The sequence below is a fragment of the Nocardioides sp. zg-1230 genome (assembly GCF_013155335.1).
Classification (GTDB): domain Bacteria; phylum Actinomycetota; class Actinomycetes; order Propionibacteriales; family Nocardioidaceae; genus Nocardioides.
Genome location: NZ_JABJQZ010000001.1, coordinates 1,345,829 through 1,399,883, shown reverse-complemented (window position 1 = coordinate 1,399,883; position 54,055 = coordinate 1,345,829). Strand labels below are relative to the sequence as shown.

General features: G+C 72.7%; 61 protein-coding genes (1 of these 61 only partly in view). 31 read left to right on the top strand and 30 right to left on the bottom strand.

The window, feature by feature from the left end; all coding sequences use genetic code 11:
* Positions 1-83: 83 nt before the first annotated feature.
* Both HOO61_RS06820 and HOO61_RS06815 read left to right on the top strand, forming a co-directional pair.
* Entirely contained in the window at positions 84-419 is a 336-nt protein-coding gene (locus tag HOO61_RS06820) for an ANTAR domain-containing protein (RefSeq protein ID WP_172257845.1), read from the top strand.
* Between the two features lie 9 nt (positions 420-428).
* On the top strand, positions 429-1,139 hold the full coding sequence (locus tag HOO61_RS06815) for a GAF and ANTAR domain-containing protein (protein ID WP_172257844.1): 711 nt from the start codon (positions 429-431) through the stop codon (positions 1,137-1,139).
* An 8-nt stretch (positions 1,140-1,147) separates the two neighbouring features.
* Here the strand turns inward: HOO61_RS06815 and HOO61_RS06810 are convergent, their stop codons facing one another.
* Positions 1,148-1,834, bottom strand: coding sequence for a GAF and ANTAR domain-containing protein (locus HOO61_RS06810; RefSeq protein ID WP_367650079.1), 687 nt, complete (start codon positions 1,832-1,834; stop codon positions 1,148-1,150).
* Between the two features lie 188 nt (positions 1,835-2,022).
* Here HOO61_RS06810 and HOO61_RS06805 point away from each other — a divergent pair, with 188 nt between their 5' ends.
* From HOO61_RS06805 to HOO61_RS06775, 7 genes are read left to right on the top strand one after another with little or no spacing between them, the layout of a single operon-like run.
* Positions 2,023-3,165 carry a glycosyltransferase gene (locus HOO61_RS06805; protein ID WP_367650050.1) on the top strand — a complete coding sequence of 381 codons (1,143 nt, stop codon included), beginning with the start codon at positions 2,023-2,025 and terminating at the stop codon, positions 3,163-3,165.
* Positions 3,162-4,229 (top strand): glycosyltransferase, encoded by a 1,068-nt coding sequence (locus HOO61_RS06800; protein WP_216658574.1) that lies wholly within the window; start codon positions 3,162-3,164, stop codon positions 4,227-4,229. The genes HOO61_RS06805 and HOO61_RS06800 overlap by 4 nt, the downstream gene beginning before the upstream one ends.
* Positions 4,226-5,269 (top strand): glycosyltransferase, encoded by a 1,044-nt coding sequence (locus HOO61_RS24810; protein WP_172257842.1) that lies wholly within the window; start codon positions 4,226-4,228, stop codon positions 5,267-5,269. Before HOO61_RS06800 ends, HOO61_RS24810 begins: the two co-directional genes overlap by 4 nt.
* Positions 5,266-6,117 carry a glycosyltransferase family 2 protein gene (locus tag HOO61_RS06790; RefSeq protein ID WP_172257841.1) on the top strand — a complete coding sequence of 284 codons (852 nt, stop codon included), beginning with the start codon at positions 5,266-5,268 and terminating at the stop codon, positions 6,115-6,117. The genes HOO61_RS24810 and HOO61_RS06790 overlap by 4 nt, the downstream gene beginning before the upstream one ends.
* 10 nt (positions 6,118-6,127) lie before the next feature.
* Positions 6,128-6,565: an SRPBCC family protein gene (locus HOO61_RS06785; RefSeq protein WP_172257840.1), complete on the top strand. Its 438-nt coding sequence runs from the start codon at positions 6,128-6,130 to the stop codon at positions 6,563-6,565.
* On the top strand, positions 6,562-8,151 hold the full coding sequence (locus HOO61_RS06780) for a phytoene desaturase family protein (RefSeq protein ID WP_367650049.1): 1,590 nt from the start codon (positions 6,562-6,564) through the stop codon (positions 8,149-8,151). The genes HOO61_RS06785 and HOO61_RS06780 overlap by 4 nt, the downstream gene beginning before the upstream one ends.
* On the top strand, positions 8,148-8,765 hold the full coding sequence (locus HOO61_RS06775) for a methyltransferase (protein WP_172257839.1): 618 nt from the start codon (positions 8,148-8,150) through the stop codon (positions 8,763-8,765). Before HOO61_RS06780 ends, HOO61_RS06775 begins: the two co-directional genes overlap by 4 nt.
* Before the next feature lie 391 nt (positions 8,766-9,156).
* Here the strand turns inward: HOO61_RS06775 and HOO61_RS06770 are convergent, their stop codons facing one another.
* Genes HOO61_RS06770 through HOO61_RS06760 form a run of 3 tightly spaced genes read right to left on the bottom strand, consistent with a single transcriptional unit; the run spans position 9,157 to position 11,497 of the window.
* Positions 9,157-9,363, bottom strand: a complete 207-nt coding sequence (locus tag HOO61_RS06770; RefSeq protein ID WP_172257838.1) for a CDGSH iron-sulfur domain-containing protein — start codon at positions 9,361-9,363, stop codon at positions 9,157-9,159.
* Positions 9,360-10,319, bottom strand: a complete 960-nt coding sequence (locus HOO61_RS06765; RefSeq protein ID WP_172257837.1) for an iron-containing redox enzyme family protein — start codon at positions 10,317-10,319, stop codon at positions 9,360-9,362. The genes HOO61_RS06770 and HOO61_RS06765 overlap by 4 nt, the downstream gene beginning before the upstream one ends.
* Positions 10,316-11,497: a zinc-dependent alcohol dehydrogenase gene (locus HOO61_RS06760; protein ID WP_172257836.1), complete on the bottom strand. Its 1,182-nt coding sequence runs from the start codon at positions 11,495-11,497 to the stop codon at positions 10,316-10,318. Before HOO61_RS06760 ends, HOO61_RS06765 begins: the two co-directional genes overlap by 4 nt.
* 129 nt (positions 11,498-11,626) lie before the next feature.
* On the opposite strand from HOO61_RS06760, the gene HOO61_RS24035 reads away from it, so the two are divergent.
* The 3 genes from HOO61_RS24035 to HOO61_RS06750 all read left to right on the top strand — a co-directional run bounded on the left by HOO61_RS24035 (position 11,627) and on the right by HOO61_RS06750 (position 13,495).
* On the top strand, positions 11,627-12,157 hold the full coding sequence (locus HOO61_RS24035; RefSeq protein ID WP_367650047.1) for a CinA family protein: 531 nt from the start codon (positions 11,627-11,629) through the stop codon (positions 12,155-12,157).
* 64 nt (positions 12,158-12,221) lie between these two features.
* Positions 12,222-12,968, top strand: coding sequence for a GAF and ANTAR domain-containing protein (locus HOO61_RS06755; protein WP_367650078.1), 747 nt, complete (start codon positions 12,222-12,224; stop codon positions 12,966-12,968).
* 65 nt (positions 12,969-13,033) lie between these two features.
* Complete coding sequence (locus tag HOO61_RS06750) at positions 13,034-13,495, top strand: hypothetical protein (RefSeq protein ID WP_172257834.1); 462 nt, start codon at positions 13,034-13,036, stop codon at positions 13,493-13,495.
* 16 nt (positions 13,496-13,511) lie between these two features.
* Here HOO61_RS06750 and HOO61_RS06745 read toward each other — a convergent pair whose 3' ends face one another.
* From HOO61_RS06745 to HOO61_RS06735, 3 genes are all read right to left on the bottom strand, one after another.
* A complete protein-coding gene (locus tag HOO61_RS06745) occupies positions 13,512-14,477 on the bottom strand; it encodes a TIGR03557 family F420-dependent LLM class oxidoreductase (RefSeq protein ID WP_172257833.1) in 966 nt (321 codons plus the stop codon).
* Positions 14,474-15,094, bottom strand: a complete 621-nt coding sequence (locus HOO61_RS06740; RefSeq protein WP_172257832.1) for a response regulator transcription factor — start codon at positions 15,092-15,094, stop codon at positions 14,474-14,476. The genes HOO61_RS06745 and HOO61_RS06740 overlap by 4 nt, the downstream gene beginning before the upstream one ends.
* Before the next feature lie 102 nt (positions 15,095-15,196).
* On the bottom strand, positions 15,197-15,874 hold the full coding sequence (locus tag HOO61_RS06735) for a hypothetical protein (RefSeq protein WP_172257831.1): 678 nt from the start codon (positions 15,872-15,874) through the stop codon (positions 15,197-15,199).
* 134 nt (positions 15,875-16,008) lie between these two features.
* Here HOO61_RS06735 and HOO61_RS06730 point away from each other — a divergent pair, with 134 nt between their 5' ends.
* The 5 genes from HOO61_RS06730 (at position 16,009) to HOO61_RS06715 (ending at position 20,015) form a co-directional block, all read left to right on the top strand.
* A complete protein-coding gene (locus HOO61_RS06730; protein WP_172257830.1) occupies positions 16,009-16,692 on the top strand; it encodes an HAD family hydrolase in 684 nt (227 codons plus the stop codon).
* Between the two features lie 218 nt (positions 16,693-16,910).
* Positions 16,911-17,036 (top strand): hypothetical protein, encoded by a 126-nt coding sequence (locus HOO61_RS24490; protein WP_301538949.1) that lies wholly within the window; start codon positions 16,911-16,913, stop codon positions 17,034-17,036.
* Positions 17,033-18,487 carry an FAD-dependent oxidoreductase gene (locus HOO61_RS06725; RefSeq protein ID WP_172257829.1) on the top strand — a complete coding sequence of 485 codons (1,455 nt, stop codon included), beginning with the start codon at positions 17,033-17,035 and terminating at the stop codon, positions 18,485-18,487. The genes HOO61_RS24490 and HOO61_RS06725 overlap by 4 nt, the downstream gene beginning before the upstream one ends.
* Positions 18,487-18,984, top strand: a complete 498-nt coding sequence (locus HOO61_RS06720) for a hypothetical protein (protein WP_172257828.1) — start codon at positions 18,487-18,489, stop codon at positions 18,982-18,984. The genes HOO61_RS06725 and HOO61_RS06720 overlap by 1 nt, the downstream gene beginning before the upstream one ends.
* On the top strand, positions 18,981-20,015 hold the full coding sequence (locus HOO61_RS06715) for a cation transporter (RefSeq protein WP_172257827.1): 1,035 nt from the start codon (positions 18,981-18,983) through the stop codon (positions 20,013-20,015). Before HOO61_RS06720 ends, HOO61_RS06715 begins: the two co-directional genes overlap by 4 nt.
* On the opposite strand, the gene HOO61_RS06710 is transcribed toward HOO61_RS06715, so the two are convergent.
* The 3 genes from HOO61_RS06710 to HOO61_RS06700 are packed head-to-tail and all read right to left on the bottom strand — an operon-like array spanning position 20,012 to position 21,636.
* The gene (locus HOO61_RS06710; protein WP_172257826.1) at positions 20,012-20,482 is read right to left on the bottom strand and encodes a hypothetical protein; all 471 of its coding nucleotides are present in this window, start codon (positions 20,480-20,482) and stop codon (positions 20,012-20,014) included. The two genes, HOO61_RS06715 and HOO61_RS06710, sit on opposite strands and share 4 nt — an antisense overlap.
* Before the next feature lie 51 nt (positions 20,483-20,533).
* Positions 20,534-21,124, bottom strand: coding sequence for a rhomboid family intramembrane serine protease (locus tag HOO61_RS06705; protein WP_216658573.1), 591 nt, complete (start codon positions 21,122-21,124; stop codon positions 20,534-20,536).
* Positions 21,125-21,159: 35 nt separating this feature from the next.
* Positions 21,160-21,636: a PPOX class F420-dependent oxidoreductase gene (locus HOO61_RS06700; protein ID WP_172257824.1), complete on the bottom strand. Its 477-nt coding sequence runs from the start codon at positions 21,634-21,636 to the stop codon at positions 21,160-21,162.
* A gap of 113 nt (positions 21,637-21,749) precedes the next feature.
* On the opposite strand from HOO61_RS06700, the gene HOO61_RS06695 reads away from it, so the two are divergent.
* Positions 21,750-22,325, top strand: coding sequence for a hypothetical protein (locus HOO61_RS06695; protein WP_172257823.1), 576 nt, complete (start codon positions 21,750-21,752; stop codon positions 22,323-22,325).
* A 115-nt stretch (positions 22,326-22,440) separates the two neighbouring features.
* Here HOO61_RS06695 and HOO61_RS06690 read toward each other — a convergent pair whose 3' ends face one another.
* Positions 22,441-24,051 (bottom strand): amidohydrolase, encoded by a 1,611-nt coding sequence (locus HOO61_RS06690; RefSeq protein ID WP_172258187.1) that lies wholly within the window; start codon positions 24,049-24,051, stop codon positions 22,441-22,443.
* Entirely contained in the window at positions 24,044-24,550 is a 507-nt protein-coding gene (locus HOO61_RS06685) for a nucleoside deaminase (RefSeq protein ID WP_172257822.1), read from the bottom strand. The genes HOO61_RS06690 and HOO61_RS06685 overlap by 8 nt, the downstream gene beginning before the upstream one ends.
* Before the next feature lie 63 nt (positions 24,551-24,613).
* On the opposite strand from HOO61_RS06685, the gene HOO61_RS06680 reads away from it, so the two are divergent.
* Positions 24,614-25,057, top strand: a complete 444-nt coding sequence (locus HOO61_RS06680; RefSeq protein ID WP_172257821.1) for an SRPBCC family protein — start codon at positions 24,614-24,616, stop codon at positions 25,055-25,057.
* A gap of 19 nt (positions 25,058-25,076) precedes the next feature.
* Positions 25,077-25,883 (top strand): polyphosphate kinase 2, encoded by an 807-nt coding sequence (ppk2, locus tag HOO61_RS06675; RefSeq protein WP_172257820.1) that lies wholly within the window; start codon positions 25,077-25,079, stop codon positions 25,881-25,883.
* Positions 25,884-25,919: 36 nt separating this feature from the next.
* On the opposite strand, the gene HOO61_RS06670 is transcribed toward ppk2, so the two are convergent.
* The 3 genes from HOO61_RS06670 to HOO61_RS06660 all read right to left on the bottom strand — a co-directional run bounded on the left by HOO61_RS06670 (position 25,920) and on the right by HOO61_RS06660 (position 29,333).
* On the bottom strand, positions 25,920-26,105 hold the full coding sequence (locus HOO61_RS06670) for a YbdD/YjiX family protein (protein WP_172257819.1): 186 nt from the start codon (positions 26,103-26,105) through the stop codon (positions 25,920-25,922).
* The gene (locus HOO61_RS06665; protein ID WP_216658572.1) at positions 26,102-28,306 is read right to left on the bottom strand and encodes a carbon starvation CstA family protein; all 2,205 of its coding nucleotides are present in this window, start codon (positions 28,304-28,306) and stop codon (positions 26,102-26,104) included. Before HOO61_RS06665 ends, HOO61_RS06670 begins: the two co-directional genes overlap by 4 nt.
* 91 nt (positions 28,307-28,397) lie before the next feature.
* Positions 28,398-29,333: an ATP-grasp fold amidoligase family protein gene (locus HOO61_RS06660; protein WP_216658571.1), complete on the bottom strand. Its 936-nt coding sequence runs from the start codon at positions 29,331-29,333 to the stop codon at positions 28,398-28,400.
* A gap of 56 nt (positions 29,334-29,389) precedes the next feature.
* On the opposite strand from HOO61_RS06660, the gene HOO61_RS06655 reads away from it, so the two are divergent.
* From HOO61_RS06655 to HOO61_RS06645, 3 genes are read left to right on the top strand one after another with little or no spacing between them, the layout of a single operon-like run.
* Positions 29,390-31,258 carry a putative nucleotidyltransferase substrate binding domain-containing protein gene (locus HOO61_RS06655; protein WP_172257818.1) on the top strand — a complete coding sequence of 623 codons (1,869 nt, stop codon included), beginning with the start codon at positions 29,390-29,392 and terminating at the stop codon, positions 31,256-31,258.
* Positions 31,255-31,947 carry an exonuclease domain-containing protein gene (locus tag HOO61_RS06650; protein WP_172257817.1) on the top strand — a complete coding sequence of 231 codons (693 nt, stop codon included), beginning with the start codon at positions 31,255-31,257 and terminating at the stop codon, positions 31,945-31,947. Before HOO61_RS06655 ends, HOO61_RS06650 begins: the two co-directional genes overlap by 4 nt.
* A gap of 9 nt (positions 31,948-31,956) precedes the next feature.
* Entirely contained in the window at positions 31,957-33,105 is a 1,149-nt protein-coding gene (locus HOO61_RS06645) for a YibE/F family protein (protein WP_172257816.1), read from the top strand.
* Here the strand turns inward: HOO61_RS06645 and HOO61_RS06640 are convergent.
* Complete coding sequence (locus tag HOO61_RS06640; protein WP_172257815.1) at positions 33,102-33,665, bottom strand: TetR/AcrR family transcriptional regulator; 564 nt, start codon at positions 33,663-33,665, stop codon at positions 33,102-33,104. The two genes, HOO61_RS06645 and HOO61_RS06640, sit on opposite strands and share 4 nt — an antisense overlap.
* Before the next feature lie 39 nt (positions 33,666-33,704).
* Here HOO61_RS06640 and HOO61_RS06635 point away from each other — a divergent pair, with 39 nt between their 5' ends.
* Complete coding sequence (locus HOO61_RS06635; protein ID WP_172257814.1) at positions 33,705-34,865, top strand: MFS transporter; 1,161 nt, start codon at positions 33,705-33,707, stop codon at positions 34,863-34,865.
* On the opposite strand, the gene HOO61_RS06630 is transcribed toward HOO61_RS06635, so the two are convergent.
* The 5 genes from HOO61_RS06630 to HOO61_RS06610 form a co-directional block, all read right to left on the bottom strand.
* On the bottom strand, positions 34,852-35,874 hold the full coding sequence (locus tag HOO61_RS06630) for an NADPH:quinone reductase (protein ID WP_172257813.1): 1,023 nt from the start codon (positions 35,872-35,874) through the stop codon (positions 34,852-34,854). The genes HOO61_RS06635 and HOO61_RS06630 overlap by 14 nt on opposite strands.
* A 64-nt stretch (positions 35,875-35,938) precedes the next feature.
* Complete coding sequence (locus HOO61_RS06625; protein WP_172257812.1) at positions 35,939-36,310, bottom strand: universal stress protein; 372 nt, start codon at positions 36,308-36,310, stop codon at positions 35,939-35,941.
* A 46-nt stretch (positions 36,311-36,356) separates the two neighbouring features.
* Positions 36,357-38,423 carry a tripartite tricarboxylate transporter permease gene (locus HOO61_RS06620; RefSeq protein WP_172257811.1) on the bottom strand — a complete coding sequence of 689 codons (2,067 nt, stop codon included), beginning with the start codon at positions 38,421-38,423 and terminating at the stop codon, positions 36,357-36,359.
* A 10-nt stretch (positions 38,424-38,433) separates the two neighbouring features.
* Positions 38,434-39,642 (bottom strand): tripartite tricarboxylate transporter substrate binding protein, encoded by a 1,209-nt coding sequence (locus HOO61_RS06615; protein WP_172257810.1) that lies wholly within the window; start codon positions 39,640-39,642, stop codon positions 38,434-38,436.
* 59 nt (positions 39,643-39,701) lie between these two features.
* Complete coding sequence (locus HOO61_RS06610) at positions 39,702-40,823, bottom strand: PrpF domain-containing protein (protein ID WP_172257809.1); 1,122 nt, start codon at positions 40,821-40,823, stop codon at positions 39,702-39,704.
* A 212-nt stretch (positions 40,824-41,035) separates the two neighbouring features.
* Here HOO61_RS06610 and HOO61_RS06605 point away from each other — a divergent pair, with 212 nt between their 5' ends.
* Positions 41,036-41,944 carry a LysR family transcriptional regulator gene (locus HOO61_RS06605; protein ID WP_367650046.1) on the top strand — a complete coding sequence of 303 codons (909 nt, stop codon included), beginning with the start codon at positions 41,036-41,038 and terminating at the stop codon, positions 41,942-41,944.
* Positions 41,945-41,948: 4 nt separating this feature from the next.
* Here the strand turns inward: HOO61_RS06605 and HOO61_RS06600 are convergent, their stop codons facing one another.
* A complete protein-coding gene (locus HOO61_RS06600) occupies positions 41,949-43,001 on the bottom strand; it encodes an aldose epimerase family protein (RefSeq protein WP_172257807.1) in 1,053 nt (350 codons plus the stop codon).
* 163 nt (positions 43,002-43,164) lie between these two features.
* Between HOO61_RS06600 and HOO61_RS06595 the strand changes: the two genes are divergently transcribed.
* Together HOO61_RS06595 and HOO61_RS06590 are read left to right on the top strand one after the other, a co-directional pair.
* On the top strand, positions 43,165-43,527 hold the full coding sequence (locus HOO61_RS06595; protein ID WP_172257806.1) for a hypothetical protein: 363 nt from the start codon (positions 43,165-43,167) through the stop codon (positions 43,525-43,527).
* A 125-nt stretch (positions 43,528-43,652) separates the two neighbouring features.
* Positions 43,653-44,471, top strand: a complete 819-nt coding sequence (locus HOO61_RS06590) for a trypsin-like serine protease (RefSeq protein ID WP_172257805.1) — start codon at positions 43,653-43,655, stop codon at positions 44,469-44,471.
* 24 nt (positions 44,472-44,495) lie between these two features.
* On the opposite strand, the gene HOO61_RS06585 is transcribed toward HOO61_RS06590, so the two are convergent.
* Positions 44,496-45,389 (bottom strand): sulfotransferase domain-containing protein, encoded by an 894-nt coding sequence (locus tag HOO61_RS06585; RefSeq protein WP_216658570.1) that lies wholly within the window; start codon positions 45,387-45,389, stop codon positions 44,496-44,498.
* A gap of 89 nt (positions 45,390-45,478) precedes the next feature.
* Here HOO61_RS06585 and HOO61_RS24805 point away from each other — a divergent pair, with 89 nt between their 5' ends.
* The 3 genes from HOO61_RS24805 (at position 45,479) to HOO61_RS06570 (ending at position 48,623) form a co-directional block, all read left to right on the top strand.
* Positions 45,479-46,321 (top strand): SCP2 sterol-binding domain-containing protein, encoded by an 843-nt coding sequence (locus HOO61_RS24805; protein ID WP_172257803.1) that lies wholly within the window; start codon positions 45,479-45,481, stop codon positions 46,319-46,321.
* A 115-nt stretch (positions 46,322-46,436) separates the two neighbouring features.
* Positions 46,437-47,711 carry a calcium-binding protein gene (locus HOO61_RS06575; RefSeq protein WP_216658569.1) on the top strand — a complete coding sequence of 425 codons (1,275 nt, stop codon included), beginning with the start codon at positions 46,437-46,439 and terminating at the stop codon, positions 47,709-47,711.
* A gap of 60 nt (positions 47,712-47,771) precedes the next feature.
* Entirely contained in the window at positions 47,772-48,623 is an 852-nt protein-coding gene (locus HOO61_RS06570) for an alpha/beta fold hydrolase (protein WP_172257801.1), read from the top strand.
* A 16-nt stretch (positions 48,624-48,639) separates the two neighbouring features.
* Here the strand turns inward: HOO61_RS06570 and HOO61_RS06565 are convergent, their stop codons facing one another.
* The gene (locus tag HOO61_RS06565) at positions 48,640-49,113 is read right to left on the bottom strand and encodes an SRPBCC family protein (protein WP_172257800.1); all 474 of its coding nucleotides are present in this window, start codon (positions 49,111-49,113) and stop codon (positions 48,640-48,642) included.
* Positions 49,114-49,131: 18 nt separating this feature from the next.
* A complete protein-coding gene (locus HOO61_RS06560; protein WP_172258184.1) occupies positions 49,132-50,007 on the bottom strand; it encodes an NAD(P)-dependent oxidoreductase in 876 nt (291 codons plus the stop codon).
* A gap of 162 nt (positions 50,008-50,169) precedes the next feature.
* Between HOO61_RS06560 and HOO61_RS06555 the strand changes: the two genes are divergently transcribed.
* Positions 50,170-50,886: a methyltransferase domain-containing protein gene (locus HOO61_RS06555; protein WP_216658567.1), complete on the top strand. Its 717-nt coding sequence runs from the start codon at positions 50,170-50,172 to the stop codon at positions 50,884-50,886.
* Positions 50,887-50,899: 13 nt separating this feature from the next.
* Here HOO61_RS06555 and HOO61_RS06550 read toward each other — a convergent pair whose 3' ends face one another.
* From HOO61_RS06550 to HOO61_RS06530, 5 genes are all read right to left on the bottom strand, one after another.
* Positions 50,900-51,538, bottom strand: coding sequence for a DUF4203 domain-containing protein (locus HOO61_RS06550; RefSeq protein ID WP_172257799.1), 639 nt, complete (start codon positions 51,536-51,538; stop codon positions 50,900-50,902).
* 67 nt (positions 51,539-51,605) lie between these two features.
* Positions 51,606-52,589: a zinc-binding alcohol dehydrogenase family protein gene (locus HOO61_RS06545; RefSeq protein WP_172257798.1), complete on the bottom strand. Its 984-nt coding sequence runs from the start codon at positions 52,587-52,589 to the stop codon at positions 51,606-51,608.
* On the bottom strand, positions 52,589-52,948 hold the full coding sequence (locus HOO61_RS06540; protein WP_172257797.1) for a hypothetical protein: 360 nt from the start codon (positions 52,946-52,948) through the stop codon (positions 52,589-52,591). Before HOO61_RS06540 ends, HOO61_RS06545 begins: the two co-directional genes overlap by 1 nt.
* A complete protein-coding gene (locus HOO61_RS06535) occupies positions 52,945-53,823 on the bottom strand; it encodes an extradiol ring-cleavage dioxygenase (RefSeq protein ID WP_172257796.1) in 879 nt (292 codons plus the stop codon). Before HOO61_RS06535 ends, HOO61_RS06540 begins: the two co-directional genes overlap by 4 nt.
* A 9-nt stretch (positions 53,824-53,832) precedes the next feature.
* Positions 53,833-54,055, bottom strand: the final stretch of a protein-coding gene (locus tag HOO61_RS06530; protein ID WP_172257795.1) for a citryl-CoA lyase. It continues 590 nt past the right edge of the window; only the last 223 of its 813 coding nucleotides appear in the window; its start codon lies beyond the right edge, outside the window — the gene reads right to left on this strand; its stop codon occupies positions 53,833-53,835.

Below are 54,055 nucleotides of genomic sequence, written 5' to 3'. Positions count from 1 at the left end.
CCCGGTCCAGCCTGTAGGGTGGGAACCGCTCCAGTTCGACATCCGCCCTGTGTCCGCGGACCTACGTCATGCAAGAGGTGACGATGTCTGCCACACCCCTTTTCCCGGGCGAGCCTGCCCGTCAGGACGACGCGCTGCGCGACGAGGTCGCACAGCTTCACGAGGCCGTGAGGTCGCAGCGGGACATCGGCATGGCCATCGGCCTGCTGTCAGCGCGCTACGGCTGCAGCACCGACCAGGCCTGGCGGACGATGCTGCGGGTCTCCCAGGACAGCAACACCAAGGTCCGCACCGTCGCGCGCGTGCTCGTGGCGACCCACGACGGCACCGCCGACGCCGCCGACCACGAGGCGCTGGGGACGTTCGTCGCGCACCTCCCCGCGTCCGGCTGGCCGGAAGGCCCCCCGGTTCAGGGATAATCCGACGTCATGAGCATCGATGACGGCGCGCTCGCCGAGAGCCTGCGCCGGCTGTCCCAGCCGCGCGACGACGACGGCAGCATCACCTCGGCCCTCCAGGTCGTGGTCACCGCCTGCGTGGACCTCTTCGGGGTGGACGGCGCAGGCGTGCTGATCGCCGACGAGCAGGACATCCTCGTCTACGCCGCCGCCAGCGACGGTCCGGGACGGCTGCTGGAGCAGACCGAGGCGGAGGCCGGCGAGGGCCCGTGCACCGAGGCGTTCGTCCAGGGCCGGGTGGTGACCAGCCACGACGTGACGGCCGAGTCCGACCGATGGCCGACCCTCGCCCGTGCGATGGCCGAGCAACCCGTGCGCGCCGTGCTGGGCACGCCCGTGCTCCTCGGGGGCGTACCGGTCGGCACCCTCGACGTCTACAAGAGTCGTCCCCACCACTGGGACGACAGCGAGCAGGCAGCAATCGGGCGGTACGCCGAGCTCATCTCCACCACCCTCGGTGCCGCCCTCCAGGCGCACACCGCCGGCGAGCTCGCCAAGCAGCTGCAGTACGCCCTCGACTACCGCGTGCTCATCGAGCGAGCCGTCGGCTACCTGATGGCCAAGCACTCGCTCGACGCCGTCGGCGCCTTCAACGCCCTGCGCAACGCCGCACGCAGCCGGCGCACCAAGATCGGTGTCGTCTCCGAGATCGTCCTCGACACCGGCTCCCTGCCGGCCTGAGGAAGACCTCAGTCGTCCACCGGCTCGGCGGACCGCTCGTGCGGGATGGCCCGCGTCTCCACGATCTGCGTGGCCACGTCGCGCAGCTTGACGTTGGTCGTGGAGGAGAGCCGTCGCAGCAGCTCGAAGCTCTGGTGCTGGTCGATGCCGTAGCGCTCCATCGCGATGCCCTGCGCCATGCCGATGACGTGCCGGGAGCTGACGGCGGTCTGCAGCGTGCTGGCGCGGCGGGCCGACGACAGCGCCGTGGTGGCATGGACGGCGTACACGAGGGCGAGGTCGACGACGTCGCGGTCGTCGAACGCTCCGGGCCGGGTGCTGTAGAGGTTGAGGGCGCCCAGGGGCTCGTCGCGGTCGGTGACCGCGACGGCCAGCAGCGACCCCACGCCCAGCTCGGCGGCGCGCGGGCCCCAGGCCGGGTAGCGGGAGTCCGAGCCGACGTCGCCGCTGCGCAGCCAGCCGCCTGTGTCGGCGATCTCCAGGCACGGCCCCTCGCCGATGGCGTACTGGAGCGCGTCTGCCTCCCGGGCGAGGGCGTCGCTGCTCGCCAGCGTCCGGTGGCCGCGCGACGTGCGGATCGTGAGGCTCACCTGGTCGGCCTCGGGGACCAGGTCGCGCATCCGCGTGACGATCGCGCGCGAGGTGATGGCCTCGTCAGGCTCCTGCTGCAGCTCTGCTGCGAGTGCCGCGAACACGGCCAAGGAGTCATGGGGTGGCAATGAGGATCCTTGAAGGACTTGCGTCTGAGACCCGTGTTCTGGAGTCGGGATGAATTTATCGCCCCCGCGAGCCGTGGCTCAACGCGACACCTCCCATGGGAGGTAGTTCGTCGTCTTGAGGTGGTGCTCGTGCATGACCCTCGTGCGCGCGGGTACCGCTGCGCGTGACCACCTCCGACATGACGACGGACGCGCGCTCGGCGCTGCCGGTGCCGCGTCCCCGGACCGGGCGTCTCGTCATCGCCTCGGTCCCCGCCAACCACGTGTACGTCCGCCACCTCGCGCCCGAGGACGGCTCGGGCCCGGTGCGCCTGCCCGACCCCACGCCCCCGGGAGCGGCGACCCCGCAGCAGTGGTGGCCCCCGGTCATGCTCGACGCCGCCTGGGTCGAGGCCAATGACTTCGACGTCTTCCACCTCCACTTCGGCTTCGACGCGCGCACGCCCGCCGACCTCGAGGAGCTGGTTGCCGCGCTGCGACGCCGCGGCAAGCCGCTGGTCTTCACGGTCCACGACCTGCGCAACCCCCACCACCTCGACCGCGAGGCCCACGACCGCCACCTCGACGTCCTGGTGCCGGCCGCCGACGCTCTGATCACCCTCACCTCGGGAGCCGCGGCCGAGATCCGCGCCCGCTGGGGTCGGGAGGCCGTCGTGGTGCCGCACCCCCACGTCGTACCCCTCGACGTGATGCGGCAGGCCGCCTCGATGCGCGAGGTGCGCGGGCGCGGACCGGGTGAGCGCGAGCTCCGCATCGGCATGCACGTCAAGAGCCTGCGCGCCGGGATGCACCCGCACGCGGTGCTCCCCGTGCTCGTCGACGCCGTCCGCGACCTGCCCGGCGCCGTGCTGCAGGTCAACGGGCACCGCGACGTGCTGCTCCCCGAGGGGGCGAGGTACGACGCCGAGCTGGCCGAGACCCTGCAGGGCCACGCCGGCCGGGGCGAGCTCGACCTGCGCATCCACGACTTCCTCGACGACGACGCGCTGTGGGCCTACCTCGCCTCCCTCGACGTGTCGGTGCTGCCCTACCGCTTCGGCACCCACAGCGGCTGGCTGGAGGCCTGCCGCGACCTCGGGACCGCCGTCATCGCGCCCTCGTGCGGCTACTTCGCCGACCAGGCGCCGGTGCTGACCTACCAGCACGACGAGGACCACCTCGACGCCGACAGCCTGGCGGCGGCCGTGAGCGCGGCCCACGCCGGCCACGTCGCAGCCCCGCCCAGCGTGGAGGACCGGCGCCGTCAACGCGCGGAGGTCGCCGAGGCCCATGCCCTCGTCTACGGGTCGGTGGTGGGTCGACGGTGAGGATCTGCCTCATCGCCTCGAGCCGCTTCCCCATCCGAGAGCCCTTCGCCGGCGGCCTGGAGTCGATGACCTGGACGACCGCGCGCGGCCTGGCCGAGCGCGGGCACGACGTCACGCTCTTCGCCGGTCCCGGGTCGGACGCCTCGCTGCCGGTGCGGCTGCTGCCGTTGTCGACGGTCCAGATCAGCTCGGCGGCGATGGCCGACAAGTTCGCCCCCGGGCCGGGCTGGCTGGCCGAGCACCACGCCTACCTCGCCCTCATGCTCTCGCTGGCGCGCACCGGCGCCGAGGAGTACGACGTGGTGCACAACAACAGCCTCCACCACCTGCCGATCGCCATGTCCCCGGCGGTCGACGTGCCGATGCTCACCACCTTGCACACCCCGCCGCTGCCGATGATCGAGTCGGCGGTGGCGCTCTGCCCGCGCCCGCCGCGCTTCGTCTCGGTGAGCGAGTGGACCGCGAACTCATGGCGCCACGCGGTGGACAGCGACGTCGTGCTCAACGGGCTCGACCTGCGCGACTGGCCGGCAGGAGCCGGCGGCGGACCGGCCGTCTGGTCGGGCCGGATCGTGCCCGAGAAGGCACCCCACCTGGCGGTCGAGGCCTGCCGCCTCGCGGGCGTGCCGCTGGTGCTGGCCGGTCCTGTGCAGGACCAGGCCTACTTCGACCGCGCGGTCGCCCCGCTGCTCGGCGTCGACGCGATGTACGCCGGCCACCTCGCCCAGCGAGAGCTCTCGCAGTTGCTGCGGCAGGCGTCCGTGGCGGTGGTGACGCCCATGTGGGACGAGCCCTACGGCCTCGTCGCCGCCGAGGCCATGGCCAGCGGCACCCCCGTCGCGACCTTCGCCCGCGGCGGCCTGAGCCAGGTGGTCTCGCCGCAGGGCGGCGTCCTCGCCGCACCCGGCGACGCGGCCGCCCTCGCCGAGGCCGTCGTGGCCGCTGCCCGGCTCGACCGCCGCGCCGTGCGCGCGTACGCCGAGTCGACGTGCAGCGCCGACGCGATGGTCGAGGGCTATATCGACCTCTACGCCGAGCTGACCCGCCAGGACGACGCGGCGTGACCCGCGCTTCGCGAGTCCTCGGCTACTACGTCCACCACGTCGGCAGCGGGCACCGGCACCGCGCCGGGGTGCTCGCCGCCCGGCTGCGGCGCGAGGGCGTCGCGGTCACCGGGCTGTCGTCACTCCCCCGGCCCGAGTCCTGGGTCGGGGACTGGGTGCAGCTCCCGCCCGACGACGACGACGGCGAGCCCCGCGACGTCACGGCCCACGGGCACCTCCACTGGGCCCCGCTCCAGCACGACGGGACCCGGTCCCGGGCCGCGGCGCTGAGCGCGTGGCTGGAGGCCGCACGACCGGAGCTGCTCGTCGTCGACGTCTCGGTCGAGGTGCTCCTGCTCGCCCGCCTCCACGGCGTGCCGGCCGTCGGCGTGGTCCTCCCCGGGCGTCGTGACGACCGCGCACACCTCCTCGGGTTCGGGGTCGCCGAGGCGCTGGTCGGCTTCTGGCCGAGCACGGCGCGCGACATGACGCCCGGGCTGCCGGACGACCTGCGCGACCGGCTGGTGCCGGTCGGCGCGCTGTCCCGCCACCCGGTGCGAGCGACGCTCCGTCGGCGCGCAGACCCGCCCGAGCGCACCGTCGCCCTCATGCTCGGCTCGGGCGGCCACGACGTCAGCGCCGACGACGTACGCCTCGCGCGCGGGGCCACCCCCCACTGGCGGTGGCACGTGCTGGGCGCGGACCGCAGCACGTGGGTCGAGGACCCGTCGGCCGTGCTGGCCGGAGCCGACGTCGTCGTCACCCATGCCGGGCAGAACGCGCTCGCCGAGACCGCCGCCGCCCGTCGGCCCGCCGTCGTGCTGCCGCAGCACCGGCCCCACGACGAGCAGCGCACGACCGGCGCGGTGCTGGAGGACGGCTGGCCGGCTGTCGTGCGTACGTCCTGGCCGGATGCCGGCGAGTGGGCCGACGTGCTCGACCGGGCAGCTGCCCTCGACCCCCACCCCTGGACCCAGTGGTGCGACGGCTGGGCGGCCGACCGCTTCGCGGAGGTCGTGCTGACCACGCGCGACCGGGTGGGCGCGAGGTCCGCGCCGTGACCCGCGTCGCCGTCGTCACGATCGCCCACGGCCGCCACGAGCACCTCGCTGCCCAGCACCGCTCGCTCGCCCGCGGCACGATCCGGCCCGACACCTACCTCTGCGTCGCCATGGACGACCCGCACATCCCCGTTGACGAGGTGGACGGACTCGTGCGCGACGTGGTCCCCGTCGACCGCGGCCCCCACGGTGGGCTGCCGCTCGCCACCGCGCGCAACCTCGGTGTCCGGACCGCGCTCGGCACCGGCGCCGACGTGGTCGTGCTGCTCGACGTCGACTGCCTCGCCGGCGCCGGGCTCGTGGCGTCGTACGCCAACGTCGTCACCACGCGACCGCACCGCATCTGGTCGGGCCCGGTGACCTACCTGCCTCCCCGCCCGCCCGGCGGCTACCCCGCCGACCCGGCCGACCTCGCCGCCTGGGACGACCCGCACCGGGCCCGACCGGCCCCGGCCCCCGGCGAGCTGCTGGAGTCCGAGGAGCCCGACCTCTTCTGGTCGCTCTCCTTCGCCGTGGGCCCGAGCACGTGGGAGCGCCTCGGCGGCTTCTGCGAGGACTACGCCGGCTACGGCGGCGAGGACACCGACCTGGGTCGTACGGCGATCGCCCGCGGCATCGGCCTCGGCTGGGTCGGCGGCGCCCGGGCCTACCACCAGCACCACCCGGTCAGCAGCCCACCGGTCGAGCACCTCGACGACATCCTGCGCAACGGCCGCCTCTTCCACGAGCGGTGGGGCGAGTGGCCGATGACCGGGTGGCTGGAGGAGTTCGAGCGACGGGGACTGGTGCGGCGCGAGGATGGGCACTGGGTGCGAGAGACGCCCGAGAGGCATTCGCGAGCACAGTGAAGGAGACAGCATGAGCACCACGACCCGCACCTTGTCGGCCACGCCGGAGCAGGTCTGGGAGGTGCTGTCCGACGGCTGGCTCTACCCGCTGTTCGTGGTGGGTGCGTCCCGGATGCGCAACGTCGACGACACGTGGCCCGCCGTCGGCTCCAAGCTCCACCACAGCGTCGGCACCTGGCCGCTGCTCATCGACGACACGACCGAGGTGCTCGAGCTGGAGGAGGGCACGCGCCTGCTCCTCAAGGCCCGCGGCTGGCCGGCCGGAGAGGCCCACGTGGAGATCTCCCTGCGCCCCGACGGGGTCGGGACCCTCGTCACCATGAAGGAGGACGCCACGGCCGGACCCGGCCTCCTCATGCCCAAGCCCCTGCGCGACCCGCAGCTGCACTGGCGCAACGTCGAGGCGCTGCGCCGGCTGGCGTTCGTCGTGGAGGGCCGCACGCGGTGAGCGCCGGCTCGTCCGGCGCCTGGGACGCCATCGTCGTCGGCGCCGGCCCCAACGGGCTGGTCGCCGCCAACCACCTCGTCGACGCGGGCTGGCGGGTCCTGGTGCTCGAGGCCCAGGCGACGCCCGGCGGCGCGGTCAGCAGCGACCGCGAGGTGCACCCCGACTTCGTCCACGACACCTTCAGCGCGTTCTACCCGCTGGCCGTGGCCTCGCGGGCCATCACCGACCTCCGGCTGGAGGACCACGGGCTGGCCTGGGAGCACGCCCCGTCGGTGCTCGGGCACCCCTTCGGCGACGGGCAGTGGGCGGTGCTCCATCGCGACCGCCACGACACCGCGGCCGGACTCGACGCGCTCCGCGCCGGCGACGGTGACGCCTGGCTCGAGCTCTGCCGCACCTGGGACCGCATCGGGACCGCGCTGGTCGACGGGCTGACCTCGCCCTTCCCGCCCGTGCGAGCGGGTGCGCGGCTCGTGCCGGCGCTGGCCCGCGCCGGCGGCCTCGACGTCGTACGCCGGCTGGCGACGCCGGTCTCGTCGCTGGGTCGCGAGCTCTTCGCCGGCCCCGCCGCGGCGCTGCTGCTGGCCGGCAACGCCGGTCACGCCGACTTCCCCCTCGCCTCCCCCGGGTCCGGCGTCTTCGGCGTGCTGATGACGATGCTCGGCCAGACGGTCGGCTTCCCGGTCCCGCGGGGCGGTGCGCAGCAGCTCACCGAGGCGCTCGTGACCCGATGCACGAGCCTCGGCGCGGAGCTGGTGACCGACGCCGAGGTGACCGGCATCGACGTGCGCGGCGGCCGCGTGGTCGGCGTACGTACCCGCGACGGACAGTCCTACGCCACCCGCGCGGTCCTCGCCGACGTGTCGGCCACCCACCTCTTCGGCCGCCTCGTCGCCGAGGAGCACCTGCCCGCACGTCTGGTGCGGGGCATGCGCCACTTCGAGCTCGACCCCGGCACCGTCAAGGTCGACTGGGCGCTCTCGGGCCCCGTGCCGTGGACCAACCGGCCGGAGCGCGCGCCCGGCACCGTGCACGTCGCCGACTCCGTCGAGGAGATGACCCAGACGCTGGCCCAGGTCTCGTCGGGGGTGGTGCCGGACCGGCCGTTCCTGCTGACCGGCCAGATGACGACCAGCGACCCCACCCGGTCCCCCGCCGGCACCGAGTCGTTCTGGGCCTACACGCACGTGCCGCAGCCGGAGAAGACCCGCCGCGACGCCGCCGACGAGGTCACCGGTGAGTGGGGCCACGACGACGCGCAGCGCTTCGCCGACCGGATGCAGGCGCGCATCGAGGCGGTCGCGCCCGGGTTCGGCGACCTCGTCCTCGAGCGCCGGGTGCTGGGCCCGCACGAGCTCGAGGCGCGCAACGCCAACCTCGTCGGTGGCGCCGTCAACGGCGGCACCTCCCAGCTCCACCAGGAGCTGGTCTTCCGCCCCGTCCCGGCAATGCGCGGCCGGGCGTCGACCGGCCTGCCCGGGCTCTACCTCGCCTCCGCCTCCGCCCACCCCGGCGGTGGCGTCCACGGCGCGGCCGGCGCCAACGCCGCGCGCGCCGCCCTCTGGCACCGAAGGATCCGCCGATGACCGACCAGCTGACCTTCGGGTCCCTCACCATCGCCTTCGACGACCGCGTGCTGCGGCCCCGGGAGTGGACGGCCGCGCAGTCGGACTGGGCGGCCGACCTCATGGCGACCGCGCCGGGCGGGACGGTGCTCGAGCTCTGCGCGGGCGCCGGCCACATCGGCCTCCTCGCGGTCGCGACCTCCGGCCGGCGCCTGCTCTGCGTCGACGCCAACCCCGTCGCGTGCGACTACGCCCGCGCCAACGCGCTCGCCGCCGGCATGGCGGACCGGGTCGAGGTCCGGGAGGGTCGGCTGCAGGACGTGCTCGAGCCCGGCGAGCTGTTCCCGGTGATCATCGCCGACCCGCCGTGGGTGCCCCGCGAGCAGACCGGCCGCTACCCCGAGGACCCGCTCACCGCCATCGACGGCGGCGACGACGGCCTCGACGTGGCCCGTGCCTGCCTGGCCGTCGTCGACGCCCACCTCGCGCCCGGCGGCTCGGCCGTGCTCCAGGTCGGCACCCGCGCCCAGACCGACGCCCTCCGCCAGGAGCCGTGCTTCACCGAGGGCCGGCTCGCGATGGTCGAGGTGCGCCAGCAGGTGCGCGGGGTGCTCGCGCGCATCGACCGCGCCTGACGTCGTACGACGCTCGCGCGCCGCGCCGCCCCGAGGAGCGGTGGTCCACCCACATTTCCGGGCCGCGGAATGTAGCTCAGCCACCGCTCGGCAGGCCGACGGGAGGGTGGGGAACGAGAAGCACCCGCGCGCGCCGGTTCGGCCCGCAGGTCGTTCCCCCGTCGGGTCGGGTGGCGTTGTGCCCGTACGGCGGCGCACCCGAGGAGCGGTGGTCCAGCCACATTTCCGGGCCGCCGAATGTGGCTCAGCCACCGCTCCCCAGCGCACCCTCGTACGACACGCCCGTGGGCGGTGGCCAGCCCACACTTGCGAGCTCAGGAATGTGGGTGGACCACCGCTTCCCCGTGCACGCGGCGGTCCGGGCGCGGAGGAGAGCCCGTCGTACGACGCTTCAGCGCGGGATGACCTTGTGCGTCCCGTCGCACCAGGGCAGGCGGCTGGACTTCTCGCAGCGGCAGAGGGCGACCACGGGGCGGTCGACGGCGTGGACGGTGCCGTCGAGGTCCTGCACCGACTGCGCACCGCGCAGGAGCATCGGCCCGTGCGGGACGAGCACCACGTCGGGGTGGTCGAAGTCGCGCCCGGCTTGACTGCTCATCGCTGGTCCTCCCACACCCCGAGCATCGCCGTCGCGAAGCGGGCCTCGACGTCGAGGCAGGTCCAGGCTCCGAAGAGGATCTCGGCCGCCTGGTCGGGCTCGTCCTCGGCGAGGGTGCCGCAGATGTCGCGAGCGGCGAGGTGCTCGTGGATGGCGTCGGCCTCGACGTGCTCGTCGTAGTAGGCCGACATCGGCCCGTCGAGCCCGAGCCGCTCGAGCCCCTGCACCATCTTGCGCGAGGGCAGCGAGCTGGTCATCTCGAACGCGGCCAGGTGCCCCATCGCCGCACCGCGCAGGCGGCGGTGCAGGCCGAAGAGGGAGCCGGCGTTGTTCATCTCGAGGTTCTCGACGATGGCGTCGTCGACGTAGGCGCCGTACTCGGCCCGCAGGCCGACGGCCTCGAGCCCGCGCGCGAAGAGGTGGGAGTGCAGCCGGTTGGGGTCGCCGTCGCCGTACTCGTCGAACTGCAGCGCCATCAGAGCGGCCTTGGCCCGCACCGGGAGCCGCGGGACGACGAAGGCTGACGGGTCGGACTCCTTGAGGTGGTAGACCGAGCGCTGGCGCAGCAGCTCGAGCACCTGGTCGCGCTCGAAGTGCCGGCGGACCCGGTCGGCCAGCGACGGGCCGTCGTCCGCGGCGACGATCTCCTGCAGCGCGGTCGGGACCTCGGCCGGAGCGGGCGCGGTGGCGGACGGCACCGCGGTCGTCCACCGCTCGCGCAGCCGCTCCTCGAGGGCCGTCTCGAGGCCGCGTCGTACGCCGAGCAGGTCGGGGTCCCACTCGGCGCGGTCGTCGGCGTCCTCGAAGCCGCGGAACGACAGCTCGTGCAGCGTCCACAGCGCGATCGACTCGTCGTCCCACGAGTCCGCGGCGGGGGCCGAGCCGGTGAGTCCCGGGTCGGCCAACCGGGCGACGAGCCACTCGCTCAGCCCGCCGCGCGGCTTGGGCAGCCTCACGGCCGGAACACCACCTTCACCATGCCGTCCTCCTTGTCGCGGAACTTGCGATAGGCCTCGGGGGCCTCGTCGAGGGGCAGGTGGTGGGTGGCGAACGACTCGACGCCGAGCACGTCCTCCTCCTGCTCGAGGAGGGCGAGGATGTCGTCGCTCCAGCGTCGGACGTTCGCCTGGCCCATCCGCACCTGGATCTGCTTGTCGAAGAGCTGGAACATCGGGAGCGGGTCGGTGGGGGCGCCGTACACGCCCGAGATGCTGATGGTGCCGCCGCGACGCACGCTGTCGATGCAGCTCATCAGCGCGGCCAGGCGGTCGACGCCGAAGTTGAGCATCACCTTCTCCTGCACCTTCTTGGGCAGCAGGCCGAGCGCCTTCTGCGCGGTCTCCGCGACCGGCGAGCCGTGGGCCTCCATGCCGACGGCGTCGATCACGGCGTCGGCGCCGCGGCCGTCGGTCAGCTGGCGTACGGCGTCGCCGACGCCGTCGACCTCGGTGAAGTCGATCGTCTCCGCACCGCGGCCGTGGACACGGGCGAGACGCTCGCGCACGGAGTCGACGGCGATGACCCGCAATCCGCGGTGCAGGGCGATCCGGGTCGCCATGTCGCCGATCGGGCCGGCGCCGACGACCAGGAGCGTGCCGCCGTCCTCGACCGCGGCGTACTCGACGGCCTGCCACGCGGTGGGCAGCACGTCGGACAGGAAGAGGAACCGGTCGTCGGTCGGGCCGTGCGGCACCTTGATCGGCAGCGTGTCGGCGAACTGGACCCGCAGCAGCTCGGCCTGCCCACCGGGCACCTGCCCGTAGAGCTTGCTGTAGCCGAGCAGGCTGGCGCCGGTGCCGGTGTCCCTGTTCTGGGTGGTCTCGCACTGGCTGTAGAGACCGCGCGAGCACATCCAGCAGGTGCCGCAGCTGATGTTGAAGGGGACCACCACACGGTCACCGGGGACCAGGGACGTGACCGCCGAGCCGACCTCGCGCACGATGCCCATCGGCTCGTGGCCGACGATGTCGCCCGTCGTCATGAAGGGCGTCAGGGGGTCGTAGAGGTGCAGGTCGGACCCGCACAGCCCGGTCGAGGTGACCTCGACGACGACGTCGGTGCGCTCCTCGATGACCGCGTCCGGGACCTCCTTGACCTGCATGTCCTGCTTGCCCTGCCACGTGACTGCCTTCATGGATGCGGTGACCTCCTCGGTCGGTCGTGCTGTGTGCTCGATCGTGTGCGTGATGCGTCCCCGACCAGTGCCCCGCAGGGCTGCTTCCATGCGTGCATGACGGGCGCGTGCGCGGGGAACGCATGACCCGTGAGCAGTGACGCGAAGCCGACCGAGCCAGAGCCGACCGGGATGGAGCCGACCGACGCGGCGCGTGCCGACCGCATCGCGGAGCTGGCGACGTCGCACGGTCTGCGGGTGGCGGTCGCGGAGTCGCTGACCGCAGGACGGATCTCGTCGTTCCTGGGTCGTGGCGAAGCCGCGAGCGAGTGGTACCGCGGCGGCGTCGTCGCCTACGACGAGGAGGTGAAGTTCGAGGTGCTGGGCGTCACCCGCGGCCCCGTGGTGACCGCCGCGTGCGCGCGCGAGATGGCGGACGGCGTACGCCGCCTGCTGGGCGCCGACGTCGCCCTCGGTATCACCGGGGTCGGTGGCCCCGGCCCCCAGGAGGACTGCCCGCCGGGCACCGTCCACCTCGCCGTGTCCACCGAGGCGGGCACGCGGCCGCTGCACACCCGGTTCACCGGGGACCCCGGGGAGGTCGTCGCACGGGCGACGAGCCTCGCCCTCGACGAGCTGGTGCGCGAGCTGGAGGGCCGGCGGTCCGAGCGGGCCAGCTGACGTTGCGCGGCGGGTCGGGAAGTGGGAGCGTGGAGGTCCGCCTTCACCCTTAAGCAGGTGCCTCATCAACGACGTCTTCGAACGTCAGCTGGCCGACGCCGTACGTGAGCTCGACGCCCAGGTCGATCCGCCGCACACCCTGCAACGGCTCGTCGAGATCACGCCCGAGTTCTTCACCGCCTGCGACCACGTCGGCATCTCGGTCGTCGAACGGGACAAGATCCGCACTCCCGTCGCCACCAGCGAGCGGCTGCGCGAGCTCGACCAGGCCCAGTACGAGCTGGGCGAGGGGCCGTGCCGCGAGGCGATCCGCGAGCACGCGACCGTCCTGGTGGACGACCTCGCGACCGACCCGCGGTGGCCCTCGTGGGGCCGCGCGATGGTCGAGGAGCTCGGCATCCGCTCCAGCCTCAGCTTCCGCCTCTTCACCCGGCCCGACCGCACCTGGGGTGCGCTCAACGTCTACGCGACCCAGCCGCGCTCCTTCACCGACGAGGACGTGCTGCAGGGCCACACGATCGCGGCGATGGCGGCGGTCGCCCTGGCACGGTCGATCAACGACGAGCAGCTCGTCCGTGCGATCGAGACCCGCACCGTGATCGGCCAGGCGATGGGGATGATCATGGAGCGCTACGCCCTCGACGAGGACCGCGCCTTCGACGTCCTGCGACGGCTGTCCTCGCAGGCCAACGTCAAGCTCCGCGACCTGGCGGCCCAGGTGGTCGCCACGCGTGAGCTCCCGGAGCAGGGCGTCCCGGAGCAGGGCGTCCCGGAGCAGGGCGTCCCGGAGCAGGGCGTCACCGCGGAGTAGGACCGGGCGAGGACCCGCCCGTTGGCAGGTGGTGCCGGACGGGCGTGGTCTGTGAGCCTCGGAGCATGGACGACCAGCCCGCTCCCGAGCACCAGCGGCCCGACGGAGTCACCGACGAGACCGTCGAGGCGGTCGGCAAGGTCTCGGCCGCGCTCGACCACGTCGAGGACGCGCGGGGCCACCTCTACGCCTTCCACCGCCTGATGGGCAGCGCCGAGTCGACCTTCGAGGAGGCCGAGGCGCTGGTGCGCGAGGCCGGCCACGACGAGCTCGCCGACGCCCTCGACCGCGACGTCCTCGGGCAGAACCCGCTGCCCGGCATGTGGTCGTTCCAGATGGTCGAGGCCTTCGACGACGGCTTCTACGCGCGCACCAAGGAGCTCCACCAGCGCATCCTCGACGAGCTCGTGGACGGGCAGCGCCACGTCTTCGAGGCGGAGATGAAGGAGCTGCGGCGCACCCGCGGGCGCGAGGGGCACGAGGCGAGGCCCGCCGACGTCGAGGGCCACCCCGAGTACGACGGCTGAGGGGACGGGAGCCGCCTCAGCCCCGGTCGCGCAGCTGCGGGAGCACGTCGGACCCGTAGGCCGCGATCATGTCGGCGTAGTGCGGGCCCATGTTGGCGACGTACACCTCGCTGAAGCCCGCGTCGACGAACGGCGCGTAGGCCTCGACGTGCTCGGCGACGTCGGGGCCGAAGGCACCCTTCTCGGCGAAGGCCTCGCGCGTCACCAGCTCGCTGGCCTGCTCGAAGTGCTGCGGGCTCGGCAGCACCTGCGCGAGCTCGCCGGGCACGCCGGAGTTGGGCCACAGCTGGTACGCCGCGTCGATCGCCTCGTCGCGGGAGGGTCCCCAGGCGACCTTGAAGCCGGCCTGCGTGGGTGCGTCGGCGCCCTTGGCGGCGCGGAACGTCTCCACGGACTCGGCGTCGGGCTGGGTGGTGACGAAGCCGTCGGCGATGCGGCACGCCACGTCGAGCGCCTTCGGCCCGAAGGCGCTCATGTAGATCGGCGGCGGCTCGTCGGGCAGCGTGTAGATGCGCGCCGTGTCGACGGTGTAGTGCCGGCCGTGGCGCGAGACCACCTCCCCGGTCCACAGCTCGCGGATCACCTCGACGGCCTCCTCGAGCATCTCGAGGCGCCGCTCGGCGTGCGGCCAGACGTCACCGAGCACGTGCTCGTTGAGCGCCTCGCCGGTGCCCACGCCGAGGGTGAAGCGTCCCTCGCCGAGCAGCACCGCGGAGGTGGCCGCGGCCTGGGCGACGATCGCCGGGTGCGTGCGCACGGTCGGGCAGGTGACCGCCGTGGTGACCGGCAGGTCGCACACCTGCGCGACCGCACCGATCATCGACCACACGAAGGGCGACTGCCCCTGCGCGTTGGTCCACGGGTGGAAGTGGTCGCTGATCCAGAGGCTGTCGAAGCCGGCGCGCTCGGCGAGCCGCGCCTGCTCGAGCAGCTCGTCCGGTGCGTACTCCTCGCAGGAGAGGAAGTAGCCGAACCGGGTCATCGTGCGGCGCGGAGGGGCACCCGGGGAGCGCGGGTCGGCTCGGGCTCGGGCGTCATGAGCAGCCCGTGCTGGATCGCCCAGAGCACCGCCTGCGAGCGCGAGGTCACCTCGATCTTGGAGTAGGCGCCGCGGATGTAGGACTTCACCGAGTTGATGCTGAGGTTGGTCTCCTCGGCGATGTCGCGGTTGGCCTTGCCGGAGGCGATCATCGAGAGCACCTCGGTCTCGCGCTGGGTGAGGGGCCACTTCTCGGCAGCCGCCTTCTCCGCCTCGGCCTGACCGGTCCAGGCGTCGACGACGACGCGGCCGTCGGCGATCTGGAGCAGGTTCCACACCAGGCGCCGGGCCGGCAGCCACTTGCTGACGAAGCCGGCGGCGCCGCGCGACATCTCGGTGGAGACGGCCTCGGGGCTGCAGTCCCAGCCGAAGGCCACCATCCGGGTCGGGAAGCGCTGCGGGGCAGGCCGGACGCCCGCGGATCGGCGGTGGGGTTCGTAGAGGGTGAGGTCGCACAGGGGCGCCGGACCGTCGGCCCGGTGCGCCACCAGGGTGACCAGTGCGGAGTGCGGCTCGAGCATGGCGCGGAGGCCGTGGACGACGAGCTCGCTCTCCTCCATGATCGCCACCTTGACGTGGCGGGTGACGGGGGCAGTAGGTCGTTGTTGCATGGCCCGCAGTACCCCGATGGGCGGGGCGCATACGCCCCGCGGTGGGTGGACCTATGCCAGCAGCACCCGGGCCACGCACGCCGCCTCCGACTGGGACACGCCGGCGCGCTCGGCGGACTCGCGCAGCATCACCGCGGCCACGTCCGTCGTCACCGCCATCCGGGCCGCGACCAGGCCCACGGCGACGTCGACGAGACGCTGCTCGCGCAGCCGCTCGGGCGCCTGCTGGGCGCGACGGAGGGTCTCGAACCCGAGGTCGGCGTTGGTGACGGCACCCGCCTGCCAGGCACCGAGCGCCTCCACGAGCCCGTCGATGCGGTCGCGGAAGGCGTAGGCGGTCGAGGCGTAGAGGTCGATGTTGAGCACGGCTCGGCCGTGCTCCACCACCGGCAGGCACACGGTGCTGGCGATCGCGCCGAACGCGCGCTCGCGGGCCGTGTCGGCCCAGTCCAGCTCGTCGAGGGGATGCACCTCCGCCGGCGGCGGCCCGGGTCCGGAGTCGCCGGTCCTGTCGTGCCGAGGCTCGTCGTGCCGCGGCTCGCCCGTCGCCGCGCGGTCGACGAGGGTGAAGGTCAGGTCCTCGTCGAGGAGGGTGACGCTGAGGGCGACGCAGTCCGGCACCGAGCGCACGGCCCAGCCCTCGATCACCCGCAGCAGGCCCTCCATGTCATCGATGGACGCCGTCACGTACTCGTCCAACGCCTCCCGACTCTGCGGCAGCAGCTCCATATCGATCCCCTCGACACATCGGTGTTGCCTGAGCTCTCGATGGTCCTCCCCCCGCCCGGGGCCACACCACACCCGCTGGGGCGGCCACCCCGCGCCCGCGCATGGGGCCACGGACGTCGGGGTACGACGCTGCCGTGAACGCCGAGACCCTGCCCCGCCCCGTCGTCGTCCTGGACCTGGACGGCACGCTGGTCGACTCGGTCTACCAGCACGTCGTCGCCTGGCACGCCGCCTTCCACGACGTCGGCCTGCACGTCAGCGCCGTACGCGTCCACGAGGCGATCGGGATGGGTGGCGACCGGCTCGTCGCCCACGTCGCCGGCGACCCGGCCGAGTCGGCCGTGGGCGAGGACGTGCGCAAGCTGCACGACGAGTACTTCCGCTCCCAGCTCCGCACGGTGTGCGCCCTCGACGGCGCCGCCGACCTGGTCGAGGCCCTCGCGGGCCAGGGGCACCGGCTCGTGCTGGCCAGCTCCTCGGAGAGCGACCTCGTCGACGACCTGCTCGAGCTCGTCGACGTACGCCGTCACCTCACGGCGGTCGTGACCGGCTCGGACGATGCAGCCACCAAGCCGGCGCCCGACATGGTCCGGCTCGCCATCGAGCGGGCGGGCGGCGAGCCCGGCGGCCGGGCCGTCGTGGTCGGCGACGCCGTCTGGGACGTCCTGTCCGCCGAGGCCGCCGGGGTGCCGTGCGTCGGGCTGCGCAGCGGTGGCGTCTCCGCCGAGCGGCTCACCTCTGCCGGGGCGGGAGCGGTCTACGATGGCCCGCGCGACCTGCTCGACCGCCTCGAGGACAGCCCGCTGCGCTCGCACTGAGCCGCGAGCCCGGACGTACGAAACCCGCCGGAGTCACCTCGCACGGCGTACGGGAGGTCAAGACCGGCGGGTCTCGCGCTGGCCGCCGTGGTCCTGGCGGGACCACCCCGGCGTGTAGTGGTTGTACCCCCCAGGGGTGCACCTCATGCACCCCCGACTGATCCCATTCGTGACGGGGTACGGGGACGGCGTCCCGCACCCCCACCGCAGGAGATGAGATGACGCAGTCCGACGACCCGACGCAGGAGCCGTGGACCGACCCGCAGACCCACCTCGACACCGACCCGGTCAACGCCGAGCCGCAGCCCGAGGACCCGGCCGCCGAGGTGGAGGACGAGTCGTGACCTCGCTCTGGCTCGACCGTGCCGCCCCCGTCGCCGACGACCCCCTGCCCGAGCCGGGCGAGGCGCTGGACGCCCTCGTCGTGGGCGCCGGGCTCACCGGTCTGACGACCAGCCTCCTGCTCGCCCGGGCCGGCCTACGCGTCGCATGCGTCGAGGCCCGGCAGGTCGGCGCGGTCACCACCGGACGGACCACCGGCAAGGTCTCGCTGCTCCAGGGCACCCACCTCTCCCGGATCCGCCGCCACCAGTCCGACGACGTCGCCGCGGCCTACGTCGACGCCAACCGCGAGGGCATGGAGTGGCTGCTGCGGTTCTGCGACGACCACGGCGTGCCCGTCCAGCGCCGCACCGCGGTGACGTACGCCGCCGACGAGCAGGAGCGCTCGTCGGTCGAGCAGGAGCACGAGGCCGCGTCCGCGCTCGGCCTCGACGTCGCCTGGCGCGACACCCTCGACGTCCCGTTCCCGCACGTGGCCGCGACCACGCTCGCCGACCAGGCGCAGCTCGACGCCATGGACGTCCTCGGCGCGCTCGCCGAGCAGCTGCGCGCCCACGGCGGCACCCTGCACCAGGGCCACCGCGTGCGGTCGGTCTCGAAGGGCGGCCGGCCCACGGTCCGCCTCGAGGGCGGCGAGAACCTGACCGCGGAGCACCTGGTGCTCGCGACCGGCACCCCGATCCTCGACCGTGGCCTGCACTTCGCCCGGCTCGAGCCGCAACGCTCCTACGTGCTCGCCCTCGACGGCGCCGGCCCGATGGACGGGATGTACCTCTCCGCCGGCTCCGACGCCCGGTCGGTGCGCGACGCCCCTGGCGGCACGCTCGTCGTGGGCGGCGCGGGCCACGTCGTCGGCCGCACGGACTCCCACCTCGCCCACCTCGAGGCACTGCGGGCGTGGACCGCGAAGTGGTACCCGGCCACCTCCGAGACCCACCACTGGTCGGCCCAGGACTACAGCAGCCCCGACGGGGTGCCGTACGTCGGACCGCTCCGGCGCGGCGGTGACCGGATCCACGTCGCCACCGGCTACGAGAAGTGGGGCATGACCAACGCGGTGGTCGCGGCGCGCGCCATCTCCGCCGACATCCTCGGCGACATGCCGACCTGGGCACAGACCCTCAGCGGTCGGGCACCGTCGGCGTCCAACGCCGCCGAGCTGGCCCGGATCAACCTCGGGGTCGGGGCGGCCGTCCTCACCGGCGCCGTGCGCACCGCCCGCGAGCGGCTGCCCGGAACGGCCGGACCCGCCCAGGCCCGCGCCTGCGGCGTGGTGGGCGTGTGCACCCACCTCGGCGGCCTGCTCAAGTGGAACGACGCCGAGGAGACGTGGGACTGCCCGCTGCACGGGTCGCGCTTCTCCCGCGACGGCGACGTGCTCGAGGGGCCGGCGACCCGGCCGCTGCTGAAGCGACCGGGCTCGGCCGCGGGAACCGGGGACCGGGTGGAGTGATGTCGCAGATCCGCCGCGTGCTGCTGCTCGTCGCCGCCGTCGTGCTGCTGGCAGGGTGCGGCTCGGTGATCCCCGACGACTTCCCCGCCGATCCCGACGGCACCCTCGACCGGGTCCGCGGCGACGGCGTCCTCCGCGTCGGGGCCTCCCCCCGGCCCGGCTGGGTCGACGTGGCCGACGATCCGCCGGCGGGGCCTGAGCCGCGGCTCGTCCTGGGGTTCGCCGACCACCTCGCCGCCGAGGTCCGGTGGACCGTCGCCGGCGAGGAGGAGCTCGTCCGGCTGCTCGAGGGCGGCGAGATCGACCTCGCGGTCGGCGGCTTCACCGACGCGAACGCGTGGGTCGACAAGGTCGGCCTGACCCGGGCCTACACAGAGGTCGAGGTCGCCGGCACGACCGAGGCGCACGTGATGATGGTGCCGTTGGGCGAGAACGCCCTGCAGTCCGAGCTCGAGCGCTGGCTCGACGCCCAGCCCACCGCGGGCGGTCGCCCATGAGTCGCACGGAGACCTCCCCGTCCGGCGGGTCCGGGCACTGGTTCGGGCACACCGAGCTGCCGCCCGAGCAGGCCGACGCACTGCGCCGGGCCAAGCGGCTCGAGGTGATCACGCTGCTCTACATGCTCACCTGCGTCGCGGTGGTGTTCGCGACGGCCGGGAGCTCGCAGGCGATGAAGACGGCGTGGGTGGAGGACTCACTGGCGCTCGTGCCACCGCTGGCCTTCCTGGTCGCCGTACGCATCGGTCGCCGTCGTCCCACCGCCGACCACCCCTACGGCTTCCATCGGGCCACCGGCGTCGGCCACCTCACGGCGGCCATCGCGCTGCTGGCCGTCGGCCTGCTGCTGGCCGTCGACTCCGCGATGGGGCTGCTGCGCGCCGAGCACCCGCCGATCGGCACGGTCCGGCTCCTCGGCCACACCTTCTGGGCCGGCTGGCTGATGGTGGCGGCCATGGTCTACACCGGCATCGGCCCGTTCGTCCTGGGCCGGATGAAGCTGCCGCTCGCCGAGAAGCTCCACGACAAGGTCCTCTACGCCGACGCCGACATGCAGAAGGCCGACTGGATGACGGCCGCCGGCACCATCGCCGGCGTGCTCGGCATCGGCCTCGGGCTGTGGTGGGCGGACTCCGGCGCGGCGCTGCTCATCTCGCTGTCGATCGTGCGCGACGGCTGGACCAACCTGCACTACTCGACCACGGCGCTGATGGACGAGCGCGCCCGGACGTACGACGACGAGCACCCGCACCCGCTCACCCGACGCGTCGACGACGTGCTGGCCAGCCTCTCCTGGGTCGACGACAGCCGCAGCCGCGTGCGCGACCAGGGCCACGTCTTCCACGTCGAGTCGTTCGTGCGCCCGGTGTCCGGTCGGACCCCGACCCTCGAGCAGCTCGAGGCGGCCGCCGACGTGCTGCGCGAGCTCGACTGGAAGGTCCACGACGTGGTCGTCGTGCCGGTGCGCGACCTGCCCGAGACGATCCCCGACCCGGACGCCGACCCGGACCAGCCCCCGCCGGAGAACTAACGGTTCCCGCAGACCAGGTCGGCGGACAACGCCGCCTCGGCCGACAGCTCGACATCCGGGCCGCACACCAGCTCGAGCGGGTCGGCCGCCCGCTCGACGGCGGCGACGGCCTCGTCGAAGGCCGCGACCACGTCGCTGCACGCGTGCTCGAGACCGATGCGGGTGAGCGCGGAGGTGGACAGGTCGCCGCTGAGCGCCAGCTCGACGGTCCAGTCACCGGCGTCGGTCCGCACGCAGTCGGCGGCGGCGGTCTGCTGCAGGGCGGCGAAGTCGAAGGTGTCCGTGCCGAGCTCGTCCTCCACCGCCGTACGCCAGTCCGCGAGCGCCTCCGCCTCTGCGGCGTCGGCCTCGGTGCGGGCGGTCGTGCCGGACGCGTCGGCCTCCCCGCCGCAGGCGGCGAGCGTGGGGACGAGCAGGGCAGCGAGGACGGACGTGAGGACGAGGGGGCGGAGGGCGAGAGCGCGCATGACGGGCAGGCTAGGAGCCGGGCGACGGACCCGTCCGGGGTTTGTTACCGATCAGTACGTGATGCTCGACTCACTGCGCTGCCGGGTGGTCAGGGCACGTGCCGCGATGAAGCCGCCGATGGCACCGAAGAGGTGTCCCTGCCACGAGACGCCGGGCTGGCCGGGCAGCACGCCGAGCAGCGCGCCGCTGTAGAGCAGGAAGACCGCGACGCCGATGAGGATCTCGGAGGTACGGCGGTTGAGGAAGCCGCGCACGACGAGGTAGACGATCCAGCCGAAGATCAGCACGGACGCGCCCGCGTGGGTGCTGCCCGGCTGGGCGAAGAGCCACACGCCGAAGCCGCCCACGACCCAGATGATCGCGGTGGCGGCGAGACCGCGGGCGACGCCGGTGGCAAGGGTGAGGAAGCCCAGCACGAGCACGGGCACGGTGTTGCTGACCAGGTGGTCGAAGCCGAAGTGCAGGGTCGGCGCGAACGCCACGCCGGCCAGCCCGTCCTCGCTGCGGGGCTGGACGCCGTACGCGTCGAGCGGATTGCCCGTCGCGGCGTCGAAGATCTCGAGCACCCACAGCAGCGCGACGAAGCCGCCCGTGACGAGCGCAGCGCCCTTCCACGCGGGCTCGCGGGCGGTGGTCTGCATGCCCTTCATCGTGGCATCCGCCCTGAAACCGATGCCTAGCGGCGGGCGGCCACCTCGGGTGGGAATCCGCCGGTCGACACGGTGCCCCAGCGGGTGGGCGTGATCCGGAGCAACGACTTGCCCTGGTCGACCATCGCCTCCCGGTACTCCTGCCAGTCGGAGTGCTCCCCGGCGATGGAGCGGAAGTACTCCACGAAAGCGTCGAGCGCCTCCTCCCCCTCGCTGGCGTCGAGCACCTCGCACGTCCCGTCGACCTGCACCCACGCGTCGTCCCACTCGTCGGAGAGCACGACCACCGAGACACCTGGCCGCTGCCGCGCGTTGCGAGTCTTCGCGCGCTGCGGGTAGGTCGCCACGACGATGCGGCCGCTGTCGTCGACGCCTCCGCTCACCGGTGACGCCTGCGGGCTGCCGTCCGCGCGCTCGGTGATGAGCAGCATCCGGTGCCGCGGGCGTACGAACTCCAGCAGCTCGTCGAGCCCGACCTCGGTGTTCGTCGCGATGTTCGGCATGGCGTCGAGGTTAGCGAGGGTCATTTCCGCAGATGACGCGGCTCGGGGATTCCCCTGACCGGTCGGGGGCCGAAGACTTGATGACCCGGCTCTCTCTGGAATCGAGGCCTCCCATGCGCAGACTCGCTCCCCTCAGCGCCGCGGCAGCCGCGGCCACCCTGCTCGCCGTCGCCGCCGGCGGCGGTCCTGCCACAGCCAAGCCGATCGACAGCGGCACCATCCACGAGGAGTTCAGCTTCGTCGTCACCGGATTCTGCGGCGTCGACGACCTCGACGTCGAGGTCGAGAGCGTCAATGACTTCCGTTTCCGCCTGGGGTCCCGGGGCGCCGCCCAGCTGCCCTACTTCCTCGAGCAGGCAACCGTCCACCAGACCATCACGAGCCCGGACGACGACCGATTCGTCACCTACGCGTCACGCACGATCGGCAAGGACCTGAAGGTGACCGACAACGGTGACGGGACGTTCACGATCCTCGTGCTGGGGACGGGCAACGAGACCTGGTACGGGATGGACGGGAAGGCCATCGCCCGCAACCCGGGCCAGAGCCGCTGGGAGATCCTCATCGACAACAACGGCACTCCGCAGGATCCGTCCGACGACGAGTTCCTCGAGTTCCTGGGCGACGTCAAGGGATCCACGGGCCGCACGGACGACGCCTGTGCTGCGATGGTGGCTGAGCTGACCTGATCGACATTCGCCGTCTCGATCCAGGGCCACATCTCGGACACGTGTGCGTCACGCCTGCCTGTCAGCCGCCGGGCATCGACCTGCTCGATGGGTACCGCGGCCCGAGCCAGACGCCTCACCCGCCGACGACCGGCTCTCCCCCGACCCACACCCGCTCGACCCGGGCGGCACCGATCTCGTCCGGGGCGTCGAACGGGTCGCGGTCGAGCAGGACGAGGTCCGCGACCGCGCCGGGCTCGACCTTCCCGGCGTCGTCGCGGTGGCAGACCCACGCCGAGCCGGAGGTGTAGGCCGCGAGCGCGACCTCGAGGGACAGCGCCTGATCGGCGAGGAACGGCTCGCTCCCGGCGGGACCGGGCTCCCCGTGGGCCATCCGGTGGACGGCGACGTGGATCGCCCGGAGGGGGTCCGGGGTGCTGACCGGCCAGTCGCTCCCGGCGACGAAGCGGGCGCCGGCGCGGTGGAGGTCGCCGAAGGGATACTGCCGTGCCGCCCGCTCCGCACCGAGGAACGGGATGGTCAGGTCGACCATCTGGTCGTCCAGGCAGGCCCACAGCGCCTGCAGGTTGGCGGCCACCTGCAGCTCGGCGAACCGCGGCACGTCTGTCGGGTGCACCAGCTGGAGGTGCGCGATGTGGTGCCGACGCCGGGGGTCGGTGCCCTCGAGCGCGTCGAGCGCCTCGCGGACACCGCGGTCGCCCAGCCCGTGGACGTGGACCTGGAAACCGGCCTCGTCGAGCGCGCCGACGATCCCGCGCAGCGCCGCCGGGTCGACGAAGGAGAGGCCCGAGTTGGTCGTCGCGTGGCCGCACCGGTCGAGGTAGGGCTCGACGAGCGCCGCGGTCCCGTTCTCCGCGACGCCGTCCTGCATGATCTTGACCGAGGTCGCGGCGAAGCGGCCGTGGGAGTACGCCGAGCGCCTCCCGACCAGTTCGGCAACCTGCTCGAGGCCGCGCTCGCGCTCCCACCACAGCGCCCCGACGACCGTGGCCACGAGGTCGCCCGACCGGGCCGCACGCCGGTAGGTCGGCCCGGTGTCCTGCATGCCGGCGTACGACCCGACGATCGCGTCCTGCCACCCGGTGATGCCCAGCGACAGGAGGTGGCGCTGCCCCTCCAGCAGTCCGGCGTACAGCGCGTCGGCGTCCGGCACCGGCAGCACGTCGAGCACGAGGTCCATCGCACCCTCGTGCAGCACGCCGGTCGGCTCGCCCGAGGCATCGCGCTCGACGCGCCCGTCGGCCGGGTCCGGGGTGTCGCGGGTGATGCCGGCGACCTCGAGCGCGCGGGAGTTGACCCACATGCCGTGGTGGTCTCGGTTGACCAGCGCGGCAGGGCGGTCGCCGACCACGGAGTCGAGCTCGGCCGCGGTCGGCAGCCCGCCGGGGAAGGCGGCCATCGCCCAGCCGCCGCCCTGGACCCAGTCGAGGTCGGGACGGGAGGCGGCGTACGCCGCCACGTGCGCGAGGTAGGCGGCACTGTCGACGGCGAGCTCGCTGAGGTCGCAGGTCAGCCGTTCGAGACCGCCCTGCACCGGGTGGACGTGCGCGTCGGTGAAGCCGGGCAGGAGCAGGGCCCCGCCGCAGTCGACGACCTCGGCACCGGGCGTCCGCAGCGACCCGCCCACCGCCGCCACCCGACCGTCCCGCACCAGCACGTCGCCGACCTCACCGAGGTGGCGGAACCCGTCGAAGACCCGGGCGCCGGTGAGGACGAGGTCACGCATCCCCACGCGACCGCTCGTGCAGCGCGCGGACGCGGTCGTCGTACGGCGCCACGGGTCCGTGGACGCGCACGCCCGGCGCGACGTCGGTGACCGGGAGCGCCGCGACAGGTGAGGCGGGCAGGCCCCACTCCGCGCGCCACTGCGAGAGCTGCGCGGACGAGGCGGCGTACACGATCGGGCCCAGCCCGACCCACGCGTGGCCGGCGGCGCACATCGGGCAGTGCTCGCCGGAGGTGTAGACCACACAGCCGGCGCGCTCGGCGGCGGGCACGTGGGCCGCGGTCCACTGCGCCAGCTCGAGCTCGGGGTGGGCCGTCGGGTCCGAGCCGGACACCTCGCGGTTGCGCCCGGAGCGCAGCACGGCACCCGATGCGTCGACCAGCACCGAGCCGAAGGCCCCGTCCCCGTCCGCGAGCGCCTCCTCGGCCAGTCGCAGGCACAGCTCGAGGTGGTCGGCGGCACCGGGCAGGTCGGGCAGGTCGTGCGTCTCGGTCGGCATGGGCCCAATGTGGCACCCGTTCGGGCGGTCTGCCACCTGCGGGCGCCTGCCTACTGTCGAGCCATGACCACCGTGAGCCGCACCTTCGACGTCCGTCCCCAGCCCACCGTCGTCATCGACTACCTCAAGGACTTCGGCAACGCCGAGGAGTGGGACCCGGGCACCGAGTCGTGCACCCGCCAGGACTCCGGCCCGGTCCAGGTCGGGTCGTCGTGGCACAACGTGTCCAAGATCGCCGGGGTGTCCACCGAGCTGACCTACACGCTCCAGCAGCTCACCGACGACACCATCGTCCTGGTCGGGCACAACGACACCGCGCGGTCCGTCGACACCATCACGGTCGTGCCGAGCCCCGACGGCCCGGGCAGCCGCATCACCTACCACGCGGAGATCCGGCTCAAGGGCGCGGCCAAGGTCGCCGACCCGGTCATGAAGATCGTCTTCGAGAAGATCGGCAGCGACACCGAGGACGACATGACGACCGTGCTGAACCGCCTCCCCGCCTGAGGCGCCGTAGTCTCGGTCCATGACGGGGAGCGACGAGCGCTACAACGCCGCCGGACGGGTGCGGCGGTCGGCCTACGAGGCCGAGATGGAGCGGCTGCAGGAGCAGCTGGTGCTGCTGCAGTACTGGATCCAGTCGCAGGGCCTGAAGGTCCTGGTGATCTTCGAAGGTCGCGGCTCGGCCGGCAAGGGCGGGGTGATCAAGCGGATCACCGAGCGCACCAGCCCGCGCACGGTGCGGATCGCGGCGCTCCCCAAGCCGACCAGCCGCGAGCGCACCCAGTGGTACTTCCAGCGCTACGTCGAGCACCTGCCCGCGGCCGGTGAGATGGTCCTGTTCGACCGCAGCTGGTACAACCGCTCGAACGTCGAGTGGGTGATGGGCTTCTGCACCGAGGACGAGCACCAGGAGTTCCTGCGCAGCTGCCCGGAGTTCGAGCGGATGCTGGTGCGATCGGGGATCGTGGTCCTGAAGTACTGGTTCTCGGTCAGCGCCGAGGAGCAGCTGCGTCGCTTCGAGGCACGCAACGACGAGCCGCTCAAGCGGTGGAAGCTGTCCGACATGGACCTCGCCGAGCGCGAGCTCTACATCCGCTACTCGATGGCGAAGGACACCACCTTCCAGTACACCGACATCAAGCAGGCCCCCTGGTACGTCGTCCCGTCCGACGACAAGCGCGCAGCCAGGCTCAACTGCATCAGCCACCTCCTCTCGCAGTTCGACTACGAGGACGTGGCGCCGCCGCGCGTGGAGCTCCCCGAGGTGCGCGACATCCCGTACGTCCGCACACCGGCGCACGAGCAGACGTTCGTGCCCCAGGTGTTCTGAGCCCCGGGGCTGCTGACGACGGGCGCGGCCGGCACGTCAGCAGCAGCGGCCCACCGCCTGGTGCTCGCGCTCATGGTCCCGCCGGCGCTCGAACTCGCGCCGCGACATCGGCTGGTCGCCGAACTCCCGGCACTCCGCGAGGTAGTCGTCCCACCGGGCCTCCCCGGTGAGCTCGCGGACGTACCAGCGCAGCCGGCGGGCCACCTGCAGCACGGTCGTCATCGGTGGCTCCCCACCTCTCGGCCGTGCCCGGCGGCCTCCCACTCGCGCACGGCCTCCTTCTCGTCAGCCGTGGCGAAGAAGTCGGACGGCTGGACGAGGTGGGACTCGTGCCACGGCACCTCGGTGGTCGGCAGGCTGCCGGCCCGCAGCGCCTTGATCCAGATGACGAACGCGTTGACGACCACCACGAGCACGAGGAGCGCGAACGTCGCCTGCAGGGTGCCGTTGACGGTCGAGTTGAGGACGATCTGCTCCATCTGGTCGACGTCCGTCGCGGGCGCGAGCAGCTCACCGGCGTCGAGGGCGTCGGCGTAGCGCTCCCGCTGGGTGAAGTAGCCGATCGCGGGGTTGTCGGAGAAGACCTTCTGGTAGCTCGCCGTCATCGTGGTGACGAGGTCCCAGGCCAGGCCGATGCCGGGCACCCACGCCCACTTCACCTTGCCGTGCTTGATCAGCAGGGTGACGCACAGCGTCAGCGCGATCGCCGCGAGCAGCTGGTTGGCGATGCCGAAGAGCGGGAACAGCTGGTTGATGCCACCCAGCGGGTCGGTGACCCCGACGTAGAGCATGTAGCCCCACAGGCCGACCACGACGGCGCTGGCCGACCACGAGGCCGGCTTCCAGGAGAGGTCGGCGTACTTGGGCCACACGTTGCCGACCGTGTCCTGCAGCATGAAGCGACCCACCCGGGTGCCGGCGTCGACGGCGGTGAGGATGAAGAGCGCCTCGAACATGATCGCGAAGTGGTACCAGAACGCGGCGAGCCCGCCGCCGAACGCCTCGGTGAAGATCTGGGACATGCCGAGCGCCAACGTCGGTGCGCCACCCGTGCGGGAGATGAGCGTTCCCTCCTCCACCGCTGCCGCCGCCGCGGTGAGCTGGTCGGGCGTGATGGTGAAGCCGAGGCCGGCGACGAACTCCGCCGCGGTGGCCGGGTCGGCCCCGGTGGCGCCGGCCGGGCTGTTCATCGCGAAGTAGAGACCCGGGTCGATCACGCTGGCGGCGATGAGGGCGCTGATCGCGACGAACGACTCCATCAGCATGCCGCCGTAGCCGATCATCCGGACCTGGCTCTCCTTCGCCACCATCTTGGGCGTCGTGCCCGAGGAGATGAGGGCGTGGAAGCCGGACAGCGCACCGCAGGCGATGGTGATGAAGACGAACGGGAACAGCTTGCCGGCGAAGACGGGGCCGGTGCCCTCGAGCGCGAAGTCGGTCACCGCCTCCTGCTGCAGGACCGGCGCGGCCAGGATGAGCCCGACGGCCAGCAGCACGATCACGCCGATCTTCATGAACGTGGAGAGGTAGTCGCGCGGCGTGAGCAGCATCCACACCGGCAGGATCGAGGCGATGAAGCCGTAGAGGACCAGACCGAGCGTGAGCTGCTCCTTCGAGAGCGTCAGCGCCTCCTCGAGGCCCATCTGCTCGACGTAGCCGCCCCCGATGATCGCCAGCAGCAGCAGGGCGACGCCGATCGCGGTGACCTCCGAGACCCGGCCGGGACGCAGCACCCGCAGGTAGTAGCCCATGAACAGCGCGATGGGGATGGTCAGGCCGATCGAGAACACGCCCCAGGGCGACTCGGCCAGGGCGTTGACGACGACCAGGGCGAGGACGGCGAGGATGATGATCATGATCGCGAAGACCGCGATCAGGGCGGCGATGCCGCCCACCACACCGATCTCCTCGCGCACCATCTGGCCCAGGCTTTTTCCGTCGCGGCGCATCGAGAAGAACAGGACGACCATGTCCTGCACGGCTCCGGCGAAGATGACGCCGACGATGATCCAGATCGTGCCGGGCAGGTAGCCCATCTGCGCGGCCAGCACCGGGCCGACGAGCGGGCCGGCGCCGGCGATCGCGGCGAAGTGGTGCCCGAACAGGACGTGCCGGTGGGTGACGTCGAAGTCGCGGCCGTTGTCGTAGCGCTCGGCCGGCGTGGCCCGGGTGTCGTCGACGCCCAGCACCCGGTAGGCGATGAACCGGGCGTAGAAGCGGTAGGCGATCGCGTAGGAGGACAGCGCCGCGAAGAGGATCCAGAGGGCCGAGACCTCCTCACCGCGTGACAGCGCGAGGACGGTCCAGCAGACGGCACCGACGAGGGCGACCGCCCCCCAGATCGCGATGGCCTTGGGGGTCATCCGGCGGGGGCCGCCGGACGGGGCCGGCGAGGCGGGCGTGTGCGTCGACTGGGTGGACATGGATCGACTCCTCGGTGCTCAGGCGCGCCCCGGCGGGGCCGCGAGCCTTCCCCTGATGAGTACCCCTCTTCCCGGTCTTCTCGCAAGATCCTCAGAGGTAGCGGCGCGGAGGCGTCCAGTGGCGCCCGAACTCCAGGTCGAACGACTCGGGCTCGAACGGGCTGTCGCCGCCGGCGGGGAAGCTGGACAGCTCCCCGAACACGACCCGGTCGGGGAGGTCGTAGAGGTCGACGCGGACGAAGTCGGTGTCCTGCCCGAGCCGCTCGGCCATCGCGATCATCTCGTCGAGCCGGTCCGGGCGCGGCGGCGCGGGCTCGGCCCACGGGTGTCCGCCGCTGAGGGGCAGGTGCTCCCAGTCGCGGGTGAAGAAGTCCTGCGTACGCCGGTCGAAGCGGCCGCGGTCGACTTGGACGTAGTGGCAGGTGCCGTGGAAGACGAAGAGCTTGTAGTCGTCGGGGACGCCGCCGTCCGGTCCGACCAGCAGCTCCTCGACCAGGACCTGACGGGACACGTGGCCGTAGGCCCACTCGCGGTTCGGGCCCTGCCCGTAGAGCTGCGCCAGCCACCACCGCGCCATCTCGACGAGCCCCTCGACGGGCGCGTGCTCGGGACGCACGTGGCGGTAGACCCAGCCGTAGCGCGGCTCGGGCAGCCGGGCGTCGGCCGGCGCCGCGTCCGAGACGATGACCGCGACGCCGCTGCCGTGGGTCGGCTTGAGGACGTACGACGACGGCAGCGCCGCACCGGTGAGGTCGGTCGGCTCGTCGGTGACGAGGTGCACCCGCGGCAGGACCTTCTCGCCGAGGACCGCGGCGACGTGGTCACGCACGGCGGCCTTGTCGGCGAACGTCACCAGCAGCGGCCGGTGGTCGCGCAGCATCTTGTAGCGAACCTTCTCGGTGAAGGTGCGCGGCCGTCTCGTCCGCCACAGGCGCTGCCAGCGCACCAGCCGGCTGCGCTCGCGCCACGGGACCGGTCGCGACCGTGGCAGCTCGACGACGACGGGGGTGGTCACGGGGGCGGTCACGGCTGCATCCTCCCGGACCGCCCGCGCCCGGCCGCATCGGTGCCACCATGGCCCCCATGGACGTCGAGCTCGCCGAGGTCAGGGACTTTCTCGCCGCCCACGCGCCGTTCGACCGCCTGCCCGCTGCGGAGCTCGCCGCGCTGCCCCGACGGTGCACGATCCGCTATGCCAGGCGCGGCACCGTCGTCCTCGACGTCGGCGACCACGGCGACGGGCTGTACCTCGTCCGCTCGGGCGCCGTGGAGGTGCGCGACGAGACCGGTGAGCTGGTCGACCGGGTCGGCACCGGTGAGGCCTTCGGCATGAGCTCGCTGCTGGAGCACCGTCCCACCCGCTACCGCTGCACCGCGGTCGAGGACACCCTGCTGCTGGTCCTCGAGCCGGCGGCGTTCGAGGAGCTGACGCGCGACCATCCCGACGTCGCGACCTTCTACGCCGCCACCCACCACGCGCGCCTGTCCCGGGCCATCGGCAACCTGCAGCGCGCGACGTCCGGCAGCACCGCGCTGGGCACGCGCGTCGGTGACCTCGTCACGCGCGAGCCGGTGTCGACCGACCCCGACGCGTCGGTGCGCGAGGCCGCGGGGACGATGTCCCGGGCCGGCGTCTCGTGCATCCTCGTCGTCGAGCACCTCGCCCTCCTGGGCATCGTGACCGACCGCGACCTGCGCAACCGGGTGCTCGCGGTGGACCTGCCGCCCGACAGCCCGGTGCGGTCGGTGATGACCGCCGACCCCGTCACGCTCTCCGAGGACGCGCTCGCCTTCGAGGCGCTGCTCGAGATGGTGAGCCGCAACATCCACCACCTCCCCGTCGTCGACGACTCCGGGCGCCCGGCCGGGCTGGTCACCACCACCGACCTGGTGCGGCTCGAGAACGCCAACCCCGTCTACCTCGCGGCGGCGATCGCCGGTCAGCCGACCCTGGCCGGCGTCGTGGCGGAGGCGCCCGGCATCCACGCCGTCCTCGGACAGCTCGTCGAGCGCGACGTCAGCGCCGCCGACATCTCGCGCGTCGCGACCGCGCTCGGCGACGCCGTACGACGACGCGTGGTGGCGCTCGTCGAGGAGGAGCTGGCCGGCGAGGGGCTGGGGCCGCCGCCGGTGCCGTACAGCTGGGTCGTGCTGGGGTCGGCCGCGCGGGACGAGGAGGGGTTCACCGCCGACCAGGACCACGCCATCGTGCTGGGCGTGGAGCCCGACGAGGACGGTGTGGCGTGGTTCGCCGCGCTGGCCGAGCGGGTCACGGCCGTGCTCGAGCAGTGCGGTTGGCCGCGCTGCCCGGGGGACGTGATGGCCACCAACCCCCAGTGGCGCCTGACCGTCCCGCAGTGGCGCGCGCGCTTCGCCGACTGGTCGCGGGAGCCCCAGCCCGACGCCGTCCTGCACACGGCGGTCTTCCACGACATGCGCCACCTCTTCGGTGACCGGGAGCTCACCGAGCAGGTGCACCTGACCTCCGTCTCGACGGCGTCCCCGCGTCTGCTCGGCCACCTGTCGCGACAGGCGCTCGCGATGCGGCCGCCCCTCGGCTTCTTCCGCGGCCTCGTGCTGGAGCGGCACGGCGAGCACCGCGACACCCTCGACATCAAGCGGCCGATCTCGGCCGTCGTACAGCTGGCACGCATCCACGCGCTGAGGTCCGGGTCCCCTGCGCTCTCCACGCGACGACGGCTCGCTGCCGCCGCGACGGCGGGCACGATCGACCGCGACACGGCCACCGAGCTGGCCGACGCCCTCGAGCTGATGTCCTACCTGCGGCTGCACCACCAGGCCGCCCAGGCACGAGCGGGCGTCGCCCCCGACAACAACCTGCGTCCCGCCGACCTCACCCAGCGGCAGCGCCGCCACCTGCGCGACGCCTTCGAGATCGTGCGGTCCGCCCAGCAGAGCCTGTCCAACCACCTGCCGCCGGGGTTCGAGTGAAGGTTTCCTTCCGTCGACGCACCCGCCGTCCCGACCACTACCCGCCGGGCCCGCTGCGCGACCTCGCCGCGGCGCCCGCACCGCCGCCGGCGACCCCGGTGTCGCAGCTCGAGCTCCTCGCGCTCGACCTCGAGACGACCGGCCTCGACCCGCGCACCGACCACGTCCTGTCGCTCGGCTGGGTGCCGGTCGTGGCCGGACGCGTGCTGCTCGGCGAGGCACGCGAGCACCGGGTCCGCCCCCCGGAGGGCGTGGACGTCGGCTCGTCGGCGACGATCCACCGGTTGACCGACGACTCCCTCTCCGGCGCGCCCGCCCTCCCCGACGTGCTCCCGCTGCTGCTCGGCGACCTGCACGGCCGGGTGCTCCTCGCCCACCACGTCGCGCTCGAGGTGGACTTCGTCGGCGCCGCCGCGGTGACGGCGTACGGCGCCCGCCCGCCGCTGACCGTCGTCGACACCCTCGCCCTCGAGCACCGCCTCCGCGCCGACGTCAACGGCGAGGTCCACGGCTCGCTGCGGCTCGACGCGGCGCGTCGTGCCCACGGCCTGCCCAGCTACACCGCCCACCACGCCCTCACCGACGCCGTCGCGGCCGCCGAGCTGCTGCTGGCCCAGGTCGCGGAGCTGGAGCGGCGGCTCGGCCGGGAGGCGCTGCTGCGAGACTTGGGGCCGAAGCGGTCGGGATAGAGGAGGGGCATGGGCTCGCACCACCACCGCCGCGCTCCCGCGGACGGGTCCCGGCTCCACCTGACCGCCGTCCTGGCCGTCGTGGCGCCGCTCGCCCTGCTCACCGTGGTCGCGCTGGTGTGGCTCTGGCCGCCGTCGTCGGCGGTCGAGCGCGCGGAGGGCGCCGCCCCGGAGCTGACCGGCCAGGTCACCGAGGTGCTGCCCGAGCCGTGCCCGGAGGGGACGCCCGACGACGTCGAGCGCTGCGGCGAGGTGCGGGTCGACCTCGACGACGGCGACGAGGTCACGGCACCGCTGCCCGGCGGGCTCGGCGCCCCCGACGTCGAGGTCGGACAGGACGTGGTGCTGATCCGCAACGAGACCCCCGACGGGGTGTCGTACGCCGTCGTCGACCACCAGCGCGAGGTCGGCCTCTGGCTGCTGGGCCTCGCCTTCGTCCTGGCGCTGGTCGCGTTCGGTCGGTGGCGGGGGGTGACGGCGCTCCTGGGGCTGGCGGCGACCTTCGGGATCCTGGCGGTGTTCGTGATCCCGGCCATCCTCGCGGGCAGCCCGCCGCTCCTCGTGGCGGTGGTCGGGTCCTCCGCCGTGGTGCTCGTCGTGCTCTACCTGACCCACGGCTTCGCCCTCACCACCACGATGGCCGTCCTCGGGACGCTGTCCAGCCTCGTGCTGACCGGGGTGCTGGCAGCCGTGGCCGTGTCCGGGCTCCACCTGACGGGCGTTACCGACGACCTCTCCGCCTCGGTCGGCACCTCGCAGGGCATCGACGTGCGCGGGCTGCTGCTGGCCGGCATCATCATCGGCTCCCTCGGCGTGCTCGACGACGTCACGGTGAGCCAGGCGGCGACCGTCGCCGAGCTCGCCCGGGCCGATCCCACGTCGAGGTTCCGCGGGCTCTTCCGCGCCGGCAGCCGCGTCGGTCGCGCCCACGTGGCGTCGGTCGTGAACACCATCGTGCTGGCCTACGCCGGGGCGTCCCTGCCGCTGCTCGTCCTGATGGTGGCCGACAACGGCTCGCTCACCGCCGTCGTGCCGAGCCAGGTCGTCGCGCAGGAGATCGTCCGCAGCGCCGTGGCCACGATCGGCCTGGTCGCGGCCGTGCCGATCACGACGGCGCTCACGGCCTGGGCGCTGCGCAACCGGGAGCCAGCGGGTTAGGGCAGGAGCACGTCGGCGATCGCCCGCGCCGCGCCGAGCGGGTCGGCGGGCTCCCCGCGAAGCAGGCTGGCGAGCGCGCCTGTGTAGACGACGAGGAGCCGGGCGACGGTCGCGTCCGGGTCGGCCACGCCCGCCTCGTCGACGAGCTCGCGGAGCCGCGCCACCAGGGCGGTGGTGTCCGCCTCGACCAGGCGGAGGACCGGGTCGTCCGCCCCGGTGCGGCGCGGACGCTCCGACGCGGTCGCGAGGAAGCAGCACCACTGGGTCGTGCCCGAGGAACGCCGGAACTCGACCAGCGCGTCGAAGAGGGCCAGCACCCGGTCCCGCGGGGTCGTCGCGGCCGCGATCGACGCCTCCCACTGGGCCGCCCACGCCTGCAGCCGGCGCTCGAGCACCGCCTCCAGCAGCCCGTCCTTGCTGCCGACGTGCTGGTAGAGCGTGGCGATGGCGACCCCGGCGTCAGCGGCGACGTGGTCGACGCCGGTCACGCCGATGCCATCGGTGAAGAAGAGTCGCTCGGCGCTGTCGAGGATGCGCTCACGGGTGTCGGTCCTGGCCACGACCACGAGAATAACGGCCGTTATGGTAGAACGCTCGTTATGGTTCCCTCGGCGACGGTCTCCTCCGGGCCGACCGCGCGCAGCGTGGCCGTTGCCCTGGCCGGCACGCTGCTCATCGCCTCGACCTACGGCCTGGCCCGCTTCGGGGTTGGCCTCTTCGCCCCGCGTCTCGTCGACGAACGCCCAGCCCTGGCGCCGGTCGTCGGCTGGGCGGCCGCGGCGCAGTTCGTCTCCTACGCGGTGGCCGCGGCGGTCGCGGCCCGGGTGTCGGACCGCCGGCCGCGGGCGGCGGTCCTGGTCGCGGGTACGACGGCCGCGCTTGGCTGCCTCGGGGTCGCGACGACCGCCTCCCCCGCGTGGTTCGTCGTGCTCGTTCTCGTGGGCGGGGCTGGCGCGGGCCTGGCCTCGCCCGCGCTGGTGCGGCTCGTCGACGCGGTCACCCCGCCCCGCTCGGCCGCAACCGCGCAGGCCCTGGTCAACACCGGGACGGCCGTCGGCGTGGTCGTCGCCGGCGTCCTCGCCCTCGCGGTGCCGTCCACCGCAGCCGCTTGGTGGTCGATGGCGGCGATCAACGCCCTCGCCGCCGCAGGGGTGCTCTTCCTCGCCCGCGAGCCCGACCGGCCCGCCACCGTCGACGCCGACGGCCGCGGGACGTCGTACGACTGGAAGCTGCTGGTGACGCCGGCCGTGGCGGCGGCGGTCGTCGGCGCGGGCTCCGCGCTCGTATGGTCCTACGGCCCCCTCGTCGCGACCGGGTCGGGTCCGGTCGCCGACGGTCGCGTCGGGTTCCTCTGGATCGCGCTCGGTCTCGGCGGACTCGCGGGGCCGCTGACCGGCGGACTCGTCGAGCGCCGCGGGCTCGCGGGTGCGTGGAGCTGGTCCGGCGGGGCGGTCGCCCTCGCCTCCCTGTCCCTGGCTGCGGCCGTGGGCCTGGGCCTCGCGTGGCCGGCGTACGTCGCGATGGCGTGGTTCGGCGCCGGCTACATGTGCCTGTCAGGAGTGCTGATCCTGTGGGCCAGGGACGTGTGGCCGGAGGCGGCCGGACGCGGGACGTCGGTGCTCTTCGTCGCGCTGGCGGTGGGGCAGGCGGTCGGTGCGCTCGGCTTCGACGCCTGGCTCGACGTCGCCGGCGCCGTCGTCGCCTGCCTCACCGCCGCGCTGCTGTGCGGCGCGGGCGCGTGGGTGGTCAGGCGTCGCTGACGTCGATGAGCACCTTGCCGACGGCGCCGTCCTCGACGGCCGCGTGGGCGTCGGCGGTCCGCTCGAGGGGGTAGTGGTGCAGCGGCAGACCGTGCTCCTCGCCGACCCCGTAGGCACCGTCGGCCACCGCCGCCGCGACGTCGTCGGCCGCTGCGCGCAGGGCCGCGTCGCCGACCGTGTAGAGCAGCACCCACTGGAAGCGGGCGTTGGTCGAGAAGGTCTCGCGGATGCTGAGAGTCACCTCGTCGCCGCCGTTGTTGGCGTAGATCGCGATGGTTCCGCGGGGCTTGATGACGCGAAGGTCGAGGCGGAGGTTCTGCGCGGGGGCGACCTCGACGACGATGTCGACGCCGTCGGGCGCGAGGCCGCGGACGGCGTCGACGACGTCGCCCTCGCGGTAGTTCAGGGTGTGGTGGGCGCCGGCGGCGGTCGCGAGCCGCGCCTTGTCGTCGCTGCTGACCGTGGCGATGACCGTCGCGCCCGCCCAGCGGGCGAGCTGGATGGCCGCGTTGCCGACTGCCCCGGCACCGCCGGCGACGAGCACCGTCCGCCCGGACAACGCACCCGCCGCGAGCCGGTCGGGGCCGTCCTCGGAGGTGGTGAGCGCGCGGTGGGCGGTGATCGCCGGCACGCCCAGCGAGGCCCCGACGTCGTACGACGCCGAGTCGGGCAGCGCGGTCAGCCGGGAGGCGGGCACCACGACGAGCTCCTGGGCGGTGCCGCCGGGGCGCTGGTGCTGGGCCAGCATCGTCCAGACCCGGTCACCGACGGCGAGGCCGTCGACCTCGGGCCCGACGGCGTCGACGACGCCGGCGCCGTCCTGGCCGGGCACGACCTCGGGGAAGGCGAGCTTGCCCATGCCGCCGGCGCGGAACTTCCAGTCGGTCGGGTTGACGCCGGCCCGGACGATCCGCACCCGGACCTCACCCGGTCCCGGCTCGGCCGCCTCGCGGTCGACCACCTCGAGGACCGAGCTGTCGCCTGTCTCGGTGTAGACCACGGCACGCATCGCACTTCTCCTTCGTCGGGGACCTGTCGTGGGGCCCAACGTACGAGCGCCGCGGACCATGCCCTCAGGCGGGCGGGGGCTTGACCGCCAGCACCGGGCAGGTGGCGTCGAGGAGGATTCGCTGGGCCGTGCTACCGAAGACCAGCTTGCCTACAGGGGTCCGGGCCCGCAGGCCGAGCACGACCAGGCGGGCGTCGCGGCGCTGGGCCACCTGCACCACCGCGTCGCTCGGGTCGCCGAGGTCGCCCCGCTCGACCTCGAACCGGCCGGCGGCCCCGGGCCACCGGCGTTCCAGCTCGGCGACCTCGGGCGGGACCTCCCCCCGGACCGCGGGGACCAGGACCACGGGCTCCTGCTCGCGGACCGACTCGGTGACGGCGGCCTCGACAGCTGCGTGCCCGGGCGGGGTGTCGGCGTAGGCGACCACGACGGTCATCGGTTGTCCTCTCGAGCGGGGTGGGTGGGGCAGGCGGGTCGGGCGGTCACTGGAGGATGCCCATCGGCAGGTCGACCGGCAGCAGCGACGGCAGGGCCAGCAGGACCAGCCCCAGCACGACGGTGTAGACGATCGCCGTGCGGAGCCGCGCGCGGGCGGCGTACAGCAGGAAGGCGGGGGTGAAGACCAGCGTCGCGGCGAGGTAGCCGCCGAGCATCACCATCACCAGGAAGCCCGCCATCGCGGCGAAGGTGCGGGTGGCGATCCGAAGGTCGTGGGCACGTGCCAGGGCCTTCTCGTCGGCGACCGGCCGGGTGCGGGTGCGGGTGGCGAGCATCGTCGAGCCGCCGGTGCCGAGCGGCTCACCGAAGGCCTCCTCGACGTCGGCCGCACGCCTGCGCCAGACCGTGGCCTCCTGCCACAGCAGCACGAGGGCAGCGACGAGGCCGCAGGTGGCGACCAGCCTCGGCATCAGCCGGGCCTCCTCGGAGAAGGACCCGCTGACCCACAGCGCGGCGGCGAAGGCGGCGACGAGGAGCACAGCGAGACCGGCCGACCAGGTGGTGCCGGCCATCGAGCCCTCGAGGTCGTCGCCGTCGGCCTCGGGCCCGTCGTGCTCGTCGCGGTGGCCGTCGTCGGCCTGGCCGGAGGTGCCGCGCAGCTTCTTCAGCAGCGCCCACAGCACGGGCACGATCAGCACCGCGGCGAAGACGAGCACGCCGGGGCGGAGCATCCACGAGGCGCCGTCGTAGAGATTGGCGGTGAGGTAGTAGTAGCGCTCCATCGGGATCGCGAGGACGAAGCCGATCAGGAACGGGGCGCGCGGGGTGCCGGTCGCCTTGAGGAGGAAGCCGACGACGCCGAGCAGGACCATCACCCACAGGTCGCCGATCTGGCCACCCTCCTGGTAGGCGCCCAGCAGCATGATGACGAGCAGGCCGGGGCCGAGCACCGCGAACGGCACGCGGGTGAGCTTGGCCAGCGATCCGGTGGCGAGGAAGCAGAGGAAGGCTCCGGCGACCGAGGCGATCGCGAACGCCCAGACGATGAGGTACATCAGGTCGAGGTGGTCGGTGACGATCGCGGGCCCGGGCTGGATGCCGTACGTCAGCAGCATCCCGAGCAGCATGGCCGACGGGACGCCGCCGGGGATGCCGAAGAGGAACGTCGGGATGAGGTCGCCCGCCTCGACGGAGTTGTTGGCGCTCTCGGGTCCGACGATGCCGCGCGGGTCGCCCTTGCCGAACTTGCGCTTGTCCTTCGCCGTGGCGACGGCCTGGCCGTACGCCAGCCAGGTACCGGCGGTCGCGCCGACGCCGGGCAGGACGCCGGCCCAGATGCCGATGAGCGCGCCGCGGACGACCTGCGACCAGTGGGTGACCCACTCGCGGATGCCGGCGCCCCAGCCGCCGGTGAGCTCGACGGGCGTCTCGGTGACCTTGCGCTGGCCGACGCGGCTGGCGATCTCGGCGAGGCCGAAGATGCCGAGCGCGACCGCGACCAGCGAGACGCCGTCGCTGAGGAAGAGGGAGCCGAAGGAGAATCGCTCCTCGGCGGTGGTGGGCGAGGAGCCGACCAGGCCGAGCAGCAGGCCGAGGAAGCCGGCGGTGAGGCCCTTGACGACGTTGCCGCGCGAGAGCACCGCGGCGAGCGAGACGCCGAGGATGGTCAGCATGAACAGCTCGGGGCTGCCGAAGGACAGCACCAGCGGCCGGGCCAGCGGGATCGCGAGGGTCAGGCCGACGGCGCCGATGAGGCCGCCCGCCATGGAGGAGAGGAACGCCAGCGACAGGGCCCGTTTGGCTTGGCCCTGCCGGGCCATCGAGTAGCCGTCGAGCATCGTCACGCTCGCCGACGCCGAGCCCGGTGCGCCCAGCAGGACGGCCGCGACGGTGTCGGAGGTGTGCACGACGGCGAGGGCGCCGATGAGCATGGCGAGGGCGGCTTCGGGCTCCATGCCGAACGTGACGGGCAGGAGGATCGCCACGGCGCCGGTGCCGCCGAGGCCCGGGATCAGTCCGATGACCAGGCCGGCGAGGACGCCGATGGCGAGCATGAGCAGGAGGGAGGGGTCGGCCAGGGAGGCCAGCGCGGAGAGGGCCGCGTCAGTCATGGTGGCGTCCTCAGTCGATCGTGATGTCGTGGTCGGTCTCGAGCAGCTCGAGGACGTCCTCGCGGACGGCGTCGTCCACGCGGTAGGCGTCCCCGATGCGCTCGGCGAGGTCGGGCGAGGCGTCGATCGGGTAGCCGCCGAGCACCTCGGCGGCCGACTCCTGGAAGTCCGGGTCGGCGCCCATGTCCTCGGCGGTCGAGCGCAGCAGCTCGACGGCCTCGTCAGGCGTGTCCTCGGGCACCCAGAGCGCCTTCTGGTACGTGTAGGTCAGCGCGAGGATCGCGCGGTAGGTCTCCAGCGCGTCGGCGTCGGGCTGCTCGCCGTTGAGCTGCTCGTAGACCTCCACGACAGTGGGGAGGTCGGGGAAGTTCGGGTCGCGCACGATCTCGCCCGACTCGTCGACCTGGCCGAGGGAGAAGAGCGGCACGGCGGTGCCGTCCTCCACGAGCGGCTCGACGGCGGGCCCGTACGACGACGTGGTCTGGTAGTCGATGTCGACCTCGCCGCGCTGCAGCGCGAGGTTCACCGGCCCGCGGCCCTCGAAGCCGAAGGTCGAGGTCACGTCGGCGCCGAGGAGGTCGAAGGCGAGGAGGGTGGTGAGGTCGAGGCTGGTGGCGGCGATGCCGCCGAAGACCAGCGGCTTGTCGCGCTCGACGAGATCCTCGACGCCCTGCACCCCGGCAGCGGCCCGGGCGTAGACGACCGCGCCCGTGCCGTTGGCCAGGATCGGCCGCAGGTCGGCGAAGTCGTAGCGCACGGACGGCATGTCGAGCAGGTACGGCACCACGGTCGAGGCGGTGCTGACCAGCACCTCGGTGCCGTCGGTGCGGGCGGAGCTCATGAAGTGGTTGGTGCCGAGGATGCCCTCGCCGCCGTCGTCGTTGACCGGCGCGAGGCCCGGCGACCCCGGCACCTGGTGCGTCAGCTCGGTGGCGACGAAGCGCGCCCACGTGTCGGTGCCGCCACCCTCGGCGAGCGGGATCATCATCTCGACGGTCTCGCCGGAGTAGTCACCGTCCGTGGTGGACGCCGCGGGGTTGAGGAGGTCGCCGCCGAGGACGGACACCCCCACGGCCAGGGCAGCGAAGCCCGCCACGACCGCTGCGGCGAGCCGGGGGCTGGGCGTCGCCCGGTCCTGCGGCTCCTGCGGGTCCTGCGTGGGCACTGCGCTCCCGTCGGGATCGGCGGTCACGTCCTTCACGTCGACGTGCTGGGTCATGAGTTCCTCCAGGTGAAGCGAGCCCCTTCGGGGCCGGTCGTGTCAAGGGGTCGGGGGGGTCATGCGGATGCCGTTGCCGGGGCAGAGGGCAGGAGCGGCGGGTCGGGAAGCAGAACCGAGCCGCTCGCCAGGCGGCGGTAGGTGCGTACGACGCCGACGACGGGCACGTCGTCGTGGTCCTCGACGAAGGTGCTGACGCAGCCCGCCGGCGTGGCGAGACGCAGGCCCGCGACGGGTCCGGTGGGTGCGACGAGGTCGTGCACGACGGTGCCGGCGGCGCCCGCGGCGAGGGTGAGGGCGACCGAGCCGGTGACCGGGACCGCGGGGTGGAAGCGGCCCATCGACAGCATCCGGACGGTCAGGTCGGTCTCGGGGCCGTCGTCAGAGGCGACGTCCGAGACGAGGGCGAGCTTGGGGACCGCCCGGGCGACTGCCTCGGGGCTGTCGGCCAGCCCCATCAGGACCCCGGCCTCGCGGCGTACGGCGTCGAGGCGGGCGAGCAGGCCCGGGGTCGCGTCGAGCGCGCCGGTCTCCTCGTCGCCGCGGACGCCGACGTCCGCCGCGCGGACCGCGACGACCGGGGCACCGGCGTCGACGAGGGTCACGGTCACCCCGCCCACGGCGTCGGAGAGCCGGTCGCGCTCCCGGCCGGTCGGGAACAGGTGGCCGGTGCTGCGACCGGCCGGGTCGACGAACCCCATCCGCACCGGAGCACCGGCGAACGGCACGCCGGGGATGTGCTCGCTCGCGGCCTCGTCGAGGCGCCCGCCCGGGGTCGGCACCCGCTGCACGATGAGCTGGCGGGTGTTGGTGTTGAGGACCCGGACCGACGTCTCGTGCTGCCCGGCGGGGACCCAGCCCTCGCGGATCGCGAAGGGAGCGACGACGGCCGAGCAGTTGCCGCAGTTGCTGCCCCAGTCGACCTTGGCCTCCTCGATGCCGACCTGGGCGAACGTGTACTCCACATCCACATCGGGGTCGGTCGAAGGAGCGAGGATCACCGCCTTGCTGGTGGTCGAGGTGCCGCCGCCGACGCCGTCCACCTGGCGGTGGTCGGGGCTGCCGTAGAGGCGCAGCAACACGTCGTCGACCGACAGGTCCGGGATGTCCAGGTCGTCGCGACGGAAGACCCAGCACTTGCTGGTGCCTCCGCGCATCCACGTCGCGTCGATCTCGCGCATCGGGCCTCCTGAGGTGTGGGTCCGGGCGATCCGGACCACCTCAGGTTGAGCCCGCAGTGAGGTGTAGCACAATCACGAGTTGGAACACATGTGTGAAGCATTGCTACATGTTTCGGATCCCGGCCGCGCCTGCAGCAGCGCCGGATCGACCATCAAGCGCTCATCCGACCCACTTCATGGTCGTGAAGCATCGCTTCAGGCAGACTGGGGGTGTGCTCGACGTCAAACGCCTCCAGGTCCTGCTCGCGATCGTCGAGGAGGGGTCGGTGACCGGCGCGGCCACCGCGCTGGGCTACACCCCGTCCGCGGTGTCCCAGCAGCTGCTCCGCCTCGAGCGCGAGGCCGGGCAGCCGCTGCTCGACCGGCACGCGCGCGGCATGCGCCCCACCGAGGCCGGCCTCGTCCTCGCCACGCACGCCCGCAAGGTCATCCGCCAGCTGTCTGCCGCCGAGGCCGACCTGCAGGACATCGCCGGCGTGCGGAGGGGCTCGGTGACCCTCGGCACCTTCCCCACGGTGGGGAGCTCGTTCCTCCCGCTGGCCGTGCGCCGCTACCGCGAGCTCTACCCCAACATCACGCTGACGATCAGCAGCGGCCGCGAGGACCACCTGGTGCGGATGCTCGAGGAGGGCTCGGCCGCCATGTCGTTCCTCTGGGACTACGAGTGGGACCGGGTGGACAACGACGAGCTGGTGCTCACCGAGCTGTTCACCGACCCGACGGTGCTGCTGGTCGGCGCCTCGCACCGCCTCGCCCGTCGTCGTACGGTCGACATCGCCGCCCTCGCCGACGAGCCGTGGATCATCCGCGCCGGCGGCCACCCGGTCGTCGAGGTGCTCGAGCGCAGCGCCGTCGCGGCCGGCTTCTCCCCCACCATCGCCTTCCAGGCCAACGACTACCAGGAGGCGCAGGCCATGGTGAGCGTCGGCCTCGGCATCGCGCTCGCCCCGCGCACCGCGACCGTCAACCAGCACCCGGACGTCCGCGTGATCTCGCTCGGTTCGAGCGCACCATCACGACGCGTGCTGGTCGCGCACCGGGCCGGCCGGGTCCGCGGCGCCGCCGAGCTCGCGCTCCACGACGTGCTCGTCGAGACCGCCTCGGGCTACACCGGGCGGTGACGGGTCACGACGTCGTGCCGAAGCGCCACTCGAGGTGGGCGGCGTACGTCTCCCCCGGGCGCAGCACTGCCGACGGCCACTCCGGGTGGTGGGGCGAGTCGGGGAACAGCTGCGGCTCGAGGGCGACACCGTCACCCTGCCGGTAGCGGCCGCCGCTCGTCGAGCGGCGGGCGCCGTCGAGGAAGTTGCCGGTGTAGACCTGCAGGCCGGGCTGGTCGCTCCACAGCTCGACGGTGGTGCGAGTCCTCCGGGAGGCAAGGGCCGCTGCCCTTCGCAGGCCGTTGCCGCGGACGACGTAGTTGTGGTCGATCCCCCTCGCGTCGCTGACCTGCGGGTGGTCGGCGCGGATCGCGGGGCCGATCTTCATCGGGGTGCGGAAGTCGAAGGGGGTGCCGGCGACCGGCTCGTGCGCGCCGGTCGGGATCCCGGTCGCGTCGACGGGGGTGAACTCGTCTGCCTCGACCAGCAGGACGTGGTCGTCGATCGTCCCGGCACCCTCACCGTCGAGGTTGAAGTACGCGTGATTGGTCAGGTTCACGACGGTCATGGCGCCGGTCGTCGCATGCAGCTCGACGCGGACGAGGTCCTCCTCGACCGTGTAGCGGACCCGGGTGTTCAGCACCCCGGGGAAGCCCTGGTCACCGTCCGGGCTCGTCAGGCTCAGGACCAGCTCGTCGGCGGTGTGCGACTCGACGTCCCACAGGCGCACGTCGAACCCCTCCGGCCCACCGTGCAGGCTGTTGCCCCGGTCGTGGGTGCGCACCTCGACGTCCTGCCCGTCGAGCGTGAACCGGCCTCCGGCGATGCGGTTGGCGTAGCGCCCGATCGTCCCGCCGACGTAGTCCCCGCTCGCCAGCCGCTCCTCGACGTCCGGGTGCCCGAGCACGACGTTGCGCCGCTCCCCGTCTCCGCACGTCACCAGCAGTCGGTGCACCGCCGCGCCGAGGGTGAGCACCTCGACGACCGGCCCGGGCTCTTCGCCGATCGTCAGGAGGCGAACCTGACGACCGTCGGGCATCTGGCCGAAGAGTCGGTCCTGCACGGGCTTCTCGCTCACGGGGACATCCTGCGGCATCGCGCCAGGGGGTTGGCGCGTGCAACCGGACACGACACCGATTCCCGGGACCTGAGACCCTCGACCAGGTGACTGGTGGCACTGTCGCCGTCCCCCTGCGGTGCGCATAGTCGAGAGATAGACCGACAGCGACTGAGGAGGAGTCATGGCCACAGCGATCGTGTTCCTGGTGGTCGTCGTGGTGGTCGTCACCGTCGCCATCAACCTCTACCTCCGCAACTGGGTCCGCGAGGAGTCGCAGCGTGAGGCGCACCTGAGGGACCCGCACACGCACACCGTTGCCTTCGCGATCCCCAACGGCGCGGATCCCGTGACCGCCGAGACCGCGCTTGCCCGGGCGGGCTTCAGCTCCGGGCACGATCGCGTCGGCATGGTCGAGTGCATCCGCATCGAGTGCGACGAATCGCAGCGTGACCGGGTGCGCAGTGTCCTCGAGGACGTCTTCAGGACCCAGTACGACACCGCGGTGCTGCCGGCAGGGCACGTCGTCTTCGAGGACGAGCGCTGACGGAGAGGTCGAGCGCGTCGCGCCGGATCAGGCGCTTATACCTCAGCTGGGTCATGGACGTGGGCCCTCGGCTCTGTTGTCGTTGAAGGTCCACCTGTCCATCTCACCCTCGCAACAGGATGACCATGCGCAGCAAGCTCCCGCTCGTCGTTGCCAGCGTCACAGCACTCCTCGCAGCCCTCCTGGCCGGAACGCAGACCCCCGTTCACGCCATCACCTTCGGCACCCCAGATGCCGGCGAGCACCCGAACGTCGGCTCTTTCGTCGGCGAGCTCACTGACCCCGAGACCGGCGACACCACGCTGATCCAGCTGTGCACAGGCACCCTTGTCGACCAGGACGTGGTTCTCTCAGCCAGCCACTGCTTCAGTGACTTGCCACCGATCATCACCGACATCACCTTCACCCTCGACGAGACCATCGACTCCGATCGAGACGGTGCCGTGGACGCCGACGTCGAGCTGCTCACCGGGACGCCCGTCACTCACCCGCTCTACGCCAGCGGCGGTGTGAACAACACGTACGACATCGCCGTCTTCCTCCTCGACGACCCGATCACCGACGTCGAGCCAGCCGCCCTGGCGCCCGCCGGCACGTTCGACCAGGCGGGCCTGCGCGACGAGACCTTCACCGCCGTCGGCTATGGCACCGTGCGCGACAGCATCAGGAAGGGAGCGCAGGGCTTCAGCGTGGGCTGGCGACGCGAGAAGGCGGACCAAGTGCTGCTGTCGGTCACCAAGGCATGGGCGACTCTGTCGATGAACCCCGCGACCGGCAACGCCGGCACCTGCTACGGCGACTCGGGCGGCCCGCACTTCCTCGATGACGTCATCGTCTCGATCACCGTGACCGGTGACGCGATGTGCAAGGCCACCGACAAGACCTACCGGGTGGACACCCCGTGGGCCCGATCCTTCCTCTCGCAGTTCATCACTGTGCCCTGAGGCACGAGGCCGGGACCGGCTGGCTCAGCGCCGCATGGTGGCGTCATGCAACCAGCCGACGATCTCGGGAGGCGCGAGACCTGATACCCGCTGCTCGTAGCGGGCGAGCTCTGCGGGGGCCAGAACGTTCCTGCCTGCTCCGGACGTGCCCGCCCGGAAGAAGTGGTCGGGATCCTTGAGCACCCCGAGTCGGTCCGGGGCGAGAAGGGCGGCGCGCTGACGCATGGCGTCGAAACGAGCGGCCGCGACCAGGTCCGGCCAACGGTCCGCTGGCACCTCGATGCCCAGCCGCGCCGCGAGCCACTTCATCCTGCCAGGCAGGTCAGCCAGGAGGTCGTCGAAGTGCACCAGCACAACGCGATCACTCCGTCGTTGCCATGCGTTGACGAGGTGATGGATGACGCCTGGCAACGAGTCCAGGCTCTCCCGCGGCGTCACGTCTCGCTCGATCCATGCGATCAGCCACTCGCGCACGTCCGGGCGCTCGATGGGCGGCGGTTCGATGGTGCCCGTCAGCTCCGCGACCCGTGCCCGGTTCATGTTCGACCCCTGGTGATACAGCGACACCGCCATGTCGAGTGGATGCCGCACCACGACGACGTACGTCGCCCTCGGGTCCAGAGGCAGTAGTCCGTCCAGCGGCGTGTGCGACTTGATGATCCGTCGGTGCTGCTGCCGTTCGAGCCGCGCGACCACATCGGGCAACGGTTCGATGGCGTGGTCGAGCCACGGCGACAACTCAGCCAGGGGGGCCGGCAGGTCTGGCGTCTGGAACACCAGGAGCGCGCAGATCATCTGCATCCACGTCGTTCCGCTCTTCGAGCGGGTACTGATCACGATGTCCCCGTCGCGGAACGGGAACCCGGCCCAACGCCGATTGTCATCGACGTCAGAGGCGTAGACGCGTGCCGTCTCCACCAAGCCACCGTAAGCGAGCTGCTTGGTTGGACAAGCGCCGACCGGGGCGCCGGCCTGACGGCCCGGCCACTTACCGATCCGCCTGCCCGGTGCGAGAATCGGTGCAGCCACGTCATCTGGAGGCCGCCATGACACAGACACCGGCGAGCGTCGAGCATCATCGGCGGGCGTGCGACGCGCTGGAGCGGAGCACGCCACTCCTGGTGGAGGCGATGAGAGGCGCTCCTGGTCAGGTCCGACCACGCGGGATGCGGTGGACCAATGGCGACATCGCGGCGCACATGTACGTCTCGGTGACGGAGGCCGACAAGGCCGTCCGCGGTGAGCCGTCCCTCTTCGACGGCGTGGAGCTGTCGGCGGAGCTCGACGAGCAGATGATCGGGCAGACGCCCGAGCGGAGCGTCACGGTTCTCGCCGACCTGGTCGCCGAGGGCACCGCGTCGTTCGTCGCCGCCGTCCGCGCGCACGACGGGTCCGATGCCATCAGGCTTCCACGGGCGACCGTGTCGACGATCGTCGGGCTGTTCGCGCTCGACCACCACCTCCACGGGGGTCAGTTCAGCGAGACCTCCGGTTCGAGATGGCATGGAAGGGTGGCTGACATGCACTCCCCGCTCCGTGCCGTTCTCCCCTACGCGTTCGATCCGACGGCTGCACGGGACTTCCGCGGTTCGTTCAGCCTGCGGGTTCGCGGGGTCGAGCCGCTCACCTGCTCGGTCGCCGACGGACGGCTGGAGCTGGACTCGGACGGCCGCGCAGACTGCACGATGACAGCCGATCCTCAGACCTTCCTGCTGGTCGGCATCGGGGTGGTGTCACAGGTGCGGGCGGCGATGACGGGCAAGCTGCGTGCGGGTGGTCGTAAGCCTTGGTTGGCTCTCGCCTTCCCGAGGTTGTTCCCGCCGGTCCCGCACGGTGGCGTCCTCCGATAGCGCGGCCAGCGGAACCCGGTACGGGCGGATCCGCAACTCCCGGCTCGGTCCGCGCGTCACACGTCTACGGCCTGCAGACCGAGGCCCGACCACCCGGAGGAGAGCCATGCGCCGCATGCCCATCACTGTCTCGTTGATCGCCCTGGCCCCGCTCGGCGTCGTGGGCCTGGCCGCCGGTCCCGCTACGGCCGAGACGACCTGCGACGGGAAGGTGCCCACGATCGTCGTCGTCCCCGGTACGCCGACCACCGGCACGCCGGGTGACGACGTCATCCTCGGCACGTACGCCCAGGACCGGATCGACGGGGGTGCGGGCAACGACACGATCTGCGGGCTCGGCAACGCCGACACGCTGGTCGGCGGGCCGGGCGACGACCGGCTCTTCGGTGGCCTCGACGACTACTACGTTCCCGACGACGGCTACGGCGGCGACATCCTCGTGCCGGGTCCGGGGAACGACTTCATCGACATGGGCGACGACCCGGCGTCCGCGACCGTCGACGACATCGACCGGCCGGCCAGGTACGACACGGTGTGGTACGACGACGCACCCGGTCCGGTCAGCGTGGACCTCTCGGCAGGCACGGCGACCGGAGAAGGCACGGACACGATCGTCGTGCCGGCCTTCTCCGGTGGGATCGTCGGCTCGGCGTACGACGACGAGCTGACCGGCTCCGACCGGCCGGACCGCTTCGACGGCGGCGCGGGCGACGACCGGATCCGGGCCCTCGGGGGCAATGACGAGATCAATGCCGGGAAGGGCGACGACGTCGCGCGGGGCGGCGAAGGCGACGACTTCATCTTCTCGCCCGACGGCGGCCGTGACCGGTTCTACGGCGACGGCGGCAATGATGGCGTGACGGCCAGCGGGCGGGGCAGCTCGATCGGCGGCGGTGACGGCAACGACCGTCTCTTCGCCCACGACGGCGCCAGCGTCCACGGCGGGTCGGGCAACGACGAGATCGAGGCCGACCTGATGCGCAGGACGCGCGTCGAGGTCGACGGCGGCGACGGGCGGCGGGACATCGTCTCGCTGCGGGCGCCGAAGTCGGAGTTCCCGCGGGGCTCGAGGTACGTCATCGACGTGCCGCGCAGGCGCGTGACGGTCGGCGGCGCGAAGCGTGCGCGCTACGAGGGCATCGAGGACACGAGGTTCTCGGGGCGTCCGGGCCCTCTGACCTATCTCGGCGGCCCGAAGCGCGACCGCCTCTCGGTGAGCGGTGGCATGCAGCTGACGGCGTACGGGCGGCGCGGGGCCGACATCCTCGTGGGCGGTTCGCGCAACGACCTCCTCGACGGTGGCCCCGGTCGCGACGCGGTCGTCGGCGGTCCCGGGCGGGACCGGTGTATCAGCGCCGAGCAGCGACGGCAGTGCGAGGTGCGCCGCTGACGCGGCGTGGGCCAGGCGCGCACCCTGGCCGAGGTGTCGGGCGGCCCTTAGGGTGCGACCATGTCTGCGCAGCGCTCCACGTTCACCTCGCCGGTCGACGACCTCGAGCTGGCCACCTACGAGTGGGATGTCTCCGATCCGCGCGGCGTCGTGCAGGTCGCTCATGGCCTGGCAGAGCACTCCGCCCGCTACGACCGGTTCGCGCGTGCCCTCAACGACGCCGGGTACACGGTGCGCGCCATCGACCATCGGGGGCACGGCGCCTCGATCGCGGGTGAGCCGGGCGACTTCGGTGCCCCCGGGTTCGACGCATTGATCGCCGACCTGGCGGCGTACGGCGCCAGCGTGCGCGGCGAGCTGCCGCTGTTCCTCGTGGCCCACTCGATGGGCTCCTTCGCCGCCCAGTCGGTGATCCTCACCCACTCCGAGCAGTACGCCGGGGTCGTCCTGTCCGGCAGCACTGCCCTCGACCTGCTGGCAGCCGGCATGGCGCAGGCCGAGGGGCCCGTCGGGCTCGCGGCCTTCAACGCCGGCTTCGAGCACCGCACGGGCTACGAGTGGCTGACGCGCGACGAGGCCGAGGTCGACCGCTACGTCGCCGACCCGTTGTGCGGCTTCGAGCTGCCGGACGAGACCGTGCCGGCGCTCTTCGGTTCGGCCGGCACGCTCGCTGATCCGGCCGCGCTGGCCGGTGTCCGGCACGATCTTCCGTTGCTGATCGCCTCGGGGTCCGACGATCCGCTGGCCGGTGGGGGACAGCTGGTGGAGGTCCTCGGCCAGCGCTACCGGGACGCCGGGCTGGTCGACGTGACGGTGAAGCTGTACGACGGTGCCCGCCACGAGATCCTCAACGAGATCAACCGTGACGAGGTCACCACCGACGTCCTGGCCTGGCTGGACGCACACCTCTGACCCGGCGCACCGCGCCTCAGTCGCGCGCCAGGATGGCCTCGAGCTGGATCAGCGCGCGGTCGGCGTACCCGTTCCACATCCGGCCGATGACGCTGGTGGTCAGCCGGGCCGGCGAGGCCTTCGGGTAGAAGGTCCAGGCCCAGCCGATGCGAGCACCGCCATCGTGCGGCGTGATCGTCCAGGCACCGTCGATGGTGTGCACGAAGTGCCGGAGCGGCCCTTCGATCCCGTCGAGCAGGTAGGCGAAGCCGTGCGGCCGTTCGACGTCGGTCAGGGTCTCGCGCAGCCGACCGCCGTCGGCAAGCAGGATCGTGCGTGTCTGCCCGACGGTGCCCCAGTCGTCTGGTTGATCGGTCACGTCAGTCACAGCCGGCAGGGCCGCATAGCGCCGGTTGAACAGGTCGGTGAGCCGAACGTTCATCAGCCCATCGAACGCAACGTCGGGCTCGGCCGAAACCGTTCGGAACGCTTCAACCCGGTGACCGGACATGCCGACCAGACTACGCGGTCACCTGGTTTCGGTGCGCGCCTCCAACGCTCGCAGCACCGCAACCATGTCGGCATCACCGTGACCCAGCCGCTCAGCCTCCGCGAACAGGTCGCGGCATGTGTCGAGGACGGGCGAGGACACTCCAGCACGACTGGCCGCCTCCGCCACGAGACGGCTGTTGTAGTGCACGTCCCTGATCGACGCCTGCACGCCGAAGTCGCCCTGCACCAGCTTCTCCAGCTTGATCCGGGAGACGCTGCTGGCCGTAGGCCCGGAGTCCAGCACCGATCGGAAGGTCTCCAGGTCCAGGCCGTTGTTCTCAGCGAAGTGGAACGCCTCCGCCAGCCCGGTGACCTGGGTGATGAGGAAGAGGTTGACTGCCAGCTTCATCCGCGTGGCGTTCGGGACCTCACCGCACCTGACGGTCGTTGCGCACACCGGTGTGAGCAGGGGAAGGACCGCGTCCACGGCTGCGTCCGGGCCGGCCACCATCCCCACCAGCTGACCGGCCTCCGCGGGGCGACGCGACCCCGACACCGGCGCCTCCACATAGCGCCCGCCTGCCGACGTGACGTCCTCGGAGAGTCGCTCCGAGTACGACGCCGCCGTCGTACCCATGTGGACGAGCGTCCGGCCGGCCACCATCTGGGCGAAGCGGGGCGTGCCACGCTCGAGCACCTCGTCGATGACCGTGCCGTTCGCGAGCATGAGGAACACCGTCCGTGAGTCGCGCAGCACGTGAGCCGGGCTGCTGGCGACCGTGGCGCCGGCTTCGGCCACGAGCTCCGCCTTGTCGCGGGACCGGTTCCAGACCAACAGGGGCGTACCCGCACGGACCATGTTGAGGGCCATGGGGAGGCCCATGTGCCCGAGCCCGATGAATCCGACACCCATCACGGCGTCAGCCTGCCGCTCTGCCTCGGGTGGGGACCAGCGCGCATCCGGCCAGTTGTCGCCGAATTGGCGCCACGACCTGGAAGGCGGCGCTGGGACACTGGTGCGGTGTCGGAGGACAGGACTGCAGAGATCGCCGCGAACCGGAGGCTCTGGGCCATCGTGAACGAGCGCTGGACCGACGCCGCGGCCGAGGGCATGTGGCGTCGGGCGGGGATGGCGTGGGGCCTGTTCGCCGTGCCCGAGGAGCAGCTGGGCGTCCTCGGCGACGTACGCGGCCTGGACGTCCTGGACCTGGCCTGCGGCACCGGGTACGTCGCCGCCTGGCTCGCGCGCGCGGGTGCCCGGCCGGTCGCGCTGGACTTCTCCGGTGAGCAGCTCGCCACGGCACGGCACCTCCAGGCCCGGCTCGGCCCCTACTTCCCACTGGTCCAGGCGGACGCGGAGCGGGTTCCACTGGCGGACGGACATTTCGACCTGATCGTGAGCGAGCACGGCGCGGCCGCCTGGTGCGACCCGGAGCGCTGGCTGCCTGAGGCCGCCAGGTTGCTGCGACCCGGCGGCCGGTTGGCCTTCTTGACCAACAGCAACCTGTCGACGCTGTGCGTCCCGGCCGAGGGCGGCGTGGCCGAGGACCGACTGCTGCGCGGCCAGCGCGAGGTCCATCGGGTCCAGTGGCCGGGCGGCGGGTTCGAGTTCCATCCCTCGCACGGCGAGTGGGTCCGACAGCTGCGTCGTTCCGGTTTCGTCATCGAGGCCCTGCACGAGCTGTACGCGCCGGCCGACGGCCTCGACCACCCCTTCTACGAGATCGTGTCCCCGGAGTGGGCGACGGCGTGGCCGGCGGAGGAGCTGTGGGTGGCGGCCCTCGACCGCTGAGTGGGAGGTCGCGTCAGCGAGCGTCGACGTACCAGGTCTCGTGGATGGTCTGGCGCGCCAGGGCCCGCTGCATGGCCTGGATGGCGATGCCGCCGAGGGCGAGCACCAGCAGGAGCAGGGACCACCCGAAGCTGTCCGAGACGCGGTCGGTGAAGTCGCCCCGGGTGAAGTCGCTGGAGTTCAGCGAGCCCACCAGCAGCATGAGGCCGACCGTCACCCCGACGGCACCGGCGACCGAGCCGACGACGACGAGCACCATCATCGGCACGTTGGTGAACACCGACACCACGCCGAGGACGAGGCCGACGGCCAGGCCCAGCAGGACGGCCACCCAGTTCCAGGAGATGCCGAGGGCGACGACGAGGCCCGAGCCGATCGCGAACCCGGCCGCGCCCATCGCGAGGACGATGGCGACGTAGTAGTACAGGTAGGCCAGGATCGCGAAGACCAGTGCGAAGACCAGTCCCAGCACCCATCCGAGCACGGTGCCGAGGAAGCGCTCGTCGGCGAAGGCTGAGACCAGGCCGGCGCCGAAGGCGAACCCGGCGAAGAAGCCCCAGACGGGGATCACGAGACGCAGCACGAGCTGGCCGGCGACGAGCATCGCGCCCCCGGCGACGATGGCGAGGACGCCCAGGACGATGTCAGCCATGCAGCAATGGAACCGCACCGAGCCCCGCCGGTCGACGTGGATCAGACCAGGGCACCCGCGCCACCGGCTACGGCTCCAGCACCTGGCGCACGCCCGACCTTCCCTCCTGGTGCGCCCGCCACACGTCCTCGACCTCGCCGAGCGGACGCGCCGCGTGGGCGACGCCGATCCGGCCGTCAGCTGCGAGCCGCGCGACCGCGGCCAACGCCTCCGCTCGCTGGTCGGCGCTGAGCGCGTTGTTCGTGTAACCCAGCAGGGACAGCCCGCTCCCCCGCAGCCCGGCGGACGAGAAGGTGGCGAGGTCGGAGGCCGAGCCGCCGAGGTTGACCAGGCGGCCGCCGGGCGCCATCACCCGCAGCGCGGCCTCGGCGACCCACCCGAAGACCGGGTCGACGACCACGTCGGCGCCGCCGGGGAGCTCGGCGCGCAGCGCGTCCGCCAGCGCACCCGCCTCGGGATCACCGGTCTCGACCACCGCGTCGGGTCCCGCAGCCGCTGCCCGGGCCGCCGAGTCGCCGGGCCGACAGACCGCGACGACCCGCCCCGCGCCCTGGACGCGCGCGGCGCCGATGGCGGCCTGCCCGACGGCACCGCCGGCCCCCAGCACCACCACGGTCTCCCCCGGCCGCAGCCCGGCGCGCCAGCCGAGCGCCTGCCAGGCCGCGACGCCGGAGAGCCCCAGCGCGGCGAGCGCGACGTCGTCGAGCGGCGCATCGTCCCGCGGCAGGGCGACGACGTCCGAGGCCGGTACGACGCACAGCTCGGCCTGCGCCCCGTCGCCGTCGGCCATCCCGGCCGACGTGGCGACGAAGACCCGCGTCCCGACCGCCAGGTCGCCGCCCGCGACCACCTCGCCGACGCCCTGCACCCCGGGCACGTAGGGCAGCCGCCTCGTGCCGAAGTACGACGTACCGCTGGCGCACAGCAGGTCGAGCGGGACGACCGGGGCAGCCGTGATGCGCACCAGCACGTCGCCGGGCCCGGGCACCGGGTCCGGGTGGTCGGCGTACGACGGTGCGGTGCCGTGGGCGCGCAGGACCGCGGCGCGCATCAGGTGGCGATGTCGGGATAGGGCAGCGTCAGGTGCTTCATCGCCTCGCCGTAGGCGATCTGGTACTCGAGCGGGCCGTGGTCGCGCTCGAACATCGCGATGAAGAGCGTCAGGGTGAGGAACGGGTGGGCACCCATCTCGAACAGCTTCACGTGGTCGTGCGTCGCCAGCGCCTCGCGCTCCTCGTCCTCGAAGGCGAGCCAGGTGGAGCGCTCGTCGGAGGTGCAGTTGAGGATCCGGTTGGCCTCCTCCGCCTCCCACCACTCGACGGTGCCGCGCGGGTCCTCGCGGTAGCGCTCGACGAGCGCGGGGTCGCGGTCGACCGTGAACAGGAACTTGTCGAGCAGGTACTTGCTCACCGTGCTCCTCCGATCTGGGGCGCCCCGTTCGGGTACCAGGTGAAGTAGGCCTCCATCGTGTGGAACAGGTCCAGCTGGTCGACGTGGTCCGCCTTCGCGCCCTCCCCCGCGACGCCCATCATCAGCATGAAGTCCATGAAGCCGTGGGTCGCGTTGCCCGGCAGGTGGAGGCTGTCGAGGGTGACCTCGCGGCAGCAGCCGTCGATGTCGCCGTTCGCGATCCACTCCACCGCCCGCCGGTCGAACTCGGGGTCGGGACCGTGCTCGCCGAACTGCCGCGGTCCGCCGAGCTCGAGCGAGAGGTGCCCGGTGCCGATGATCGCCACCCGCTGGTTCGAGGGCCACGACTCGACGAGCTCGCGGATCGCCTTGCCCAGCGCCACGAACCGCTCGGGGCGCGGCAGGGGCGGGGCGAAGATGTTGGTGTAGATCGGCACGATCGGCAGGTCCGCCTCCGGACGCAGCGTGATGATCGGGCACGTGATGCTGTGGTCGATGCGCAGCTCGTTGCTGAAGGCGAGGTCGAAGCCGAGGTCGAGGCCCCCGCGGAGCACGTGGGCCGAGAGGTCCTCCTGGCCGGCCAGCGTCATCCTCGGCAGGCCGAACTCGCGCTCCTCGTTGTACCAGTTGGCGTCGTAGAAGGGCGCCTTGCCGACGAGGAACTGCGGCATGTTGTCGAGCCACAGCTGGTGGAAGTGGTCGCTGCCGACCATCACCAGCACGTCCGGCCGGGCGCGGGTCAGCGTCTCGCGGAACGCCTCGATCTTCCTGACCCACTCGTCCGCGAAGGGCGGTCGGTCCTCACCGACAGCGGTGCTCGCGCGGTAGTAGAACGGGTGGTGGGTCGACGCGATGACGGCGACGATCTCGGCCATGGCGGCTCCTCAGCTCTCCTCGGTCGGGGCGGGGTCGACGTAGACGGCGTTGCGGTCGACGTGCAGGTAGGCGTCCATGCCGATCGGGCGCCGCCGTTCCTCCGCGATCTGGCCGAGCAGGCCGGCGGCGCGCGCGAGCAGCGCGAAGCCGCGCAGCATCTCGACGGGCAGGTCGAGGTCGGCGAGCGCGGCGCCGCAGACGCCGGCGCCGTTGAGCGGCAGCGTGCGACCG

Bases quoted from the DNA above. Each gene is read 5' to 3' on its own strand.
- HOO61_RS06670 (WP_172257819.1), bottom strand. From the start codon at position 26,105: ATGACGACCGTGCTGCAGGTGGCCCGCCGGCTGCGCTGGTACGTCCGC.
- HOO61_RS06535 (WP_172257796.1), bottom strand. From the start codon at position 53,823: ATGGCCGAGATCGTCGCCGTCATCGCGTCGACCCACCACCCGTTCTAC.
- HOO61_RS06710 (WP_172257826.1), bottom strand. From the start codon at position 20,482: ATGCGCGCTCTCGCCCTCCGCCCCCTCGTCCTCACGTCCGTCCTCGCT.
- HOO61_RS06785 (WP_172257840.1), top strand. From the start codon at position 6,128: ATGAGCACCACGACCCGCACCTTGTCGGCCACGCCGGAGCAGGTCTGG.
- HOO61_RS06690 (WP_172258187.1), bottom strand. From the start codon at position 24,051: ATGCGTGACCTCGTCCTCACCGGCGCCCGGGTCTTCGACGGGTTCCGC.
- HOO61_RS06680 (WP_172257821.1), top strand. From the start codon at position 24,614: ATGACCACCGTGAGCCGCACCTTCGACGTCCGTCCCCAGCCCACCGTC.
- HOO61_RS06615 (WP_172257810.1), bottom strand. From the start codon at position 39,642: ATGACCCAGCACGTCGACGTGAAGGACGTGACCGCCGATCCCGACGGG.
- HOO61_RS06820 (WP_172257845.1), top strand. From the start codon at position 84: ATGTCTGCCACACCCCTTTTCCCGGGCGAGCCTGCCCGTCAGGACGAC.
- HOO61_RS06700 (WP_172257824.1), bottom strand. From the start codon at position 21,636: ATGCCGAACATCGCGACGAACACCGAGGTCGGGCTCGACGAGCTGCTG.
- HOO61_RS06665 (WP_216658572.1), bottom strand. From the start codon at position 28,306: ATGTCCACCCAGTCGACGCACACGCCCGCCTCGCCGGCCCCGTCCGGC.
- HOO61_RS06715 (WP_172257827.1), top strand. From the start codon at position 18,981: ATGAGTCGCACGGAGACCTCCCCGTCCGGCGGGTCCGGGCACTGGTTC.
- HOO61_RS06595 (WP_172257806.1), top strand. From the start codon at position 43,165: ATGGCCACAGCGATCGTGTTCCTGGTGGTCGTCGTGGTGGTCGTCACC.
- HOO61_RS06645 (WP_172257816.1), top strand. From the start codon at position 31,957: ATGGGCTCGCACCACCACCGCCGCGCTCCCGCGGACGGGTCCCGGCTC.
- HOO61_RS06685 (WP_172257822.1), bottom strand. From the start codon at position 24,550: ATGCCGACCGAGACGCACGACCTGCCCGACCTGCCCGGTGCCGCCGAC.
- HOO61_RS06610 (WP_172257809.1), bottom strand. From the start codon at position 40,823: ATGCGCGAGATCGACGCGACGTGGATGCGCGGAGGCACCAGCAAGTGC.
- HOO61_RS06625 (WP_172257812.1), bottom strand. From the start codon at position 36,310: ATGACCGTCGTGGTCGCCTACGCCGACACCCCGCCCGGGCACGCAGCT.
- HOO61_RS06620 (WP_172257811.1), bottom strand. From the start codon at position 38,423: ATGACTGACGCGGCCCTCTCCGCGCTGGCCTCCCTGGCCGACCCCTCC.
- ppk2 (WP_172257820.1), top strand. From the start codon at position 25,077: ATGACGGGGAGCGACGAGCGCTACAACGCCGCCGGACGGGTGCGGCGG.
- HOO61_RS06575 (WP_216658569.1), top strand. From the start codon at position 46,437: ATGCCCATCACTGTCTCGTTGATCGCCCTGGCCCCGCTCGGCGTCGTG.
- HOO61_RS06550 (WP_172257799.1), bottom strand. From the start codon at position 51,538: ATGGCTGACATCGTCCTGGGCGTCCTCGCCATCGTCGCCGGGGGCGCG.
- HOO61_RS06630 (WP_172257813.1), bottom strand. From the start codon at position 35,874: ATGCGTGCCGTGGTCTACACCGAGACAGGCGACAGCTCGGTCCTCGAG.
- HOO61_RS06740 (WP_172257832.1), bottom strand. From the start codon at position 15,094: ATGGAGGAGAGCGAGCTCGTCGTCCACGGCCTCCGCGCCATGCTCGAG.
- HOO61_RS06570 (WP_172257801.1), top strand. From the start codon at position 47,772: ATGTCTGCGCAGCGCTCCACGTTCACCTCGCCGGTCGACGACCTCGAG.
- HOO61_RS06655 (WP_172257818.1), top strand. From the start codon at position 29,390: ATGGACGTCGAGCTCGCCGAGGTCAGGGACTTTCTCGCCGCCCACGCG.
- HOO61_RS06815 (WP_172257844.1), top strand. From the start codon at position 429: ATGAGCATCGATGACGGCGCGCTCGCCGAGAGCCTGCGCCGGCTGTCC.
- HOO61_RS06590 (WP_172257805.1), top strand. From the start codon at position 43,653: ATGCGCAGCAAGCTCCCGCTCGTCGTTGCCAGCGTCACAGCACTCCTC.
- HOO61_RS06565 (WP_172257800.1), bottom strand. From the start codon at position 49,113: ATGTCCGGTCACCGGGTTGAAGCGTTCCGAACGGTTTCGGCCGAGCCC.
- HOO61_RS06770 (WP_172257838.1), bottom strand. From the start codon at position 9,363: ATGAGCAGTCAAGCCGGGCGCGACTTCGACCACCCCGACGTGGTGCTC.
- HOO61_RS06560 (WP_172258184.1), bottom strand. From the start codon at position 50,007: ATGGGTGTCGGATTCATCGGGCTCGGGCACATGGGCCTCCCCATGGCC.
- HOO61_RS06720 (WP_172257828.1), top strand. From the start codon at position 18,487: ATGTCGCAGATCCGCCGCGTGCTGCTGCTCGTCGCCGCCGTCGTGCTG.
- HOO61_RS06545 (WP_172257798.1), bottom strand. From the start codon at position 52,589: ATGCGCGCCGCGGTCCTGCGCGCCCACGGCACCGCACCGTCGTACGCC.
- HOO61_RS06735 (WP_172257831.1), bottom strand. From the start codon at position 15,874: ATGGAGCTGCTGCCGCAGAGTCGGGAGGCGTTGGACGAGTACGTGACG.
- HOO61_RS06760 (WP_172257836.1), bottom strand. From the start codon at position 11,497: ATGAAGGCAGTCACGTGGCAGGGCAAGCAGGACATGCAGGTCAAGGAG.
- HOO61_RS06745 (WP_172257833.1), bottom strand. From the start codon at position 14,477: ATGACCCGGTTCGGCTACTTCCTCTCCTGCGAGGAGTACGCACCGGAC.
- HOO61_RS06750 (WP_172257834.1), top strand. From the start codon at position 13,034: ATGGACGACCAGCCCGCTCCCGAGCACCAGCGGCCCGACGGAGTCACC.
- HOO61_RS06695 (WP_172257823.1), top strand. From the start codon at position 21,750: ATGCGCAGACTCGCTCCCCTCAGCGCCGCGGCAGCCGCGGCCACCCTG.
- HOO61_RS06775 (WP_172257839.1), top strand. From the start codon at position 8,148: ATGACCGACCAGCTGACCTTCGGGTCCCTCACCATCGCCTTCGACGAC.
- HOO61_RS06635 (WP_172257814.1), top strand. From the start codon at position 33,705: ATGGTTCCCTCGGCGACGGTCTCCTCCGGGCCGACCGCGCGCAGCGTG.
- HOO61_RS24490 (WP_301538949.1), top strand. From the start codon at position 16,911: ATGACGCAGTCCGACGACCCGACGCAGGAGCCGTGGACCGACCCGCAG.
- HOO61_RS06705 (WP_216658573.1), bottom strand. From the start codon at position 21,124: ATGCAGACCACCGCCCGCGAGCCCGCGTGGAAGGGCGCTGCGCTCGTC.